Below are 54,400 nucleotides of genomic sequence, written 5' to 3'. Positions count from 1 at the left end.
CGGTCGACTTTCCCACGGCCGCCGCGATTCCGACGGCGTACATGACTGCCTACCACATGCTCCGCCGGGCCGAGGTCGGACCGGCCGATCTGGTCTTTGTGCCGGGCGCAACCGGCGGCGTCGGCGTCGCCTGCGTCCAGCTTGCCGACGTACTGGGTGCAAATACTGTCGGCACCTCCTCCTCGGCGGAGAAACTCGCGACTGTCGAAGAGTTGGGACTGGACCACGCAATTGAGGCGACCGACCCAGACACAATTCAGGCCGCAGTCGAACAGGTTGGTGAGCCAGACGCGGTGATGAACCACCTCGGCGGCGAATACACCGACCTCGGCCTGTCGGTCATGCGCCGCGGCGGCCGCATGGCTGTCTGTGGCCGGACCGCGGGCGGACGCTCAGAAATCGGCGTCACTGGACTCTTCCTGGGCCACAAACAGATCATCGGGAGTACAATGGGCACACAAGATGACCTCCGGCGACTTGTCGACCTGACGGCCGCTGACGAGCTTGCGCCGAACATTGACGACACCTATCCGCTCGAAGAGACGGCCGACGCGTTCAGAGCGATGAAAGAGCGCGACAGCGTCGGCAAACTCGTCGTGACTGTCTAGTCTTCGCCCATCGACCCGAACAGCGCCTCGGCGTCGGCGGGCACGTCGAAGTCGTGGAAGTGTTCGCCTTTCTCCTTGCTGAGGATGTTGAGTGCAGCGGCCGCGCCGTCGCCAGCGGAGATGACGGCTTGCCACTCCTCGGCACGCACCATCGCACCGGTTGCGTAGGCGTTCTCGACTGACGTTTCCATCGAGACATCGACGTCGACAACGTCGTCGTCGAACTCGGCACCCAAGCTCTCTGCGAGGTCGCGGCTTGCTCCCGTCGCGAGCACGACGTAGTCGCCCTCGTGGTCGCCGTCCTCGGTGCTGACGGTGAAGCCGTCGTCGGTCGACTCGACGCCCGTGACCTCAGTCTCCTGATGGCGTTCGACGCCGAAATCGTCGACCTGGTCACGGAGGGTTTCGAGATAGACCGACCCGTCGACAGAGCCGATACCGGGGTAGTTGAACAGGTGTGCCTTGTGCATCCACGTCCCGTCAGTGTCGAAGACAGCCGTGTCGAGGCCGTTTTTCGCCGTGAACAGTGCTGCGCTGAGGCCGGCGGGGCCGCCGCCGACGATGAGTACGTCGCTCATAGGTTCCATTCACTCGGATAGGTTATAAAAATAGGACTAACACTCCTGTAACCCCCTCCGGTCACTCGAACCGACCGGTAATCGACTCGCACTCCAGACAGCGGGTAACCTTCCGGACGCCGTCTTCGGCCAACTCCACCGTCGTCGGCGTGCGCTCGCCGCAGGTCTCGCACTCCCGGAGAATCTCGACGTCACCGCCGTCCTGTGGCGCACCGAGCGCCAGCAGGATTGCTCGTTCCTCGCCCGTGTTCACGCCCTGCTGGTACTCGCCGGGACCGAACCGGATAGCTTCGCCAGCCTCGACGACGATATCGCCGTCTTCGGTCTCGAAGGTGACTTCACCCTGCTGGACGACGAAGACTTCCTCCTGTTTTTCGTGTTTGTGGTAGCCGTAGGCCGGGCTGTTGCCCGGGTCGAGTTCGTAGTAGTTCACCGAGAGGTGTTCGGCGCCGAGCGCGCGAGTCAGCGGCCGTTGCACCGTCGACGCGTCGACTCGTCGGTCGACATCCTCGATTCGGACCTTCTCCATACCTCGACATCGCAGGACTGGCCCGTGAATCTACTGGTCGGCCAGTTCGTCGGCCACGTCGTGAATCGACTCGACGGTGAGCGCGGGGTCGCCACCAAACGTCTCCCACGGCCGGGACTTCCGGTTGAGCCAGACACCTTGCATCCCGGCGTGTTGGGCGCCGAGCACGTCGAAGTAGCCAGCGGTGACGTGAGCCATCTGGTCGATTGGCGTGCCGGTCCGGGCCGCGCCGAGGCGGTAAATCTCCGCCGCCGGCTTGAACGTCTCTACCTCGTCGGCGCTAATGGTGTCTTCGAGCAGGTCACCGATGTCGGCGTGTTTCACCATCGAATCGAGCATCTCCGGATTACCGTTCGAGATGACATAGCAGTCGTATCCCTCGTCGACGAGGTGTTGGACCCCATCGCGAACGTCGTCGAACACGTCGAGTTCGTGGTAGACCGCGAGAATTTCGTCGCGCTCTTCTGTAGAGATATCGACGCCGTAGGCATCGAGTGCGTACTGTAGGGCGTCGCGGTTCATTTCGTAGAAGGGCTGGTAGGCGTCGATCTGGTTGGCGATGAAGGTGTAGGCCAGCGAGCGTGTCCGCCAGAGTCGCGAGACTGGCTTGGGGTCCGCAACTCGGTCGGCCAGTGCCTGTTCGGCAGCATCGACGTCGACGAGTGTGCTGTACGAGTCAAACGTCACAGTCTGGACGCGGTCAGCGTCGAATTGTTCTGCCATACTCTGCCTACATCGTGGGACTGCTTAAGACTCCGCCCGCTCGTCGAGAAACGCTGCGGCTTTGTCTCGACCCTCGGTCACCAGTTCCTCGATGAATTCGGGGTCGCGGTCGAGTTTCGTCGATGCGTCGTAGCCCTGCTCCATCTGGAGACGGTGAATCTCGGTCGTCTTGAACTGCTCGGCCGGGAGTGTCCCCGACTCGACCCACTCGTTGACCCGCTCGATGAACCGAAGCTCCTGGTTCAGCGAGATGTTGCCCGAGAGTTCGTTGCGGCGGTTGGTGATTTCGTCGAGGCTCGTCGGCTCCCCCTCGAGTTCCTGCGGATTAATCTGGATGACCCACAGTTCGTCGGGTTTGCGCTCTGGCGGTTGGTGCATCAGGTCGTAAATCGGTGGATTCTGCGAGAACAGCCCGTCCCAGTGGTAGTGGCCGTTGATTTCGACGGCCTCGAACAGCGTCGGCACCGCCGCAGAGGCTAGCACCGCGTCGACCGTGACATCCTCGTTCGTGAACGTCTCGAAGACGCCGGCGTTGACGTTGACCGTCCCGACGACGAGTTCTGGGGCTGTGCGCTTACAGTAGCCGGGAATCTCCTCAAAGTCGATATGCCGTTCGAGAATCGACCGGACGCGGTCTTTGCCCATCTCAGACCACGGATTCTGGTAGGGACTCATACGTGGCAACGGCAGTCCGGCCCCCTCGAACCGTGACAGCGTCGTCAGCCAGCTGTTCGTGGCGCGGTCTGCTGGCCCGTCGACCGCGATATCTGCCCAGATGTCCGTCACGATGCCGGCGGCCTTCGCTTCGTCGCCGGTGACGAGTCCGTACCACGCCGCCAGGGCGTTGAACGCACCGCCGGAGGTGCCGCTGATGCCGACCAGTTCGTCTTCTTCGTCCCAGTTCTCGAACAGTTCGGCCAACACGCCGGCCGTGAACGCGGTGTGACTGCCCCCACCCTGACAGGCGATGGCGATGTTCGTGGACTGTGTGTCCGCATCTTGCTCCGGGCTCATTGATAGGTTGTCGTGTAGCCGCCATCCCAGAGCATATCGCCGCCGTTGAGATGTTTGCCGTGCCGGGAGAAACCAAATGTGAAGAGATTTGCCACCTCTGCGGGCGTCATCATCTCTTTCGTCCGGGCCTGTCCGAGCATCACGTTCTCGATGACCTCCTGTTTGGAGATGCCGCGCTGTTCGGCGGTATCCTCGATCTGGTTGACCATCAGCGGCGTCAGCACGTAGCCGACCGAGACCGAGAAGCCACGGAGCGTCCCCGCACCCTCGGCAGCAATCGAGCGAGTCAGTCCGTTGAGTGCGTGTTTGGCGGTAATATAGGCGGCCTTGCGCTCCGTGGCGAAGTGGCCGTGCACCGACGACATGCTGCCGATTGCGCCGACACCGTCGTCGGTCGCCTCGATGTGTGGGATGGCCTTCTGTGCGGTCAAAAACGGTGCGCGGACCATGATGTCTTGGAGCATATCGTATTTCTCCATCGGGAACTCGGCGATAGAATCGATGTGTTGCATCCCGGCGATGTTGGCGACGTAGCGCAGTTGACCGTACTCGGCGGCGGCCTCGACGACTGCCCCCACGTCCTCGTCGTTCGTCAGGTCTGTCTCGACCGCCTCGAATGTCCCTTCGGCACCGACTTCGTCGACGAGTGCTGTGGTCTCGGCCATCCCCTCGGTGTCGATGTCGGCCCCGACGACAGTGAGGCCGTTGGCAGCGAGTGCGACCGCAGTTGCCTGTCCGATTCCGGAGGCTGCGCCCGTAACGAGCGCTGTCGTGTCCTCGGTGAATCGTGGGTCGTCGAGGACCAGCAGGTCTTCGCGGGTCAGTTCAGGTGGCGCGAGGTCGACATCGTCGTCGGTCATAGTTGTATATCGTCACAGTCACAAATAAAAAGCGTAGTTAACGCAGGCTGGTCCGAGTGGGTCGACGACAGTATGCCCGGTCCGCGCTACCAGCTACGCGGTTGTGTAGGTCCGGCGCGCACCCCGGGAAACATTATTGTGCAATCCGACACAGTATAGGATATGGCACATCGGTCGCGCTCCGAGGATGCGACTGCCGCGCTGTCAGAGTTGCCACCCAGTGCGAAACTCGTCGCCAAGACGCTCGAACACGAGGGGGAGTTAACCCAGCCACAACTGGCCGACCAGACGCTGCTGGCGGGCCGAACCGTCCGGTCTGCGCTGTCTGAACTCGAGGATGCTGACATCGTTAGCTCCCGGAGTTCCGTCATCGACGCGCGAAAGACGCTCTATTCGCTCGCCGAGGAGTAGGGGCTACCGTTCGCTCACCAACACTTACCACCCAACCGTGTGAGTTGCAACTATGAGCGACCCATTTGTCGTCGTCGGCGGTGACGCCGCGGGATTGAGCGCCGCGAGCAAGTGCAAACGCGAGGACCCCGACCGGGAAGTCATCGTCTACGAGAAAAGCGACTGGATTTCCTACGCCCACTGTGGGATGCCCTACTACATCAAGGGTGAGGTAGACTCTATCGCGTCGATGCTCTCACTCACGCCCACGGAGGTTGCCGAGCGCGGTATCGACCTCCACCGCCACCACGAGGTGACCGCTGTCAACCCGGAGCGTCAGACCGTCACCGTCGACTCCGGCGATGGAACCACCGAACAGCCCTACGGCGACCTGCTGATTGCCACCGGTGCGCGGGCGGTGACTGCGCCAATCGAGGGTGCGGACCTCGACGACGTGTTCACGATTCACCACATGCACTCGGCGGCGGCGTTGCGCGCACTCCTCACACCGCCCGAGGAGGCCGACGAGTCGGTGCTCGACGCCGACTACGTGGACCTCGAAGAGATAACGCCATACTTCGACCGCGAGCCACCCGAAACCGTCGCTATCGTCGGCGGCGGCTACGTCGGCGTCGAGATGGCCGAGGCATTCCGCGAGTGGGACCTCGAAACCCATCTCTACCAGCGGCCCGAGCGCCCCGCGCCGCCCTTCGGCGAGGCCGTCGGCGACGAACTCGTCGACTCTCTCGACGACGCTGGCGTCACCCTGCACTTGAACACCGAAGTCGAAGCCATTGACGGCGAGGGCAGCGTCGAGCGAATTGTCGCCGACGACGGCACCACTGAGGTGGATCTGGCAGTGGTCGGTATCGGCATCCGCCCGAACACCGAGATTGTCGAAGACACTGGCGTCGAGTTCGGCGACTCGGGTGCGATAACTATCGACGAGTACGGCCAGACTGCGGTCGATGGTGTCTACGCCGCCGGAGACTGCGCGGAGAAGACCCACGCCGTCACCAGCGATTCAGAGTGGGTGCCGCTGGGCCTGACGGCCAACCGTGCGGGCCGGGCAATCGGCCAGACTGTCGCTGACGACCCCGCGCCGGTCGGCGAGATTGCTGGCACAGCCGTGTTGAAAGCCTTCGAGTTGGAGTGTGGTCGCGTGGGAGTTATCGACCATGACCGGGCCGAAGCAGCCGGGTTCGACCCCGTCTCGGAGACGATTACCGCCGGGTCGCGCTCTGGCTACTACCCCGGCAACGCCGAGACGACGGTCACGCTGACTGCCGACCGCGAGAGCGGACGCCTGCTCGGGGGGACGATTGTCGGGGAAGACCGCGCAGCCATCCGAATCGACACGCTCGCAACGGCGCTGCACAAAGAGACGACGGTGGACGAACTCGAACGGTTCGACCTCGCGTACGCACCGCCGTTCAGCCCGGTGTGGGACCCGATTCTCGTCGCGGCGAAGGTGCTCAACGGCTCACTGGCGGACTGAGCCGACACAGCAGGCCAGACTCCATGGCGTCCATTCGCGCTCGAGTTGCGCTGTTCGTCCTGCGATTCACGGGAAGCTTTATTCGAGCCCATAGAGAACTCTCGAACATGACTCATCGGCAGCCCTGGGGAGGAGACTGACGGTGGCTGGGATCTTGTTCTGGGCGCTCGTCGCGCTGGCGACAGTTACCAGCCTCGCAACGGCGTGGGCGCTGGGCGCTAACAGCAACTCGCCACCGTTCGCACCGGCGATTGGTGCCAACGCTATTTCGACGATGCGGGCGGCCTTTCTGGTTGGCATCCTCGCCGCACTTGGCGCATTGGCTCAGGGCGGCGCAATCTCCGAAACCGTCGGCGCGGGCCTGATTAACGGCGTCCAGATCACCTCGCTGGCGGCAACGGCGGGCCTGCTGACCGCAACGTCGTTCATGGTGGTCGGCGTCTATACCGGCTATCCCGTCCCCGCGGCGTTTGCCACGACCGGCGCAATGGTCGGCGTGGGGCTCTCGCTGGGCGGCGACCCCGCCATCAATACCTACCGCCGGATTGCGACGTTCTGGGTGCTCGTTCCTCCCGTGTCGGGTGGGCTTGCCTACCTGACTGCAACGCTGCTTCGCCGTGACGATATTCCCGAAACACTCAGTATCCCGCTGCTTGCGGCCGTCGTCGGCAGCATCGTCGCAAATGTCCAACTATCGATTATCCCGTCATCGTCCGGCGTTGAGCAAAATTCCGTCGCCTCGTTTGTCGCGAGGCTGATTGAGACGCCGACACTTGCGGGCATTGACCCCTTGCTAGTACTCGTCACGATTGCCGTCGCAGCGCTGAGTTTCCAGGTGATGCGCCGCCGAACACAGAACTCGGCAGAAGGCGGCATCCGGACGTTCCTCGTCGTTCTCGGGAGTGTCGTTGCCTTCTCCAGCGGTGGCAGTCAGGTCGGACTGGCGACCGGACCGCTCGAAAACCTCTACGGGACAGAACTTGGCCTGCCGGGAATCGTACTGCTGGCTCTCGGTGCAACCGGAATCCTCGCTGGCGCGTGGATGGGTGCGCCCAAACTGCTCCAGGCAACATCGCGTGAGTACGCGCAGTTGGGTGTCCGGCGCTCGATTGCCGCGCTCGTCCCGGGGTTCATCATTGCGCAGTTGGCCATCGCGCTCGGGATTCCCATCTCGTTCAACAACATCATCATCTCCGGCGTTATCGGCGGCGGGTTAGCTGGTGGCTCTGCGGGTGTTTCCCGGCGGAAAATTGGCGTAACGCTGACGTTCTGGGTGATTACGCTTGTCAGTTCTATCGCGGTCGGATTCGGACTGTACAAACTCTTTGCTGCAGTCCTCGGCGGGTAACCCTCAGCGGACGACGGTGACGGTGACCGGCGCTTCGCCGACGACAGTCGTCGCGACTGTGCCAAGCAACCGGCGGGCAATGTTGGCCCGCTCGCCACCGTGACTGCCCATCACTATCCGGTCGATATCGTGGGCATCGACGTAGGCGAGGATAGCCTCGGCCGGGTCGCCAGTCTCGACGGCTGTCTCGACCGTTCTGCCGACCTCGTCAGCGCGTTCTCGTGTCTGCTCGACGAGATGGTCCGCCCGTTCCCGCGCGCTTTCACGCCGCTTCTCACCGGGTTCGAGCACCCCGCCTTCGCTCATTGCCGTGTCGAGCTGGGTCACCACGTTCAGCACGGTCACACGGCAATCAAAGAGTTCGAGCGCCTCGTCGAGTGCCGCGTCGGCCAGCGGTGAGCCGTCAAGGGGAACGAGCACGTGCGATGGAGCCATAGTTCGGGTTGCACCCGCTGGTACATATCGTCAGGGGTCGCCCGCAGACGTAGCCTTATGTACGATCACCGGGCCAGAGAGGGTATGCCCGAGACAGCACACGTCATCGCCGGCCGCTGTAAGCGGTCTTCGAGAGAACTCATCAAGAAGACCAGCGTGGCTCTGCCACGGATACGCGAACGGGTTCTGCCCGTAAGCAGGAGCACTGCGGCGACCTTATCGTCCTCTTCAAGCCCGACAGCACTAGCTAACTACTAGTAGAGCCTCATGATAGCATTGCCGAATCGATATGTTGGTGTCCTATACCAACAAAAAGAGTTATCATCTGTTGGTCTACTATGCCAACATAAGTCGTAGCGATGGGATCGACAGTCATCTCCAAAGACTCAGGCACCTACGAGGATGGGTCACGGTACGAGATGGTCGTAACTGAAGTCCCACAAAGCGACGATTATCCGGAGGGAATCAAATACCGTTTCCAGTACATGGCCGAAGATGGTCGAACTCTCTTACGGTTCGACAACTTTCCGGATCATCCGGGTGTGGATCGCCACCACTACCACACATCCGGTGGTGTCTACGACGATATCGAGTATACTGGCTCGAAAGATCATATCCGGAAATTTTACGAGCGGATGGACACGCTCCGCAGTGGTGATCAACCATGACCGACAAACCAATTAAAAACACCCAGAGTAGCCCCGATGACAGCAACAGCGCCGACCCTGAGGAGGAAATCGTGATAGATGAGACAGAGGCAGGCTTTCTCGAAGATCGTGACACCGATGAGTATCCGTCGGTTCTACGGATTACTTCCGAACCTGAAGAGAGCCACCGCCGAGATGCCCTTGACCGACTTGACCGCTGGGAGGAAGGGGAAGACGTACCGCACGTCATCAACTTCCAGAATCCAAGTGATCTCCGGGCGCTACTGACTGACCGCCGTGTCGAACTACTCCAGAGCGTTATGGCTGATAAACCGGACAGTATCCGGCGATTGGCCGAGCGTCTCGACCGTGATGTCAAATCTGTTCACGACGACCTAGGAGTGCTTACCGAGTATGATATCGTTCACTACGAACAGGATGGGCGTGCAAAACGCCCGTTCGTTCCGTACGACACTATCGAGGTCAGTCTCGAGATCTCGACGCCACAGCCGACTGATGACGCTGTCTCTGCCTGACTTCCGAACCCGACGTACATTTATATCCAATCACGGGACCAGCACGTCCCATGCCCGAGACAGCACACGTCATTGCCGGTCGCTGTACCGCCGTCTTCGAGGGACAGAGCGAAGAGGAACACTGCGGCGACCTTATCGTCCTCGTCAAGCCCGACAACACTAGCTAACTACTAGCAGATCTCCGGACCTGTGTCCAGCAGGATACGTTGATTACCGGGCCGATAAGACTATATGCTATCACATGATAGAATATACTAAGGAACAGCGACATGGCTGACGGCGACGTTGTGCTTGATCGGAACTTCCAGGTCGATGGCGAGGAAGCTACCCGAGTCCGGCTGTTTGCGGTCGAAAGTTCCACTGAACCGGGCGGATACCACTACCGGTTTCAGTATTACGCGCCGGAAGAAGACGAGCAGATCCTTCGGTACGACAACGCTCACGATTCCCCCGTCGGTCCGCATCACCGTCACGAAGGTGACGAGGTTACTGGAATCGAGTTCGAAGGACTCGAAGCGCATGTCGCTCGTTTTCAAAAGGAGGTGCGCCAGATCAATGCCCAACGATAACCATACTGACCCCGCCCCCGAAGAGCTGAATTATCCCGAGACACTTCGCATCACGATTGAATCCTCAGAAGAGGCCTTCGATGAAGCACTTGCCGCTGCCCGAACGGCCGAGACCGGTGAACAGACCGAAGCTGTCCTCTCTTTCGATAGTGCGACAGGGATTCGAGAGTTGTTGACCGACCGACGGCTTGAACTCCTTCGCTCGCTGATGGGTGAGCCAGCGGAAAGCATTTCCAACTTGGCCGAACGACTGGAGCGAAGTTACTCGGTCGTCCACGATGATGTCGGGTTACTTGCAGAATACGGCATCGTGAAATTTCGTCAGGCCGGTCAAGCAAAGCAACCGTTCGTTCCCTACGACAGTATCGAATTCGACATCACCGTCTGTGCACCAGTTGCCAGCGACGATACTGAAGCACCCGCGTAGCACGTATCTTTATAGCCAATCACGCAACCAGCAGTCGTATGCCCGAGACAGCACACGTCATCGCCGGTCGCTGTACCGCCGTCTTCGAGGGACAGAGCGAAGAGGAACACTGCGGCGACCTTATCGTCCTCGTCAAGCCCGACAACACCGTTCTCGTCCACGACGCCGACGGTTACCAGCCAGTCGCCTGGCTGACGCGCCCTGACTCAGTCACTGTCGCCGGAGGGACTGTCGCTGCCAGCGACGGGGACCAATCCCTCACGGTGACAGTCCACGACGCCAGCGCCCGCGACGCCCACACGCTGGGCCACGCCGGCCTCCCCGTCGGGGAGTGCCCGGACTGCGACACCGACCTGCTCCGGGGCGACGGCACGCTCTCCTGTCCGGACTGTGAGACAGCGGTGCCCGTTCCTCGCGACGCGACAGTGCTCGACGATACCTGCCCGGAGTGTGGTCTGCCCCGGGTTCGCGTCCGACGGGGCTGTTCGCTGGTCTGCTGTCCCGACTGCGAATCCCTGACCGAACGAGTTCGCGAAGCCTTCGACCGCCAGTGGGACTGTCCCGACTGCGAAGGTCAGTTGCGCGTGCTCTACCGCGGCGGGCTGTTGCTCGGCTGTGACCGCTATCCCGACTGCGAGACGGCGTACTCGTTCCCGACCGGGATTCACGACGGCACCTGTGACTGTGGCTTGCCAGTCTTCGAGACAGCGTCGGGGCGGCGCTGTCTCGACAGTGGCTGTTCGGCGGCTTCGTGAACGCCATCTCTTTGCCACTCGCTTGCTAACTGCGGGTATGCGAATCGAATTCGACCGCGATACGTGTATCGGGATGTTCCAGTGTACCGCGGAGTGGGACGCCTTCGAGCGCGACGAGGACGATGGGAAAGCAGACCTGGCCGACAGTGAGGAAACAGACGACGATATCTTCGTTCGGGAAGTTCCTGACGGCGAGGAATTAGACGCGAAGTTTGCCGCGCGCAGTTGTCCGGTCGACGCAATCGTTGTCTACGACGACGACGGTGAGCAACTGATCCCGTAGTTACTCGAACTCACCTTCGTCGACGTCGCGCTCGGGCCGAGAGGCCATCGTGATACGGTTGCGCGGGAAGAAGTGCGCAAGGTCGGTCGTCGTCACAATTCCCACTGGTTTCCCGTCTTCTGTGACGGGCAGTTTCTTCACCGCGTTGTGGCCCATCCGCTCGCCAGCGACGTAGACGGCTTCGTGTGGCCGCACGGTCACGACTGGGTCGGTCATGATTTCCTCGACAGTGGTCGCATTGAGGTCGAGTCCCTGTCCCACGGCCGCGACGATATCTGTCTCGGTGACGATTCCCTCGATGATATCGTCACCGATGACCAGCGAGCCGATACTGTTCTCTCGCAGTGTCTGTGCTGCCTCGGTGATTGTCGTGTCGCTGGTGACTGTCGCCACCGGCGAACTCATGATATCCTCGACTGCTGTCTCTTTTTCAGACATACGCCCATCTTCGGGTGGCTGTCTCTTAATGGCGGTGGCTTACACGGTCACCACAACCACCGGTAGCGTCGTCTCAGCGAGCAAGTGCTGGACGGTTGACCCCGGCGGGTCGCCCGCGGTTTCTGGGTCACCGCGAGTTAACCCGAGCAGTAGCTCGTCAGCGCCTAACTCCTCGGCGAACCTCAGGAGAGCCTCTGTCACTGTTTCGCCGTCGGACAATGAATCGGGAGTGCGAATCTCTACTGTCGGTTCAATGAGTCGTGTTCGGGCAACGTTGCCGGCGTCACCGGCGTCGCGCTCCGAAACTGGCCCCTCTGGAACTGTCGCAAACACGACTGTATCTGCCTCTCCGAGGCGCGGGTCGAGATAATCGCAAGCTGCTGCCGTCGTATGTACTGAGTCCGTGCCGACGAGGACTTTCGTCATACTCGCTCTCTGGGTGCTATCCGGATATAAGTTAGAACTCACGGGGTAATTCGAGACAAACAACTTTGGGACGGCAGAACTCTGGGTGCCGACGAGTTACTCAGCGTCACCAGTCACGATATCGATATCTGTCTCGCGCTCGTCGTTGAGAAACGCGGGAGTGCCGGCGCGGGACTCGATTCCAGCCGTCGCCTCGAGCGCGTCGGCGTAGGCTTCGTCGATTGCCTCGGTAGCGTCCTTGTCGAGCAACTCCGCGGCAATCGCGTCTTTTGCCTGCGTCTGTGAGTGGAACGGGACGTACATACTCTAGCATTCGGGTGACTCCTTGGTATGTGTTGTGCCTATTCAAAAAGCGACTCGCCAGTCATCTCTGCAGGCCTGTCGACGCCAAGCAGTTCGAGCATCGTCGGCGCGATATCGGCGAGTGTGCCACCACTTCGGATCTGTCGGCCGTCGCCGGTTCCGCCCGGTCCGCGGTAGAAAATTGGCACTGGGTTGGTCGTGTGGGCGGTGTGTGGCTGTTCGAGCGTGCCCATGTCGTCGGCGTTGCCGTGGTCCGCGGTAACGATGGCGTGTGCGCCCGCCTCGGCGAAGGCGGCGAGCAACCGAGCGAGATTCGTGTCGACGGCTTCGACGGCCGCGACGGCGGCGTCAAAGTCGCCCGTATGGCCGACCATATCGGCGTTGGCGTAGTTGAGCACAACTACGTCAGGGTCCGATTCTTCGATGTGGGCAGTCGCGCTGTCAGTCACTCCTGCGGCGCTCATCTCTGGTTGCTGGTCGTAGGTGGCCACATCAGGGCTGGGCACGATTTCGCGGTGTTCGCCCGCAAATTCGACCTCGCGGCCGCCGTTGAGGAAGTAGGTCACGTGGGGGTACTTCTCGGTCTCTGCAATCCGCAGTTGCGTCAGACCGTTCGACGCGAGCACCGCACCCAGCGTGTTCTCGGGCCGATTCGGTGGGAACGCAACCGGCAACTCGAACGTTTCGTCGTACTGCGTCATCGTCACGAACTCGACAACTGGCGGCGTGGTGTCGAACTCCCACGCAGGCTGGATGTCGGCGAGCATCCGCGTGAGTTGGCGTGCGCGGTCCGAGCGGAAGTTGACGAAGATGACAGCGTCGCCGTCCTTGATGGGATGGCCGCCCTCGACCAGCGTCGGTTCGACGAACTCGTCGGTCGTCTCGCGGTCGTAGGCTGTCTCGACGGCGGCGACGGCCGACTCGGCGGTGTACTCCGCTTCTCTCGAGACGATTGCGTCGTAGGCGCGCTTCGTTCGCTCCCAGTTCTCGTCACGGTCCATCGCGTAGTACCGACCCGAGACGGTGCTGACGTGGCCAGTTCCCTGCTCGTCGGCGTGGGTCTGCAGTTCCGAGAGATAGCCTGCGCCGGATTTCGGGGCTGTGTCCCGGCCGTCGGTGAAGGCGTGTGTCGTCGCCTCGACGCCGCGGTCGGCGGCGAGTTCGACCAGCGCGTGCAGGTGTGACTGATAGGAGTGGACGCCGCCGTCGCTGACGAGTCCGAGCAGGTGCAAGCGGCCACCAGTCTCCTCGACGTGGTCCAGCGCGCCCGCAATCGCGTCGTTTTCGTCGAGCGGTGGGTCGGCAGGGTCATCGAACGGGCGGTCGGTGCTACCGACGGCCTCCTGACGTGGCGGTGAAGCCGCTCCGCGCTCCTCGCCGCGCCACCGCCCAATTGCGTCAGTGATGCGGGCAGATTCCTGCACGAGCACGCGGCCAGCGCCGATGTTGAGGTGGCCGACTTCGCTGTTGCCCATCTGTCCGTCAGGCAGGCCAACCCGGCGGCCGTGGACCTCGAGTTGGCCAGCCGCGGCCGTCTCCCACAGGTCGTCGACTGTCGGTGTCTCCGCGGCAGCGATGGCGTCACGGGCCGTCTCGTCGGGATTGAGTCCCCAGCCATCGAGGACGACGAGTCCGAGTTTCATACCTGACGGTTGCGTCGCTGACCTACGACGCTTTCGGAACGCGCGCATCGTGGCGACGAGTAATCAGTCTTCGCCGCCGACGTTTTCGCTACTTCTGAACGAGGGTGGGTCCGGTTCGATATTCGCGTATTCGACTGTCCGCTGGCCGAGCACGGCGACTCGTTCTGCCATCTTTTCGTCGACAAATTCGCCGTCCTCGAACTGGCTTGACGCGTTCGGGACGACTGCCTGATGGGGGAGTACCCAGGCGTTGAGTGCGCGACAGACTGACCGCAGATGCTCGACTGTCCCAGTTGGAAACCCGCCACCGGCAATACCAAGCAGGCCAACAGTCGTACTCTCGAACTCGTCGAATCCCGAGTAATCGAGAGCGTTTTTTAACACTCCAGAGTACGACCCGTGATACATCGGCGAGCCGAGGATGATTGAATCGGCGTCCCTGAGTGCTTTCTGCAGTCGGTCGGCGTCACCGGCGTCGCGGTCGTCGGGGTCGAACACCGGTAACTCGTACTCCCGCAGGTCAATCAGAGTCGTCGTTGCGCCAACAGCTGCTGCTTCATCCAGCGCGTGGCCCAGCGCAACCCGGGTATAGCTGGCGTCTCTGAGGCTGCCGCAGAGTCCTGCGACGTGTGTGTGCTCGCTCATAGACTCCGTTCGAGAGGGTCCCAAAAATAGTCACGGGGAGCTATCCCCAGAACGAGGCATTTCCAAGGCAGTACAAGAAGGCAACCCGCCCCAGGCCAAGGCCTGCCATAATCACCAGACAGTTCGCAAGCGTGGTGTTGAAGACGACGAGATAGCCGATACCGACAGTCGAGAGGACCAACGAGAGACCAATCAAGAGATGACAGTAGCGCTCGGTTTGTGGTTCTATGTTTAACCGGCCGCGTACAAGTACGACACAGCGACGACCGAGGCCGAGTGCCACCGGAATTATGTGCCCGCAGTGAGTGGATTCGGATATGACCTCCCAACTGCTCTCCGAAGACTTCGCGGAGAACATCGTCACGACTGCGCGCACGGCCACCGGCGACAGTCTCCGCTCTGTCACGTACTTCACTCGGTCCGATTTCGACCAACTGTATCTCCGGGATGATCTTGAACAGGACGCCGACCTCAACACCTTCGTCGGTCACGAGTGGCGCGGCTACCGCGAGACACAGAACGCCTACCAGCAGTCTGAACTGGGCAAATGCAAGTTCACCGTTCGCTCCTTCGAGAACGGCTACCTCCTCCGAGTTGCCGAGGACCGCCGTGGCGTCCTCATCACGACTGACGGCCTCTCGATGCAAAGCTACGAGGAGATTGCCGAAGCCCTCAAGCGAATGCTGCAGGACGGCGACGAATAATTGCCCGTGGTATGTAACCGCCTGACTTTTGGTTTGTGGGGACAAGACAACTGTAATGGCTAACCTCGAACTGACTGCGAAGGAACCTCCTTGTGGGGACGACGGCGTCTGGCTGAGCTGTATCGAGTGTTCTGAGACGTTTGCGCCCTTCGAGGAGGTCCGGTTCACATGCGATGACTGCGAGGGACTGCTCGAAGTCCGGTACGCCGACCTCCCGACGTGGGACGATTTCGAGGGCGAACGCAACGTCTGGCGCTACGCAGCGGCGCTGCCGGTCGATAACGGCGTCAGCCTCCCCGAAGGCGGCACCCAGCTCCACGACGTGCCCCGCCTCGAAGAGGAAGTCGGCGTCGACCGACTGCGCGTCAAACACGAAGGGATGAATCCGACGGGTAGCTTCAAAGACCGCGGGATGACCGTCGGCACCCGCGTCGCCCAGAAAGTCGGCGTCGAACGACTCGCCTGTGCCTCGACCGGCAACACCAGCGCCGCACTGGCGGCCTACGGCGCACGCGGGGGGATGGAGACGCTCGTCTTGCTTCCGGCGGGCAAAGTCGCCGCTGGCAAGATTGCACAGGCGAGTCTCCACGGCGCACGCATTCTCGAAGTCGACGGCAACTTCGACACCTGTCTCGACATCGTGCAGGACATGGCAATGGCCGGCGAGGTGTATCTCCTCAACTCGCTGAACCCCTTCCGACTGGAAGGCCAGAAGACAATCGGCCTGGAAATCATGGAGCAGTTCCGCAACGAGGAGGGTGATTACCCCGACCGCATCGTCCTGCCGGTCGGCAACGCGGGCAACACCGCCGCGCTGTACAAGTGTTTCCGCGAACTCGTCAAAAGCGGCGCAATCGAGGAGTCGGACGTTCCGAAACTCACCGGTGTCCAGGCCGCTGGCGCTGCGCCGATGGCCGAAGCCATCGAACACGGCTGGGACGAGCACAAACGCTGGGGCGAAGTCGAGACCCGCGCGACGGCTATCCGCATCGGCAACCCGGTCAACGCCCCGAAAGCGCTGCCGGGAATCCGCCAGACTGGCGGCACGGCCACGGCTGTCTCTGACGAGAAGATTACCGAGGCCCAGCGTGACCTCGCAGAAGAGGGCGTCGGCGTCGAACCTGCCTCAGCCGCCTCGATTGCCGGCCTGCGCAAACTCCGCTCGGAAGGCGTTATCCGCGACGACGAACAGGTCGTCTGCCTGACGACCGGCCACCTGCTCAAAGACCCCGAGGCCGCCGCCGAGGCCGGCTCTGAACCCGAATCTGTCCCGGGAACAACCGAGGGCGTCCGCGAGTATCTTGACGCTCACTGATCGGCGTCGTCACCCTTTTCGTCTGGGTCCCACTCTCCGTCGCCGGTGTTGCCGCCGTGTGCCGGATGGTCCGGGACGTGTGTGAGCATCGCTCGCTGGAACGCTCGCTTGAGTTTCTTGCGGAGTGACCCCATACTGTCGGAGAGGACTCCGAGAGTTAAGTAACTGCGCCCGACACACCGGATATGAAAGAGAATCTTCGCCGCGGGCTTTCGGCTGTGTTCTGGAACACCGACCAGCGGCGGTTCCGTGCCCCGTTTCGCTTCGCTATCTCGTCGATTATCGTGCTGGTGTTCGTGCTCTTGCTCGGCCTCGTTGCCTTCCTCATCGGGAGTGCCGTCGGCGACCTCGGCCCAATTCCGACTGCCGTCGCCGAGATTGCCTCTCTGTTCGCACTCGTCGGTGCTGTCCTCGCTGTCTCCTGGATTGTCGACCGCCGGCAGTTCCGTGATATCGGGCTCGACCTCGATACTGCGTGGCGGCGAGCCTTCGGCGTCGGGCTTGCGATTGGTGCCGCAATGGTCGTCGCCGTTGTCGCAGTCGTCCTCCTCACCACCGGCCGCCTCGACGGAACTCTTCTCACCCGAAATGGGACGCTGTTTGCCGGGCTGTCGGTGCCGGTTGGTCTGCTCGTCGCTGCTGCGTACTTTCTCGCTATCGGGACGCTCGAAGAACTGATCTTCCGGGGCTACGTGCTGGTCAACGTCGCAGAAGGCTCACAAATTGTGCTTGAGGGTCGCACTGCGACGCTGCTCGCGGCAGCCGTCAGCGCCGGGTTGTTCGGCCTCGTCCACGCCAGCAACCCGAACGCAAGCGTGGCGAGTACGCTCATCATCACGCTGTTTGGCCTCTTTCTTGCAGGCGCATACGTCCTGACGGACTCGCTGGCGCTGCCTATCGGCATCCACACGGGCTGGAATTTCGTCCTCGGGCCGGTCTTTGGACTCCCGGTCAGCGGGCTGACGACCAGCGTTGCCCTCATTGGCGTCGACGCTGGCGGGTCGGCAGTTACCGGCGGGCAGTTCGGCCCAGAGGGCGGTATTGTCGCGCTCGTCGGACTGCTCGTCGGTGCTGGTCTGCTTGCTGGCTGGCTCAACTGGAACGGCGAGTTTTCGGTCAGCGAACAGGTCGCGAAACCTGACCTGTGGCGTCGTTCGTAGCGCGCAGCCGACCCCCTCGTTTCAGATCGAAGCCCTCCGCTGTCGCGTGATTTACTCTCGCGAATACCACTTTCACTCCGCCTCGTCAGACATAGCTCGAACCGCTGAGGGGTTTACTCCTCGATGAGTCCGTCGCCGGAGACACGCATCACGCCTTCACCGTCGGCGAGGTTCGGCGCGTCGACCAGGCGGACGATCCGTTTGTTGTTCTTGGACTTGCGCAGGTAGATACGGAACGTCGACGTGTGGCCGAGAATGTTTCCACCGATTGGCTGGGTAGGGTCGCCGAAGAAGGAATCGGGGTTGGAGGCAACCTGATTCGTGACCACGACTGCGGTGTTGTTGAGGTCACCTACGCGCATCAGGTCGTGCAGGTGTTTGTTCAGTTTCTGCTGTCGCTCGGCGAGTTCACCACGACCGACGTACTCTGCTCGGAAGTGTGCAGTCAGCGAGTCGACACAGAGCAGTCGAACTGGGAACTCGTCGTCTTGGCTCTCGCTCGCAATCTCTTGGGCCTTCTCGGCCAGCAGAATCTGGTGGTTCGAGTTGAAGGCTTTCGCGACGTGAATCTTGTCGAGAATCGATTCAATCAGTTCGGTCAATAGCTCTTCGTTGCCGGCGTCGGCTTCGCCCTCTTCGGCGATTTCGTGGAGTACCATCGTGTCCTCGATGATTTCGTCAGAGAGGCCCCGAACCATGTCGTCGATTCGCTCTGGTCGGAAAGTGTCCTCACTGTCGACGAAGATTGCGCTGCCTTCCAGCCCGCCGTGTTTGGCCGGGAGCTGGACGTTGACCGATAGCTGGTGGGTCACCTGGGACTTTCCGGAGCCGAACTCACCGTAAACTTCGGTGATGGACTGCGTTTCGACGCCGCCACCGAGCAGTTCGTCTACCTCGTCGACACCCCACGTGAGCTTGCCGATCTGCTCCCGGCGTTCGAGCACCGTTGCGCCGCTCTCGAAGCCGCCGATGTCTGCTGCCTCTCGGGCAGCCTGAATAATATCTGCCGCGCTCGACTCGCCGATATCAGCTGTGTTCGAGAGTTCGCCCGGGCTCGCGACTGCGATTCCCTGATAGCCGTCAAATCCGTTGTCCTGGAGCTTCTCTGCTGTTGCCGGACCGACACCCGGCAGCTCTTCGAGGTCTTCCTGTGTTGCCATACTCCTCGCTTGTGCCCCCTTGTACATAAAGCCCCGTTAACAGCATGGTGAAAGTGAAACTGGCCAACGACGACAGTCCTGCCGGTGGTCGGGTGCGAACGTTTAGAACGGATAGCGAGACGACTCCCCTCGCTACGCGAGGAAGACGTGCCGGGGCTTGTCGTCGAGCACTCCCCGACCCCAGTCGACAGTGTCGGTGAATGCGTCGGAGCGGAAAAAGTCCATCGCGTCGTCTTTCGCGTCCCACCGGCTGGCGATGAACATATCGTTCTCGTTCTCGACGTTGGCCAGCAGCGCAGTGTCGCGGTGGCCGTCCATCTCGGCCAGTAGCTCACCCACCTCGGCGAAGCGCTCGACGAACGTTTCGCGGTAGTCGGGTTTGACTGTGTAGAACATTCCCATTGTCTCGAAGCCGTCGCCTTCGTCGGCCCAGCCGACTATTCCGGGCAGGTCGCTCAGGTATTCGCTGGCGGTGTTTGCGGCGTCAGCGGTCTCCCAGCGGCTGACGACGGCCGCCTGCTCGCTGTCCGGGTCGTCGTACACGTCGGTCCCCTCGTGGGTGTCGTAGCGGTCGAAGCCGTCGCTCATACTCGCAACTTCTTCGGTCAGTTCGTCGAGGTCAGTCTCGGAGTACAGCACCAGCGCGTAGATGTCCTCGCCGTGTGGCTGGCCGGCGTAGACATCGAGATCTGCCAGTTCGTCACGGATGCCCTCGGCGTCGTCGCCGGTGTGGTCTGTCTCACTCTCTGCTTCAGTTTCCGCCGAGGTTCCGTCGCCGAGCGGCCCGCGATAGCCGTCGTCGACACCGGGCAAGTCAGTCAAAAAGCCCTCGGCGGTGTCGGCCGCGCGCTCGTTGTCCCAGATGCTGACGATTGCCGAGCGGCCCTGCTGTGCGCGGACAACAGAGGTGACGTGGGTGTCGTAGTGCTCGAAGTTCTCGCGCAGTCCGTCGAGTTCATCGGCGAGTTCTTGGGCGTCGGCGTCGGAGTGCAGGAGCAGTCCGAAACTCCCGTCGTCGTAGTCTTCGCCCATCCGAAGCCCGACTTTTCCGAGTCGACCGACGAGGTCGTCGGTCTCCTCGGTGACGCTCTCGCCGCCATCCATCGGCGGGCCGCCGCTGTCGTCGTCTGCTTCTTCCGCCTCGGCCGCGTCATCCTCGGCGTGCTCGTCGTGATCTGGCTCGCTCTCGTGGGCCTGTTCGGCACCGTGGCCACCATTTGCGCTCACTGCGCCGGGATGGACTGGTCCGGCCGCGTCGGCGTCCATCGACACGTCGCCCTCGGTCGGGACAACCTCGCCGGCGAGCAGCGCGGGCAGGTCACTCGGTTCGATGTGGCGGCCGATGTAGAAGCTCCCGAACTCGGCGAACTGCGAGGTCGACGGGTCGAAGCGCATCTCGTAGAGCAGGTCTTTCATGTCGGTGAGGTCGTCGCCCCACAGCGTGACGCCCCACTCCCAGTCGTCCAGGGCGATTGCGCCGGTAATCATCTGAACGATCTTGCCGCCGTACTCGCGGCCGATGTCGCCGTGGGCCTCCATGTGGTCGGCTCGCTCCTCGAATCCGAGGTCGTACCAGTTCTGCTCTGGCTGGCGGCGTTTGTCCATCGGGTAGAAACAGACGTGCGTCGCCTCGGGAATCGTCGGCTTGAGTCGAGTCTGGATGTAGTTGTACAGCCCCGAATCCTCGTCGAGTTCGCCCTCGAAGTAGTCTCGCGCTCGCTCGGAGTAACCCGAAGCTTCCGTCACGGAGACAAAGGAGGTCTCTCGTTCGGTAAAGCGGGCGAACTCCGTCTGCTCGAATCGTCGTTCGAGTGCGCCGATGTGGGCGCTGGTCGGGCGGAGATGGAGGATGAGAATGTCGGCCTTGTGGCCGAGAATCGAGTACAGCGCCGAGTCGCCCGCGTCGGCGTCTTCGACAGCGAGATGACTGTCGAGGTGGTCTGTCACTTCTGCAAGCGCGCGCTTGCGCTCGCGGTCGGTCGCGTCACGCCACGCGTCCCAGTCGATGGTCCGGTAATCGTGCAGTGCATACCACCCTTCGTCGGTCGGCGGCGGGTCGCGTGTATCTGGCATACTCGCTCCTAAGAGTGGACACCCAACAATGGTTTCGTTTGTTCTCGCTCAGACGACGACGACCGGAACCGAACTCTCGTGGACGACTGTCTCGGTTGCGCTGCCAAGCAGTACCGTCTTGAAATCAGACTGGCCGCGCTCGCCCATACAGACCATGTCGATCTCGTGTTCGTCGATGTACGCGAGAATTTCCGCTGGTGGTACACCCTCCTCGATTTGGGTCTCGACTGTAACTCCTGCCGATTCCGCACGCTCTCGAACTGAGTCGAGTTCACGCTTACCCTCCGAGTGAAGCGCCTCCCGTCGCTCCTCAGGGTTGATGATCGCGTTGTCGTAGGCTGTCCGTGTCTCGATGACGTACAGCCCGTGCAGTGTCGCGCCGTACTGTTCGGCCAGTCCAATCGCGTGGGTGACTGCGGTGCTCGCGTGGTCGCTGCCATCCACCGCGACAAGAATTTGTTCGTACATACTATCGCTACACGCCGATGGGTCTAGTACTCTTTCCCATCCGCGACTGTCCCCGGAGTGTACACTTGTCGCCCCGAGAATTACTTGTTGTCTTTTTAGAAAGAATAATTGGACATATGTTTTCCACTCGATGGTGTGGTGATTATATGTTCCCAAATACCTCTGAGAATATAAGGAGAGGCTTCATCAGAGTCCCGTCCACAGCCAGTCGTAGAGACGCAGTTATCGACGTGCCCGCCGCGACTGCGAGATATGCCATGACTGATTCGACACTCACCCGCGCCAACCTCATCGCACAGATGGTTTCGGACGACTCCGTGACCACCGACCTCCTCGCCGACGACGAGCGGGACTTCTCGGACGGCCGACTCTCCGACGAAGCCCCGATTTCCTACCTCGACGAGAGCGAGAGTCCAGCCTATATCCTGACGAACAACAAGAAAGGAATCGGACTCGGGACAAAGAACAACACCGTCTCTCCCGACTCGAACCGCGGCACAGTCACCATGATTACTGGTCGCCGAACAATCTGTCTGGTCGGCCAGGAAGACGGCGACGAGACCTACAGCATTCCCCACGATGCCGTCGCGTGGGCCTCCTACCACACCGGCTTCTTCTCGAACCGTCTCGAACTCCGAACCCCGGCGAAAGGGTATCACTGCTGGGCCGACCGCGCGACAAGCGAGCAGTTACTCGAAGATATCACCGGGTACATCGACGAGCGAACGTCCTCGGACCCGACGCCGATTGCCGGCGACAACGAGGCGAGCGTCTACTCGTGGCGCGGCGATACAGTCAACACGACCGACGACTCGCAGGAATCACGCGGCAACGGCGACTAACCCTCACCAGGCGGCGAAAGCGAGCGGTTGAACTCGTCGTACTCCTCGTACGGTTCCGGGAACTCCCGGTTGAGACGGCGACTCTCCCGGTTGTCCTCCAGTGGCCCGAGGTCGGCCGCAACCGACTCCCAGCCGGGTTTGATTTTGACACTTTTTGCAGGTGACCCAGCCGCGATATGGTGGGCTGGTACGTCCCCGAGTGGTTTCGCGTCTGCGCCAATCATCGCGTTCTCACCGATTCGACAGCCAGCACTGATCATCGACCCGTAGCCCAGACGCACGTCGTCTTCGAGAATCGTTTCGTAGGTGGTCACGTCGGTCTGGTCGACGGTGTCGTGTGCGTGCGTGTGAATGTGGGCATTGTCTGCGACCGAGACGCGGTCACCGATTGTCAGTTTGCCGCGGTCGTCGAGCAAGACATCGTTGTGGATGACGGTGTTGTCGCCCATCTCGATGTTGTGGCCACACTGGATTTTGATCCCGCTGAACAGCCGCAAATTCTCGCCAGCGTCGGCAAAGAGGTGGTCGGCGAGCATCTGGCGAAACGGCAGCGCGAACGCGACGTTGTTCGAGAGTGGTGACTGGTCGAAGCCAGCCCAGAGATAGCGTAAACACTTGCTCTCTCGCAGTTTTGCCAGTTCCTGCTCGGCCCAGTGTTCGGTCTCGACCAGCGCGTTCCGCGGGTCGTAGCTCTGGACGCGCATCCGCGTCATCGACGGCAACGACTCTCCGCGCTGGTAGCGACCGTACTCCTCTGAGTCACCGAATAGATCCGCGAGCACCTCTCCGACGACGGCGGCGGTCTCCTCTGTCGCGAGTCGAGCGTCAATCTCTTCGACGGTCTTGTCGATCTGTTCGCGCACCGCCGGCGGTACATCGACCTCTCGTTTGGTCATGACTGCTTCCCTCCGGGCAGGGACACTCCCTGCTTGCGTGCGCGCGCTCCCAATTTCGATTGCATACGCTATCCTGGGATTAGTACCACTAAATATTTATGCCCTAATCAATACATTTGTGTGTTTCTAAAGTATATAGAATTACAAACCACTCCTAAATACTGTATTTCACGGACAGAATCCGATTCGAAGACGACTCTCTCGTCCACCCACGAAAATGCGTGCGCAACCGACAGCGTTTCACGACCACAGTCCATGGCATGGATAACGAATGAGCCGCGATACGATTGAAGTCCGTGGGGCCACAGAAAACAACCTCAAGGACGTAGACGTCGAGATTCCGCGTGAGGAACTGACCGTTGTCACGGGGCTGTCGGGGTCGGGCAAATCCTCGCTCGCGTTCGATACAATCTACGCCGAGGGACAGCGCCGCTACATCGAATCGCTGTCCGCCTACGCCCGGAACTTCCTCGGGCAGATGGACAAACCGCAGGTCGAGAACGTCGAGGGACTCTCGCCAGCAATCTCCATCGACCAGAAAAACGCCGCCAACAACCCCCGCTCGACGGTCGGCACGGTCACAGAGCTACACGACTACCTCCGACTGCTGTACGCCCGCGTCGGCACGCCACACTGCCCGGAGTGTGGCCGAGAGGTCGACGACCAGAGCGCCCAGCAGATGGTTCGCCGCCTGCTCACCGCACCCGAGGGTACCCGCGCCAAACTCGCCGCGCCGGTGGTCCGCGACCAGAAAGGCGAATTCGAGGAACTGTTCGAGGAACTCGTCAGCGACGGGTACACCCGCGTCGAGGTTGACGGCGAACGCTACGACCTGACTGTCGACGACCCTGACCTCGACAAGAACTACGACCACACCGTCGACGTCGTGGTCGACCGCGTGAAACTCAGCGAAGACGACCGCTCGCGCATCACTGACTCCGTCGAAACCGCTCTGGAGGAGGCAGACGGCGTGCTGAAAGTCATCTTCCCGGACCCGCCCGAAGAACTGGATGTCGGCGGCGCGAGCGCACGCTCGACCGGTGACCTCGCTGACGAGGACGCCAACGACCGTCGTGTTGTCGAGTTCTCGGAAGAACTGGCCTGTATGGACTGCCACATCGATATCAGCGAAATCGAGACACGCTCGTTTTCGTTCAACAGTCCACACGGTGCCTGCCCGGAGTGTGAGGGTATCGGCTCCACCAAAGAAGTCAGTGAAGACCTGGTGATTCAGGACCCCTCGAAAGAATTGAAACATGTTTTCGAGCCGTGGAGCTACAACCGCACCTACTACTCGCGGCAACTGGACAACGTCGCCGAGCACTTCGGCGTCGCTCTCGATACGCCGTTCGAGGAGCTTGACGAGGAGATTCAGCGGCAGTTCCTCTACGGGACCGATGACCGCGTACACTTCGAGTGGCGGACGAAAAACGGCACCCGTGAGAAGACCGAGCGCTTCGAGGGTGTCATCCCGAATCTCGAACGGCGCCACGTCGAAACCGACAGCGACCGCGCACGCGAACACATCGAGGAGTTCATGGCTGTCACCACCTGCCCAGCGTGTGAGGGCACTCGACTCAAGTCCGAATCTCGTTCTGTCCTTGTGGACGGAACCTCGATTACCGCGGTCAACCAGATGTCCATCGGTGCCGCCCTCGAACACTTCGAGGAGATAGAAGCGGACCTCACCGAACGGGAGCAGAAGATTGCCGAGGAGATTCTCAAAGAGATTCGCGCACGGCTTGGCTTCATGACCGAAGTTGGGCTGGAGTATCTGACGCTCGACCGCGAAGCCTCGACGCTCTCCGGTGGGGAGAGCCAGCGGATTCGTCTCGCCACCCAGATTGGCAGCGGACTCGTCGGTGTACTCTACGTCCTCGACGAACCCTCGATTGGGCTCCATCAGCGAGATAACGACCGCCTGCTGAACACGCTCGAAGAACTGCGTGACCTCGGCAACACGCTGCTTGTCGTCGAACACGACACGGAGACGATGCGCCGGGCCGACAACATCATCGACATGGGGCCGGGGCCGGGCAAACGCGGCGGCGAAATCGTCGTCAATGGCAGCTACGACGATGTCCTCGACTGCGAGGGCAGTGCCACCGGCAAGTATCTCTCCGGCGAGAAGGTTATTCCAGTTCCCGAGGAACGCCGCGTGCCTGACCAACGGGAAGGCACGGACGGAGCGAGCGAGGACGACAGACCCGCGAGCCGTGAGTCTGACGGCACCATCACAATCCGCGGGGCTCGCCAGCACAACCTCAAAGACCTCGATGTCGAGTTGCCAGTCGGCTGTTTCACCGCGATTACCGGCGTCTCCGGGTCGGGCAAGTCCACCCTGATGCACGACGTGCTCTACAAAGGGCTGGCCAGAGAGATGAACGACAACACGAGTGTCGACCCGGGCGAACACGACGCTATCGAGGGACTGGACAACATCGAGACGGTACGACTCATCGACCAGTCACCAATTGGCCGCACCCCGCGGTCGAACCCGGCGACGTACACCAACGTCTTCGACCACGTCCGTGAACTGTTCGCCCAGACTGACGTTTCCAACCGCCGTGGCTACGCAAAGGGACGGTTCTCGTTCAACGTCAAAGGCGGTCGGTGTGAGGCCTGTGGCGGCCAGGGAACGGTCAAAATCGACATGAACTTCCTCTCCGACGTGACCGTCCCCTGTGAGGAATGTGACGGCGCGCGGTACAACGACGAGACGCTCGAAGTCGAGTTCAAAGGCAAGACCATCGCCGACGTGCTCGACATGAGCGTCGAGGAAGCCTACGACTTCTTCGAGAATCACAGCCAACTGCGCCGACGGCTGAAACTGCTGAAAGACGTTGGACTCGACTATATGCGACTGGGTCAGCCCTCGACGACGCTGTCAGGCGGAGAGGCACAGCGAGTCAAACTCGCCGAGGAACTCGGGAAGAAAGATACCGGTGAGACGCTGTACCTGCTCGACGAACCGACGACCGGCCTCCACCCTGAGGACGAGCGCAAACTCATCGACGTGCTCCACCGCCTGACCGACGAGGGCAACACTGTCGTCGTCATCGAACACGAACTCGACCTCGTGAAAAACGCCGATAATATCGTGGACCTCGGACCAGAGGGTGGTGAGGCGGGCGGCCAGATTGTCGCGAGCGGTACACCTGAAGCCGTCGCCCGGGCTGAAGGCTCCTATACGGGACAGTACCTGCGGGACTTACTTCCTGAAGTGGAATTGTCCGGACCACGGTCTGACCGTGACCTGCCGGCCCCGAGCGTCGCCGGCGACGGCGACCAGACCGCCGGTGCTGACGACGACTGAGTCACTACACGAGTCCTGCGGAGTTGTTGTAACCGAGCCGCACTCATTTGGGAGTTCTTGTCATCGGTTGTGAATAATTTATACTTATCTCGATTCGAAAATACTTCACGTATGTTGGTTCGTGCTGGTACACGACTCGTCCGGGGAGTGGTTGGGGCTGTGGTCGCTCCGTCTTGGCTCGTCCAGACAGAACGGCCTGGCTTCGAGAGCTCGCGGGTTAGTAACGCTGGCCGACTCGCCCGTCTGTCTGCGGTCTGGATAATTAACCTTGTTGCATACGCAGTTCCGCTGACGTTAGCGGGGATTGGGTTTACTGCCACAACCGACGCGCCGACCGCTATCGCCGTCGTGGTGACTCCGCTGGGTATTTCTGCCGACGGACTCTGGCGTTTGCTGGTCGGGACAGCGCAGAACTCCGCGTTTCTGACCGTGGCAACAGCAGTCGTGTTCGTGACGTTTCACGGGAGTGTCTTGGCGGTCGAACGCTCCCGCGGGTACCTGCAGAGTCTCTATACCGTCGTCTACGCGACGAGTGTCTACCTCGTGGGCATCTTCACACTCGTCTTGTTTGCGAGTACCTCCGCCCAGGTCCCAACTGCCGAAGGGTTTCTCCGAGAGTCCCAGTTGGTGTTCATCGAGACAACACTCACGCTGTTTGGACTCGGTCTGACTGCCGGCACTATCGACCCGGAAGGCCTCTCGCTCGCTGGACTCTCTCCGCGTGGTGAACTCCTCCTCGCGGGCCTTCTCGTCTTTTCGGTGTACTTTCTCTATTCGATGTATCTGGGCGCCCGTCTCAACCACGGACTCGACCGGTTGCAGAGTGCGCTCGTCGTCGGTGGTGTCCTGTTTGCCCCCGTTCTATACGTTCTTGGGTCGGCGCTGTTTACAATCGCTCTCGACGGGTCGGTTACTCTTGCCGTTCTGGCACCGGGGTGGGTCCAATGAGTAACTCGCAGTCGGAGGTTCTCGTCGAGACGACGCCGACGGTCAAGCCAGTCCTCGTTCGCCTCGCTCTCACTATTGCCCTCGGGATTGTCATTATCGGTGCCGTCTTCGCTGCGCCCTCACTGTTTGGAAGCACGGAGCAAGCCAATATTGCGCTCGTTGTCGCACAGTTGCTCGTGTTGATTGCCATCGCAAAACTTCTCGTCGAGATGTTGATTCTCCTCCGAACGCGTTACATTGTGACGACCGACGCCGTTCGGCGGGAGTTCTCACTGTTAGGACGGACGAAAATCAAGGAAGTGCCCCACGGGTTGGTTCGCAGCACAGAGTACCGCCAGAGTCGAACCGAGTATATCCTCGGCGTCGGTTCGATTGTCCTCAATCAAGGTCTCGGTGATCTTCGTTTTACCGCTGTTCCACAGCATCGCGCTGTGTACCGGCAGATTCGCGACCGGACGGAGTCACAGCAGGACGCCGGTGGCCACTCCTCGATCTAGTTCACAACTGAACAGCGCCACCGGCGCTCTGTGCCAGCGTGTCGGGCACGGCGACGTTCACAACCGTCGTCGCGCCACTGGCTGTCGTGAGGGCTAGTGTCGCAGTCGTGCCCTCACCGAGTGGTTCGAGTGCCGCATTTTCGACCCTCGGCGTCTCGTCGACAGGGTCCTCGCCTGCCAACTCTGACACAAATTCGTCAGACACGAGTGGGGCTACAACACTGTATCTGTCACCCGCGTCGGAGAGGACGGCGTTGCTATCGTCTGCTGCGACGATTGGAGACAGGTAGAAGCCGGGTACCCCCCGACTGGCGTGGACGAGTGTCTCGGACCCGCCAGAACTCGTGTACTGAATTGTCAATTCAGAGAGATCGATACTTCCGCTTTCTGCGGCTCGCTGTACGGTCAACCTGATAGCGATGACTTCTCTCCCGTCTTCGTCAACTGTCCCGACGTTCCCGACGACCTGAACACGACTATCTATTTCATCCCCGCCTCCACCGGAGTCGTCGTTCTGTGTCGCTCCGCCGTCACCAGTCTGTGTGCTATTTCCTCCGTTGTTCTGTGTCGTTCCACCGTCACCAGACCGTGTGCTATTCCCTCCTGCACTCTGTTGGTCTTCTGAGAGACGTAGACACCCCGCCGAGATGGCGAACCCGGCCGCTAACAGCGCCCGTCGGGAGGTCTTCGACGCCGTTCTCTGCGCTTCCTTGCTCCTCTCGTCGGCCTGCGACTCGGTACCGTCTCCTCCCATAGCTTCCGGCTACAGGTGTGGAAAAAAAATAGCTTGCGCGTGCATTACGAATATTGATAGCGGATGAGAGAAACTCACTCGAGTTTTCTACCGTGACGAGACAGTTCTCACCCTGAAACGGTACGATAGATTTATTCTTCGAGCACAACAGTATCTTCTGCATACATGTCCCGAAAAAAGCCCGTCCTGCTCGCCCTCTTACTCGTCCTGACAGTCCCGTTCGCGGCTGTGCAGGCCTCACGGATGGCGACACTGACGACGGCGATACGACCCCTGATGTCGACGGCGAACAGCTTCGAACTGACTCACTCGACGCGATGGAAAGCGTGGAGACGGTGCGTATCACACAGGAGATGACGATGAACCTTGGTGGAGAACCGTTCACTGTCCAGAGCGAGGGTGCGATGGATATCGAAGCCGAAAAAGCCCGATTCACGACGACCAGCTCTCTCGCCGGGTCAAACTTCGAGCAAGAGCAGTATCTCGTCGGTGAGACGATGTATTTGCGTTCGGAGATGTTCGACGGCTGGGTCAAACAGAACATCTCCGGATTCGGCGCCTGGCAGAACAACCAGTTCGCCCAGCAGGAGCGACTACTCGGCAACGCCAGTCTCGAGGTGACTGGCCAGCAAACCGTCGACGGCAACGAAGTCTACGTGACCGAACTCGACATCGGCGGTGAGACGCTCGAGAGCCTGTTCAACGAGCAGGCTGGCAACCTCTCGTCGCAACTCGCCTCGGACGTCTCCTTCGAGAAGGCGAGCGTCACCCAGCACATCGACGTCGAGACCAACCGCGTCCGGTACACCAAACTCCAGTACAGCCTCACGGCACAAGGGCAGGAACTCTCGTTCACGCTGGAGCAGCGCTTCAGCAAGTTTAACGAACCAGTCGGTATCGAACTGCCTGAGGAGGCACAATCAGCCGACCCAATCGAAGAGAGCTACGGCCAGTAAGACCCGACAACGCTCACTTATCACCGGCAAAGTAACTCGTAAAGAACCCGGAGAAAAACGACGCGACTGCAACCGACAGCAATACGTCTGACAGGTCGTAGCTATCCTCGTCTCCGGCAGTGTATTTGGTGATTGCAACGCCGATAACCAGTGAGATGATGCCGTTCGAGAGGTCGTGTTTCAGACTCATAGTTCACAGTACGGCATCGTGGTGCAAATAGCTACTGTGGCTGTGGGTGCCCGCTGAACGACCGAGTCCACGCACACGCTGTTTTCAGCGTCTGATATGCGCGCAGAAAGTTATTTGAAGGTCCCTGCGTGCAGTTTATGTATGGTATCGCTGCCCGTCGACGTCTTACTCGGATTTTATCTCGGGGCGCTCGTTGGCGTCGTGCCGGTGCTGTCGGTCTGGGCAGTCAGCTTTGCCTTTCGCTACCGCGAGGGACTGTCGCTGCCGCGGGTCGGCGCTGTCGGTCTTGGCCTCGCAGTTGCGGCCGCGAACGGATTCGTGCTTGCTTTCGTTGGCGAACCTGTCTTTGCGTCTGCCGGCCCGCTGCGCTTCGGGCTGGCCATCGTGTTCGTCGTCGCTGGCTCGTTGTACGCCCACAGTAAAGGCGACATCGCCGCCGGAGAGTTCCCGCAGCGACTGTCGCTGACGGACTTTGGTGGGCAGGGCGTCTCGACTGACCGGGCGGAACTTATCGATGACGGCGCAGAAGTCCGCGTCCGGGTGGTCGGTGCCGTCACTGACGTCGAGGGCTACCCCGAACTGCCGGAGGAACTGCGTGCACAGATTGCCAACGCAGAGTTCGAGCTTCCGGCGGACCTGCGGCTGTCCGAACTCGAACGACGTGTTGCCGACCGACTGGAGACGACCTACGACCTCGCGACGGCTGAAGTGGAACTCGACGACCGCGGCCGGGCGCAGGTCGCTGCCGCTCCACCCTTCTCGGGGCTGTCGAAACGTGTCGGCGGCGGCCGCCACGCAGTCTCCGTCTCTGGCCTCGTCCCGACGGGAATCGCACGCGGCGACGAGGTGACCGTTATCACGCCCGGCGCACAGGTTCGCGGGAGGGTTATCAGCGCTCGCTCGGAGGGTCCAACACCGACCGAGGCCCCCGATATCGAACCGCGGTCGGACGACGACCCTGCTGATGAGGACCGTCCACCCCGGCGGGTCCGAACACCGACCACCAACGGCGGCGAGGGACAGGTGACCGTTGCCGTCACGCGAACCGACGTTCAGCCGCTTTTGCGGGCCGGGGAGACGAAAATTGTCGTCGAGTCACGTGAACTCGACCGCGAGTACGAGGTGGTCTCGATGCTCCGGCGTGCCGGCCACCAGATCCAGCGGATTGCCGTTCGGTCGGGTGATTACCTCGATGGCCGCCCGCTGGGGCGGAGCGTCCTCCGTGACGAACACGATGTTGCGGTGCTGGCGGTCCGGAAAGACGAGGGCTGGCTGATTGCACCCGACGGCGACATCCTGCTGGATTCTGGAGACGAACTGTTTGCGGCGGGAACCCGAGAGAACCTGACGGCCTTCGAGTCCGGTGGTGTCTCGTGAGTCGTCTCCACAGGGGTGGTCCGCTGTGACGGTCGTGTTGTCGACAGTTGCGACCGTCGAGAGTGGGGCGTCGATTATCACCCAACTGCTCGGTATCGCGGCGATGGCGGTGGTTCCAGCAGCGCTTGCTTCGCTGGCGTACCGGGCCGCTGCCGAGGACCGGATTCCACCGTGGCTCGCTATCGCTGCCGGCGTCGCGGTCGTTGCGCTCTATCTCGGGATGACGCCGGCTCTGGCGGTGTTGTTCGACGAGACTGTCCCGTCGAAACTATCGACGACACTGTTCAATGTCGGTGCGCTGGTGCTCGCAGTCGGCGGCGCGGCGGTCGGCCGCGAGGTTGGCGACCGGTTCGGTGCCGAGGTACTCGTCTGGCACCCCACGCAGAACCCCGGCCAGGGAGTCAGCCAACTCGCACAGGCTGTCGGCCAGGTCACGACCGTGTCGCTGCCGGCGACCATCGAGGACGCGCCAGGATACGACCCTGTTCCCCGGCGCACAAAGACGGAGTTGGCTGGCTCGGAGTTTGTCTTCCCTCGTGGACTGACCGTCGAGGAACTCGAAGACCGCCTCACAGAGCAGTTACGCTCGGATTACGGAATTGGCGTTGCCGACATTCGATTCGACGAGTACGGCGACCTCGAATCGCTGGCAGTTGGCACACGAGCGGCTGGTATTGGGGCAACGCTGCCGCCGGCGACCAACGCTGTGGCAGTCCGAGCCGACCCCGGCTTCTCGGCCAGCACTGGCGATGTTGTGCAGGTCTGGGAGCCTGACTCGATGCAGCGGGTCTGTACCGGCGAACTGCGCGGCGTCGCCGACGATGTCGTGACGATTGCCATCGACGCAGCAGATACGCCGAAAGTCGACCCGACGCGGCGGTACCGACTTGTCACCCTGCCGGTCGATGACCGCCCAGACCGGGAGTTCGCTTCGCTGTTGCGCGCTGCCGAGGAGACGTTCTCTACCGCGACAATCGAGGCTGGCAGTCCGCTCCACGGCCAGCCTGTCGGGGCCCTCGATCTGACGCTCATCGCCATCCGGCCCGAGCCTGGCGACCCGGTTCCGTTCCCGGATAGCGAGTACCGCCTCGCGCCGGGTGACCTGCTCTTCGTCATCGCCACGCCGGGCAACCTGCGCCGTCTCGAATCTGGGGCGACTGCGCTCGACCCGGCAATTGCGAGTGCGCCGGCGTTGTCGGCCGACGAGTCCGACCCGGCCGAAGGGATCCAAACTGCCGACCCGACGGCGACTGCTCGCGAGGAACCAACTGGCGCGGATGGCCTTCCGGCCGGCGAGAGTGACGACGAACCCGCCGCTGAGCCGACGGCTGACGACGAACCTGCCGCTGAGCCGACGACCGCTGAGGACTCCGCCACGAACGCGGGCTCGGAGTCATTCCAGGAAATCAAGACGAACGTGGAGGAGAGCGACCCAGCCGAGCAAGCAGACACGGCGGAGGCAGCCACGGACGGAGACAGCGCGTCGTTCGACGAACTCAAATCCGAGTTCGAGTCCGGCGACACCGGCTGGGAGGACGACGCTGGTGAGTCAGCAGCTGAACCAACTTCGTCTGAGACAGACGACTCAGCAGACGCGGATTTTCCGGAGTCTGACGAAATCGAAATTGCGTTCGCTGACGAGGAAGACACCGAGTCTGAAGCGCCAGACGGTGACTCAGACGACACGGGCGACGACCTCGTCAGCCTCGACGAGGCGGAGATCAGTTTCGACGACGACGCTGACGACGACGCTAACGAGGAGAGAGACGACGCTGAGGACGAACTCGACGGAATCGATATCGATGACGACCTGCAAGGCGACGCTGAGGACGCTGTTTCAGACGATATCGGTGATCTGGAATTCGAGGACAACACAGAGGATGTCTCCGACCTGGACCTCTCCGACGACGAGGGGCCATTCGCTGTCGATGAGGGCGACGACGACCAGGTGGACGCAGACGATGACGACGAAGCGGACGAAGAGGAGGACGACGAGGCAGACGACGATTCAAGCAGTGGCGGCGGCAGTTCGTTCGCGCAGTTGAAAGAAGAGTTCGAGTCCGGCGACGCCGACTGGGAGGACGACGTGTCGGACAGTCCGGGCGGAGACATGCGACTCGACGAGTAATCCTCTTTGCTCTCGACGGACGTATAGGTGGTATGCGCTGGAAACTATTCGCGACACTCTCCGAGACGGTCGGTGACAACGTCGTCGAGGTGCCGGTAGACGCCGAGGAGCCAACGCTGCGTGACGCTTTCGACGCGCTGCTCGCCGCGTATCCCGGCCTGGAATCCCAGGTGCTCGACGACGACGACACGTTACAGGACCATCTCAGAATTCTCTCTGACGGCGAAGACCCGTTTCACTCGGCGACAGGCTGGGACACTGACGTCTCGGACGTAGGCGAACTCGCGATGTTTCCGCCGGTGACCGGCGGATAGAACTAGTAGACTGCGTCGACGATTTCTTGCGGGAGATTCTCGAACTGTTCGAGGTACTCCCGGCGTTCGGTCCGGAGGCGTTCGAGTTCGGCCTCGAAGTCGTCGTAGTGCGTCGGCGGATAGAACGGCTCGACATCGATTCCAGGCACTGAGTCGGGCACCTCGAAGCCGAAGGTATCGTCGGTTCGCCAGGTGATGTCGCCGCGGGCAGCACCGACGAGAATCTTCACCGACTCCCGAACACCGATATCGGCCTTGCCCGGGCCGACGTGGCCGGTGTTGATGATGAAACACTCGACGTTGTTGTCGGCGATGAGTTCACGGAACCGGTCACCCTCTTCGCCGGGTGGGCCGACGATGAAGGGGTTCGTCCCGACAACGCGGATGGATTCACCCGCCGCGTCTGGGTCGCCGGCGCTGGTCTGGATAGACTCGCCGAGCATGAACGCCACGGCAGCCTGTCGGTCGTCGAGGCGTGCCACCGGCGGCATGGCCGGATTCCGCGTGATGAAGAAAATCTGGTCGACGCCCTCGGCCATGTCGATATCTTCCGAGGCCGAAGAGAGGTCCTCACGGCGGATGACAGCCCGTCCGTTCGCGGTCAATTCTGTGTTATCGAAGTTGACAGTGCCGTCTTCGTCGACCCAGACGTTCTCGAAGACGGCTTCTTCGTCAGTTGCCGCCTCGTAGAGTGCGGGCTGTTCGTCTTCGTCGAGTCCGTCTGTCTTGATGTACAGGCCGTTGCCCTCACTGCCGGTCACCTGTCCGTCCGGCAGCAGCGCACAGACATCGTCCTGTAGCATCTCCGTCCCCTCGGGTTCGTCCAGCCAACAGCCGTGGCCGGTCAGCGTCGACTTTCCTGTGGCGCTGAGTCCGAGAAATGCCTGCCCGACCGTCTTCAGCTCGCCGTCCGATTCGATGGTGACGCGTTTGCTCCCTGCGTGGATACCGAGTCCCCCCTGCTCTTTGACTCGGCGCATGAACAGTCGCAGGAACGATTTCTTGGCCTCACCGGTGTAGTCGCTACCCAGCACGAAGGTCAACCCTTCGTCCGGCAGGACGCAGATTCGGCGTTCGTTGTCCACCTGTTCGTCCCATTCGGGAAGCTGCAAGGTCTGGAAATCAGGCTCGCCCGACGCTGGTTCGAGGAGTTTCGCCCATGCCAGCGCAATGCGGCTGTACTCTTTGGGCACGAACAGCCGGCAGGTGTACGATGTCTCCTCGTGGCGGCCGACCTGCCGGTCGAGACAGACCAGTTCGCGCTCGGCGGCGCCAGCAAGTCCGTCGGAAATCGCTTCCCAGTCGGCGTCATCGAACTCGTCGTCGATGAGGTTTTTCGTCTGGTCCGCGCTCCGGGATTTTTGCTCACTCACGTACCGAGGACTTCCGTACTCGGTGGTCCGCTCGTCGTGACTCGCGTACTCCCGCAACTGCTCGAATGTCGGATTGTACACGACGTTATCGGCGACCTCGGGATCCGGGAACTCCTCCTGGAGACGGGATCGTTCCACCCTTTGACTCATGTGGTGTATACGTCGTCTGTCCAGACTATAAAGTATTGGAAATTCTGGCAACCTGCGAAGCTGTAACAAGTGAGATACACTCACCCACGACGACGAATCCGCAGCTGTACAGACGCAGAAATCGACTGAGTCCACTCTACAATCCTCAAAACGTCTGTTTCGTGTCGGGGCAAAAATTGTTCAAAGAACTGTACTTCTGTCACCTGTACTCGGCTACGGTGGGTTTCTCCTTGCTATCTGATACGTGCGTGATACGAGCCGGCGCTGTCACTTCTGTTCCCCGCGCGGCACAACTTCTATGTGAGTCTCCGGCGTTGATTAGCGATGTATGCCAGTCACTGACGACGACGAGCTTCGTTCCATCCTCGATTACAAGCGTGTAGCCGTTGTCGGGTGTTCGAGCACGCCCGGCAAGGACGCACACGACATTCCGAGCTATCTGGATAGCCAGGGGTACGACATCGTCCCGGTCAACCCCTACGCCGACGAAGTCCTGGGCAAACAGGCCTACGACTCACTCGAAGCGGTTCCGGGGGAGATAGACATTGTCGAGGTGTTCCGACCGAGCGAGGAGGTCAGCGGTATCGTCGACAGTGCACTCACTCGCGAGGATGTCGAGGTTATCTGGCTCCAACTCGGCATCCACGACGACGAGGCCGTCGAGCGCGCCGAGGCGGGCGGCAAGCGCGTTGTCCAGGACCGCTGTATGAAACCCGAACACCAGCGTCTCGTTTCTTAGAACTCTTCGACGTACGGCCGGAGGTCCAGTTCGAGCGTCCACGACGTTTTGTCCTGCTCGACGAGATGCCAGTACGACTCGGCGATTTCGTCCGGGTCCAACAACGAATCCTCGTCTCTGTCGGGCTGTTGGCCCCGTAGCGTCGGCGTCGATATCTGGCCGTCGATGACGACGTGTGCGACGTGGACGCCGTCGGGACCGAGTTCGCGGGCCATCGATTCGGCCATCCCGCGGACCGCGAACTTCGCCGCACTGAACCCGAGCGCACCGTCACGACCACGCACCGCAGAGGTTGCGCCCGTGAAGATAATCGTCCCGCCATCGTCCATGTCGGCGACGGCCTGCTGTGAGCAGAGCAACGCTCCCCGTGCCGAGACTCGCCAGGCCTGCTCGAACTGGTCGGGCGAGATATCACGAACACCTTTCCAGGCCGCGCCGCTGGCGTGATTGACGAGGATATCGACTGGCCCGAACGCCTCACGAACCGTCTCGAACGCCTCTTCGACACGCTCCTTGTCGGTGATATCTGTCGGAACGCCGATTGCCTGTTCGCCGAGTTCTGCCGAGAGTTCGTCGAGATAGCCCGTCGAACGGGCGAACAGTCCCACCTGACAGCCCTCGTCGATGAACTTCCGTGCCAGTGACTCCCCCAGTCCGGGGCCGACGCCAGCGATGACTGCTGTCTGTGACATGTCCCTTGCTGGGCGCGCCGCGGGTATAACTCTCGGGGCAGATTTGCACACTTACAACGCTCCTGCGAGCACCCACGCCAGCCCGACGACCAGTGCACACAGCGCAAATGTCACGCCAGCGTACCCAACCGCCTGTTTCTGCTTGCCTTGCTCCCAGAGTCGAACTGTCTCGACCGAAAACGAGGAGTAGGTCGTGAACGAGCCACAGATACCGGTCCCGACCAGCAGCGCCACCTCGGTTGACGCCGCAACCGCAGTCACGAGGCCCAGCGCGAAACTTCCGAGCACGTTGACAGTGAGCGTGTCGACCGGGGCCGACTCCGCGGCTATTGCCTCCCCAACGAGATACCGAAGGATAGCGCCGATTGCACCGCCGAATCCGACGAGCTGTGCTGCTGGTATCTCCATCACTGCTCACCTCCAGCGCGAACGAGCGCTCGCCCGCCGAGCACGCCGAGAAAGCCGAGCGCGTAACTCCCGAACACGTACCCAACACCGAGTGCGGGTGTGGCTGTGAGCGCGTCCACGACGAACGTCGAGTAGGTGGTGAACGACGAGAGCACCCCTGTCGCGAGCACGCGCCTGCTCGTGGCTGTGAGCCGACCTGTGAACTCTGCTTCGTAGACGATGAGGCCAAGTGCGAAACTCCCGAGGACGTTGACTATCGCTGTCGCCACGAGCGTCGTCGGAACGAGCACGTCGACCAGATACCGGAGATTTGCGCCGACGAAGCCGCCGATGCCGACACCCAACACCGCTTCGAGTCGGGCAAGCCGTGTGCCCGCCATCAGTCAAGCAGCGGTTCGGGCGAGCGGTAGACAATTTCCATCGGCAGTCCGTGCTCGTCGGTCGGCGGGTCCGCCGGAAGTGTGCGCAGCGGCGCATTCGCCGGCCGGGCGGTGTAGGCCAGCACAACGGCGTCGATCACGTCGTTGACGGCAACATCCGCGCCGTCGGTCGACTCCGCAACTGCCTGTACGACCGGTGCTGCGTCTGGGTCGTGGCTAGCGAGGACGCGCATCCGTTCGGCGTAGCCCCCGGCCCGCCGTTTCGAGTGCGCGAGCGGTTCGCCAGCGAGTGCACGAAAACAGACCTCTGGATTCGACTCGCGGAAGGCAGTCCGGGCCTCCGGGACATTCCGCAGGAGGTCGTCGACGGCGGCAATCTCGTCGCTGATTGCAAACGCTCGCTTCGAGAGTTCGGTGCCGCTCTTGCGCTCGTTGACACGCTTGGCGGCCGGATACCGCCGCTTGCGTGTCGCTTCTCTGACCGGCGGCGTGAGCACAGCACCGCTGCGCGGCCCGAGCACTGACCGGGCGAGGTCGTCACACGGTCGTTCTTCGCGGCCGCTTGCGACCAGTCCAATCGGGATGTTGATGAGAATCCGCGGGTCCTGTTCCTCGTAGCGCTGCCAGAGTTCGCCGACTTCACCGAACAGTTCGGTGCGGTCGTACCCCGACTCGTCGAACGCGACTGCGAGCCAGCCATCGCTGCTGTAGTCTACGCCGACGAAGGTCGCTGCCATACCTCAATTTTCGCAGCCCAGGATAAAAACGGTGGGTAATATTGATTTGCCAGGCGAGCAACGGTTCAGGTATGAGTGACGAGAAGACTCTCTTCGAACAGATTATCGCCGGCGAAATACCGAGTTTCACCGTCTACGAGGACGAGCACACCTACGCCTTCCTCGATGTCAACCCGCTGGCACCGGGGCACACACTCCTCATCCCGAAACACCCCTACGAGCGACTCAACGACATGTCCGCCGAGGAGGCTGGCGAGGTGTTTGGCGTGCTCGCTGACCTCGTTCCTGCCGTCGAGGCTGCCGTCGGCGCAGACGCGAGCACCGTTGCGGTCAACAACGGCGAAGAGGCCGGTCAGGAAGTTCCGCACGTTCACTGGCATATCATCCCGCGATTTGAAGACGACAACGTCGGCCCGATTCATCGGTTGTTCGACGGCGCTGACCTCGACGACGACGAGATGAGCGATATTGCGGCAGAAATTGCGTCTGGTCTCTCTGACTGACTGTCGCTGTCAGAGATACGTAGGTTTATATACACGAACGAGCCAGCAACAGGTATGTCGACCCGAATCGCGACGCTCGTCGGCGCGACGGGCGGCGCAGGAACGACCAGACTCACAGTCGAATCCGCGGCGTTGCTGGCCGCCACCGGCCGGTCGGTCGCGGTGTTCGACGCCGCGGTCCAGACCCAGGGACTCGCCGCCTACACCGACGGCCGTATCGACAGCGACCTGACCGCGCTACTCACAGGCGAGGCCGACCTTGCTGAGACGCTGTACGAGATGGGCCTCGACCTCCCAGGCACTGTTTCGCTCTGTCCGGCTCACGCACCGTTCGAGCGACTTGCACGGGCGAAAACCGCGGGCGCGGCCAACCGGTTCGAGCAACAACTGGCCGCGGCAGCCATCTCTCACGACGCCGTGCTGGTGGATACGCCGCCGATTGGTGGCAACCAGGCGATCGCTGCTGTCGAGGCCGCTGACCGCGTTGGAATCGTTGCCCCCGACAGCTACCGCGGCAACGACGGACTCGCGCTGGCTCAGGAACGACTGGCTGATATTGGTCACTCTGCAACGGTTGTGATTGCGAACCACGCCGATGAAGGGCCAGTTGCGGCTGATGTGGCCGTTCCGGAGAGTTCGGTGACGACACCCCGTGAGGCGCCCGCGTGTGTCCCGACTGACGAGCAGTTCACGCCGGCAGTTGGTGCTGCTGTCGAGCAGTTGCTTGGCTTCGATATCGATATCGAACCACAGAAATCAGGTCGGCTCTCGGGACTGCTCGGTTAGTTCTCTTCTTTGAGGTCTTCGAGTTCGGATTCGATCTCCGCCTCGGAGACATCCGTACTCTCGGCGTCCGTCTCGGCCGTCTCGCTGGCCTCACCCTCGGTGTCTGTCCCTGCCTCAGCGTCTGCCTCACCCATCTCGGATTTGAGCGTCTCCAGTTCCCGGTCGACAGCGCCGTCGGTTGCGAGCTGGTCAAGCTCGCGGTCCAGCTCGCTTTTGTCCGAGATGTTGTTCTCGAGTGCGCCGCTCTCTCGGAGTTCGTCTAGTGCCGCCGCACGCGCTTCCATATCTTCGGTCTGTTCTTTCGCACGCTCGATGGTGCGAGAGACGTCGTCCATCTCTTCGCCCGCGCCGGTCATTGCTTCGTTGACCTTCGCGCTGGCCTCGGCGGCCTCGTAGCGCGCTTTCATCGTCTCCTTCTTTGTTCGGAACTCCTCGATCTGTCGTTTGAGTTCGTCTTTCTGCGAGATGAGATTGTCCTGTTTGGTTTCGAGGTCGGCAATCTGGCGCTCCAGGTCGTCGATCTGGCGCATCTTCTGTTTTTTCTTCTCGAGGGCTTTTCGCGCTAGGTCGTCGCGGTCCTGTTCGACGGCTTCGCGGGCCTGTTCGTTGTGTCGTTCGACGTTTTCTTCGAGGCGACGTTTCTGAATCTCTAACCGTTTTTTCTGTGTCGTCAGGTCAGCAATACCCTGCTTGACGCTCTGTAGTTGGTCCTGTAGCTGCTCGTAGGAGTAATCGAGTTGCTGACCGGGGTCTTCAGCCCGGTTGAGCAACGAGTTGACCTTTGACCTGATTATTTGTGACGTTCGCGAGAGGATTCCCATACGAGCACAAGGGTCCGCCCAACCTTAAAATTCTTACATCTGTTTACGACTCAGCATGGACGACCCCAACCGTCTCCCGGGCAACCGCGACGTTCGGACAACACTCGACGGTCCGGAGACGGACCGAGTTGTCGTCGCTTGTCCGCCACATCCACAGTTCGGTGGTGACCGCCACGACAGCCGTCTGCGCGCCGTCAGCGACGCGCTGGCTGAGCGTGACATCGCCTGTCTACGTATCGACTACGGCGCCTGGGACGACGGCCGTGGCGAACAAACCGACGCTCTCGCCGCGGTCGAGTGGGCGAGCGAGCGCTGTGAGACGGTTGGGCTGTTTGGCTACAGCTTCGGCGGTGCTGTCGCGCTGGCGGCCGCGACAGCGACCGACGAACTCGCTGCTGTCTCGGCGCTCGCACCTGCTGCGAGCAGTGTCGAGGGCTTCGATTTGACGACTCTCGACAGCATCAGCTGCCCGGCACAGGTCGTCTATGGCGAACGGGACGACACCGCAGAGTGGCAGTCGGTCGTCCAGCAAGCCGAAACCCTCGGATGGCGTGTCGAGTCGATGGCCGCCGACCACTTCTTCGTCGGCCAGCAGAACCGCGTCGTTGAGTTGGTCGCTGACTTTCTCGCAGCCAATCTCGAACAGTAGTTGCCGTCTCTGTTCCGTGGGTAATGCGGGAGCGGTTAGCCGTACTCCCACCGCGAGCGCGTCACTGTACGCTCGCGGCTCTTTTCGCCACCGAAAGACTGGTTACGCTCGTCTTTCGAGCCCTGTTTCGCGTCGCTCAACAGGACCACGTTTTTGCCGGACGTACGCCGAGCAACGCGAGGCGTTTCGACTGAACGCGAACGTCGCGAGGTCGACGTTCGCGTTCAGCTTTTTTTGGTCCAGATTTTTTCGACGAGCGGTTCGCGGAGCGAACCCGAGTCGAAAAAAGGTGGTCCGAAAGGAATTTGACCGTCCCCGGCACACGGTCAGTATGCCGGAACCAGACACAGGATATGACCCGACGCTGGGTCGGAAATTCATTTTCGTAACAGGCGGGGTGATGTCCGGGCTTGGCAAGGGAATCACCGCCGCGAGTACAGGCCGACTGCTCGCAAACGCCGGGTTCGACGTGACCGCGGTCAAAATCGACCCGTATCTCAACGTCGACGCCGGAACGATGAACCCCTTCGAGCACGGGGAAGTGTACGTCCTCAAAGACGGTGGCGAGGTTGACTTGGACCTGGGCAACTACGAGCGATTCCTCGATATCGATATGACCTTCGACCACAACGTCACCACCGGGAAGGTCTACCAGGACGTCATCGAGAAAGAACGCGCCGGTGACTATCTGGGCAAGACCGTCCAGATTATCCCCCACATTACTGACGGCATCAAGCGGCGAGTCCGCGAAGCGGCCGCTGGCAGCGACGTCTGTATCATCGAAGTCGGCGGCACCGTCGGCGACATCGAGGGGATGCCTTATCTCGAAGCCCTGCGCCAGTTCGCTCACGAGGAAGACGAGGAAGATATTCTCTTTACCCACGTCACCCTCGTTCCGTACTCGAAAAACGGCGAGCAGAAGACCAAGCCAACTCAGCACAGCGTCAAGGAACTCCGAAGTATTGGCCTGCAGCCAGACATTCTGGTCGGCCGTTGTGAGGACAAACTCCACCCAGATGTCAAGGAGAAAATCGCACTGTTCTGTGACGTGCCGACCGACGCCGTCTTCTCGAATCCCGACGTCGAGGACATTTACCACGTCCCGCTGATGGTCGAAGACGAGGGCCTCGACGAGTACGTGATGGAGCATCTCGAACTCGACGAGCAAGCCTTGCCGGAAGGCGAGCGCGACACCAAGTGGCGTGACCTCGTCACCCGCGACAAGGAAGGCACCGTAAAAATTGCCCTCGTCGGCAAATACGGGCTGGAGGACGCGTACATCTCCGTTCACGAGGCGCTGAAACACGCTGGTCTAAAAAAGCAGGTCAACGTCGAGCGCAAGTGGCTTCACGCCGAGGACCTCGCCGACGGCCACGACGGCAAACTCGACGACGTGGACGGAATTGTCGTTCCCGGTGGCTTCGGCTCCCGTGGCACAGAGGGCAAAATCGAGGCGATTCGGTACGCACGTGAGAACGACGTTCCGTTCCTCGGTCTCTGTCTTGGCTTCCAGATGGCCGTCGTCGAGTACGCTCGGAACGTCCTCGGACTGGAGGGTGCTCACTCCGCCGAACTCGAAAAAGAGACGCCACATCCTGTTATCGACCTCCTCCCAGAGCAGAAAGACCTCGACGATATGGGCGGAACAATGCGACTCGGCTCCTACGATACCGAGATCAAACCCGGAACGCTCGCCCACGACCTCTACGAGGAGACCACGTGTACGGAACGACACCGCCACCGGTACGAGGTCAATCTCGACTATATCGACGACCTCGAAGACGCAGGACTTGTCTTCTCGGGGACCGCAGGACCACGTATGGAAATTCTCGAACTTCCCGACCACCCGTACTTCTTCGGGACGCAGTTCCACCCCGAGTTCCGCTCGCGCCCGACTCGTGCCAGTCCGCCCTTCGTTGGGTTTCTCGACGCAGTCACCTCACTGCAGGAGGGTGAGACCTGATGGTCGACGTTGATTCCTTCATCGAAGAGAAACTTGACGAAATCGCCACCGAAGTCGGCGACAAAAACGCAATCATTGCACTCTCCGGCGGCGTCGACTCCTCGACCGCTGCCGCACTCGCTTACGAGGCTATTGGCGACCAACTCACGCCAGTCTACGTCGACACTGGCCTGATGCGCAAAGGCGAAACAGAGGAGATCAGGGACACGTTCTCCTACATGGATTCGCTGCGCATTGTCGACGCTCAGGACCGATTCCTCGACGCACTCGGCGGCGTCACCGACCCCGAGGAGAAGCGCCACGTCATCGGCGAGCAATTCATCCGCGAGTTCGAGACGGTTGCCAACGACGTTGACGCGGACTATCTCGTGCAGGGAACGATCTACCCCGACAGAATCGAGAGCGAGGGAACCATCAAATCCCACCACAACGTCGGCGGCCTCCCCGAACATATCGACTTCGAGGGGATTGTCGAACCGATGCGCGACCTCTACAAGGACGAGGTCCGCGAGGTTGCTCGTGAACTCGATTTGGAGGAAATCATCTCCGAGCGGATGCCGTTCCCCGGCCCCGGACTTGCCGTCCGAATCATCGGCGAGATTACCGAGGAGAAACTGGAAGTCGCTCGGGAATCGAACCACGTCGTCGAAGAAGAACTCGAAGAGTACGACCCATGGCAGGCGCTGGCGGCAGTCATCGGCAAAGCGACTGGTGTCAAAGGTGACAACCGAGTGCACGGCTGGGTCGTCTCGGTTCGCTCTGTGGAATCTCGCGACGGGATGACTGCTCGTGCGCAGGAAATCGACTGGGAGACACTCCAGCGCATTCAGTCACGAATCACCGGCGAGAACGAAACCGTGGCCCGCGTCGTCTACGACGTGACGCACAAACCACCCGCGACAATCGAGTACGAATAAGATGAGTGTAATCGTCGCAGGCGAGGACCCAAACGATATCGCTACCGCCATCGAGGCGGAGGGCTTCCCAGTCGCTCGTGTCGATATCGCGAACCGCCCAGCGCTCGAAGAGGCGGGCATCGTCGACGCAACGGCGTACGTGCTCACCGAAATGGAACAGGCCACCTCGATTTCGGTCGCCAAGGACCTCAATCCCGAATTGCGGGTCGTTGTCTACGCTGCGGGCTCGCTCCCAGACTTTGCGCTGGCACAGGCCGACCTCATCCTCGACCCCGACCTGTTCGACCCCGAAGACGTCGCTGCAGAGCTGTAATCACTCCCGGACGACGCTCACGGCGACACCTTCTCCTGCAGGCAGCAACGCGGTGTCGAGACGGTCGTGGTCGCGGACATAGTCGAGATATTCTGCGATACCACGACTTGCCTCTGTTGCCGTCTCGACAGACTCGCCAGCCAGCAGTGCAATTACGTCGTCGCGGTCGATCACGCCAGCAGTGATAGCGTTGTCTGCAAGAACCAGACTTCCCGGCCGAAGCTTCGACTCGACAGCCTGCAGGGCCTCTCTGTACCGCTGTTTTTCGTTGTCGACCAGCACGATATCGAAGGGGCCGTCGTAGCGCTCGACAATCTTGATTGCGTCGCCGTGCTCGAAGCTCGCACGGTCGGCAATTCCTGCCCGCTCGAAATACTCCCGCGCCTGTTCGAGTTCATCCTCGTCAATCTCTGTGAGGACAACGTGGCTGTCCTCGGCCATCCCGCGGGCGAACCAGTACGCAGAGTAGCCAAAACCAGAGCCAAACTCGAAGATTCGGTCGGCGTCGGCTGTCCGGGCAAGTACCGACAGCCACGCGCCAACTTCAGGTCCAACCGTTGGAAACCCCTGCTCGTCGGCGTGGTGATCCATCGTCTCGATGACTTCGTCCGGTTCTGGCCCCAGCAATCCTGCCAGCTGTTCGACTTCGCTGGGGACGACATCGGCCGTCATTCTGGTGACCACTCACAGGTTGTGCCGGTCGCCAGCCCTGCCTCCTCGATGTGTGCCGACAGACAGCCGTGGTTGCAGTAGTACGTTGGCGACCCGCAATCGTCAGTGCAATCGCGCACACAGATTGGGTCGTGGTCGAAAATCGCACAGCCACAGTACGCACACTCCTGGTCGTTTTCGGGCGTCTCGATTGTCGTGGACATACTTGCCGTTCGACCGCGAGCGTCGAGAGCGTTTCGCTGGCTACCCAATCTGAGAACGCAGCCGCTCGATTCGGTTTTCAGTCGCGAACGACGGCATAACAGTTCCCACTCGAAACGAACGACTCCTCGATAACCAACCCGCTCGCGCGGAGGTCAGCCTCGAACTCGTCGGGAGCGTAGATGTGATAAAATCGCCCGAGGGTCTCGCCGCCCGGCAGTGTCCAGTCGACTGTGGTGTCGAAGCCGTCCGATTCCGTCCCGTCGTAGTTCTCGAAGCGGTCGTGAGCCGTACTCCACGCACTGACGAGCGCTCGGCCCCCATCGCGGAGTATCCGCTTCAGTTCTCGGAGGCTCTGGACGCGGCCCTCGCGCTCGGGCAGGTGATGCAGTGTTGCGACGTACAGCGCAAGGTCAACCTGATTCGAGGCCATCGGCAGTCTCGCGCTGTCGCCCTGCACGAGTTCGCCCTCCCAGCCGTCCTCAACCATCCGTTCTCGGGCTGTTTCCAGTAACCCACGGCTGATATCGAGGCCAACGGCGTGGTTGGCACACTCCGCCAGCAGCGCCGTGTGCCGACCGTTCCCACAGCCAATGTCGAGCGCCCACTCTCCCGCAGAACCGTTCAAAAACTCCTCGACTTCCGGCCACGGGTAGGCCCGTGTCTTGTCGAAATGCTCGGCAATCTCGTCGTAGACCGCCCGGAGCCGTTCGGGGTCCGGGTCTGGGGAGTCCATCAGTCGTAGCGCTCGGGGTAGGCCTCAGCGAGCAGTTCGGGCTGGTCGGTCAGGCGCTCGCGAACCGGGTCGATGACCTCGGAGATGGTCCGTGCCGCCGACCCTTTCAGGTCTGCCGGATGGAGGTCCTCGGAAACGAAATCGTCCTCCAGTTCCGCGTAGCTCTCGTAGACGAGGTTACCGCCGTACTCGTCAGGTCGTTCGACGACGAAGTCCTCGCCGCGCTCGTCGAGAATCGGGAAGACCAGATACTCCATGTATTCGAGCACGCCGTTGTCCTCGACTTCGCCCATCGGGCAGTACGCGTCGTTGATTTTCTCTTCGACTGCCTCGGGCGAGTCGGTCAGGCTGACCTTCGAGGATTCTTGGGAGGCACTCATCTTCCCACCAGAGAGTCCCGACAGCAGCGGCGCGAACAGACAGACCGGCGCGTCGTGGCCGTGGTCTGGCAGGAGTTCGCGGCCGAGCATGTAGATGCCGCGCTGGTCGATGCCGCCGTAGGCAATATCAGCGTCCAGGGCTTTCACGTCAAGACTCTGCATCAGCGAGTAGATCAGCCCGCCAAGATTCGGGCTCTCGCTCTCTCGGACCACTTCACTGCCGGCCCGTTGCGCCCGTGAGACGGTCGTTTCGGCAGCCATCCGGTACATGTCCATCGTGTACTCCTCGTCCAACTGGAACTCCCGGCCGCGGACGAATGTAATCTGTTCGGGGTCGGCGCCGGTCGCTTCGATCATCCCACGGATTGCTTCCTCGTAGTACTCGCTCCGGGCGTCGAGCAGGTCCCACGGGCTCTTTTCGCTGTCGAGGTGGGCGTGCAGGTCTGCGATCAGTACTGTGACCTCGATATCGGCTCGCAGGAAGTCGGCCAGTTTCCGCATCGTCGTGAAATGACCGATATGCATCTCGCCGGTTGGCGCGTACCCGATGTACGCCGTCGGGGAGTCCTCGAGCAGTGTCTCCAGTTCCTCGTCGGTGACGACCTCCTGTGTGTAGCGGGTCACGAGGTCGTACCGGCGTTGTGCGTCCATACCTCTCCATCCGCCCGCGCTGGAATAAAAGGTGTGTTTGCCGCCGTTGGGCCCACAGACAGGACAACTATTTTATTCCCCACCGCATACTGTGGAGTAGTCAATGGGGGAGACCTTCTATACAATCCTGGAAGTGAGCCCTGACGCCGACGATGGGACGGTTCGCCGTGCCTATCGTCGGGCGGTCAAGGAGTGTCATCCGGATGTGAGCGACGACCCGGCGGCCGGCGAGCGCTTCAAGCGGTTGACGACCGCACGTGATGTGTTACTCGACGCTGACGAACGCAAAACCTACGACCGACTGGGCCACGCGAACTACGTGGACCAGCACGTCGACACCTCGGTCTGGGCGGCTGTGGAAGACGCGCGCACCACGAACACGTCCACACAGACCACTGGGCCAGCGTGGTCGACGTCGACGACACACACCGACGCTGGCACAACCAGCACGACCAACTCGTCCGGCCAACAGCGTGACGCTCAGCAGAGTACGGAGTCCCAGACAACGACCTCCCGCCGCCAGCGACGCTGGAATGGGCGCCAACACTCCCGCGCAGACGGCGGCTACGACAGACCCTGGCAGCGCGCACCTGACGCCTACCAGCGCACCCAGACGACTCGACGGACCGCCTCGCAGACGTCAGTACTGGAGGCGGTCCGCTCGATTGGGCCGTGGCTTTTCATTCACTTTGTGCTGCTCACGAGCGCGCTCGCAACCAGTGGCTCCCTGCTTAGCCGCGTCGACGCCAACCCCATGGGAACGGTTGCGACAGGGCTGTTCTCGGTGTTGATCGTCGCTGTTGTCCTCCTACTCTCCTTTCTCCACATCCTCACTGAGGTCTCCTGACCGCCGGTTGAGGAGATAGCCAGCGCCGCCAAGCGCGGCGAGTCCGGCCGGGAGCCCGAATCCGGGACCGGAGCCGTCGCTGCTCTCGCTGTCTCCATCGTCGCTCGATGTGCTCTCGGTTGGCTCGGACGTGCCACTGTCTCCGTCGTCGCTCGACTGGCTATCATCTGAGTTGTCTTGACTTGGGTCTGTCTCGTCGTCGTCGCTCCCGTCGCCCCCGTCTGTCCCTGTCCCCGAACTCGCGCCAAGGGCAACGAGGCCAGTTTCTCGGCTGGCGACGTACAACCGGTCGCCGGCGACAACCGGGTCGCTCACCGCGGCGCGCTTGCTCCCTTGCTCGAAGAGACTGTACTGCCACTGTTCAGTACCGTTGGACGTATCAAGGGCATAGACGGTACCGCTGTCCGTCGTGACGTACACGGTATCGCTGGTCACCGCGAGCGCAGTGTTCACAGGGCCATCGACATCGGCGGTCCACGCGGCAGCTTCTCGGCCGATAGTGCGCTGCTCGCGCAGTCGCTGCTCCAGTTCTTGGATTTCCTCTCTGAGCTGCTCGGCTTCTGGGTTATCTTCGATTGATTGAACCCCCCCCGAATCGTCAAGTAACGCAGCCAGTTCAGTTCGCTTGTCGCGCAACTCGGTGCGAATCTGTGTAATCTCGGCCTCTGGCTGGTCCACAGGGACTGCGTAGACTGTTCCGGCGTTTGCCGCCCGACTTTCGGGAATATCTGTAATTTCGGTCCCACTCGCAAAGTACACCGTTCCATCGGTTACTGCTGGGGACGCAGTTACCATGCTCTCATCGTCGAAGTGCCAGTTAATCACTCCAGTCTCTGTATTAATGCTGGTAACCCCTGCACTTGGAACGAACACCTGTCCGTTCGCAACTGTGGGTGTCTTCTGTTCGCTCCAGGCACCTCGGGCATCCTGTGTCAGATACTGGCTGCCCATCTCCTGCTGGAACACACTTCCACTCTTCCGGTCCTGTTGGTCCCACTTCGAGCTAAGGCCGACAATCCCGGCAGTCGTCCCGCTCCATACCGATTGTGTCCCGACGGCGGGTGTTGTGGTTGCACCCTGTGACAGTGACCACTGTCTCTGTTGTTCAGTACTGCTCACTGCGCTGAGTGTCGTCCGTCCGGTGACATACAGCTGTTCTCCTCGCGCCACTAGCGGCGCTGACCGCGTCAGAGAACTGTTTTTAGTCTCGTGGCGCCACAGCTCGTTTCCAGTCGCAGTCGAAATAGCAACCACCGCTCCTGTTGCAGTTCCAACGTACACCTCATTGCCGATGAAATCTGTTGCGACAGTTGCTGGCGGCCCGTAGAGAGGGCTCTCGGCTTCGTATTCCCAGCTGACAGCTCCGGTCTCGATATTAACTGCGACCACCAGACTCCCTGTCGTAAAAATCGCGTTGTTGCCGGTCACGATTGGCGACGAAAGTGGCTGGTCGGCTGCGATTGGATGTGACCACAACGCCGTTGGCTGACTGTCCCCAGATGGGCCGGACGCATCGGGGTTCGCCCCCGTGTTCCCGCTGTCGCGCCCGTACTGTGGCCACTCCGCTGGTGAGGGTTCGCTATCCTGTGCCTGCGCGTGGCCAGTTCCGGCGACGGCCACTAGCCCGGCAGCGATTCCCGACCTGAGCACGGTGCGGCGAGAGATGTTCTGTCGCATGGCTTAGTCCATATTGATCTCGTCGATGTCAATTCCAACAGGGCTCGCGTCTGGCCCGGTTCCGGGCGCGACGATATCACCCTCGGGTGCTTCTTCGACAGTCACCTGCGCTGTGTCGGTCACGCCCTCGACGCGGGCGACAATTTCCTGTGGGTCGGAGTTACCCTGTCCGACAAGCGTCGACCACGTGATCGTGTACGTTCCATCACTTGTGATACTTTCGACGTCAGCCGGTCGAAGCACGCTCCCGTACGGCGTTTCCAGCGAGAGTGTACTCTTTGCGTTGAGACCGTCTACCTCGACAGTCACGTCGAGTTTTTCGCCGGCTTCGACGGGGCCACTCGTGCTCAGGATATCGACAGTCAGCACGTCACCGCTTGCTGGTTCGATCGTGACCGGCGTTGTCTCGTTATCGTCTTCGGTCTGCACCTCGACGTCGAACGTCGTCGGGGAGTTGACGACACCGCTGGCCGTGCCAAATTTGAACGTGACCGTCTGCGATGACGATGGTCCAACGGTAATTTTCTCAGTCTTGGTTAGCCCGTTGAACTCTGCCTCGACGAACTGCGTGTCAGCGTCAGTGCCGGTGTTCTCGATTGTGGTTTCAACTTCGACATCGTCGCCAGCGGTGACCGGGTCGGTGAGCGTCGTCGCGCTGGTCACCTCAAACGTCGAGTTCGGACCCGTGACGGGCTTGACTTCGACCTCCTGGCCGACTTCATCGTCACGGCTCACCACGTAGATGTCGTCGGTGTTGCCGTCGCCGATTTCGGTGTTCCAGGTCAGGTTGAACGTCTCCGTCCCGCCCGGACTCAGTTCGCTGGTTTCGGTCAGGTCGACCGTTCGGTTGTTGAAATCAAGCAGTTCGACGAACCGTTTGCCGGCGTCGCTGCCGACGTTTTCGGCCTGAATTTGGACCTCCAGCGCGTCTCCTGCGGTAATCGGGTCGTTTACTGCCATTACGTCCACGGTAAACTCGTCATTCGTTCCCGGTGCGTCGTCGATGTCGAACGTTTCCGTGGCGCCGTTATCCTCGCTTTGGACAGTGATGGTCTTGCCGGTGCCCGCGTCGCTGGAGCGAGTCTGCCAGCGGAAGACCGCTGTCGTCCTGTCGTTGGGGCCATCCTCGCCTGAGAGGCTGACCGTTTTGACGTCAACTGGATTCCCGTCGTCGTCACGCATAAGCACGGTCTGCGTGTCCCCACCATCTCCGAGATTTTCGATAGCAACTTCCACTTCGATTTCGTCGGTCGCCTGTGGGTCCGCCGGCGTCACATTCTGGATATAGACCGTGAAGTCTGACGGTGGTCCGGTGGTGACCGTCACGTCCGGCGTCGCTTCGCTGTCCGGCGTTCGGACGAGTAGTTCGCCACTCTTTGGTGGCGTGTCGCTGCCCTGCAGGTCAGCGGTCCAATTGAGCACCGGAGCGCCGGAGTCGCTCGCGTCGATTGTCTCGCCGGCGGATAGTGAGACGGTCGTACTGTCGACGATGTTGCCGTAGATATCCGTCAGCGTGATAATCTGCTCGCCCGCCTCGCCAGTGTTCTCGACGCCGACTGGAACGCTCAGCGTGTTGCCCTCCTCGACAGTGTAGCTGTCATCTGTCGACACCTGCACGCTCGGGAGGTCGGGTTCGCTCAGTTCATCACCGATGTCCGCAAAGATGTCCTCTAACGAGTCTTCGTTACCGTCAAACAGTTCGCCTTCGCCGGTACCTGCGTCTGCGAGAGCGTCAAGTTCACCACCTTCGCTGGTATCTGCATTTCCAAACCCGACAACGTACACGGTGACGTCGTCGTCAATCTCGTCTGCTCGCTCGTCTGGTGGCGGGTTGAGGCTGGTAGCTGTGTGCTGACCATCGGTGAGGAGAACGATATTTTTCTTGTTCCCCTCATCATTGCTGTTCAGTTGTTGTTGGGACTCGAATACTGCACCGGTAATATCAGTCCCACCGCCAGGGTTGATTCGGAGCGACTCCTCGACAGTGCTGAGGCTGTCGGTAATCGGCTGATATACGTTCTTGTTCGTATTGAATTCCAACAGTCCAGCTCTGTCGCCAATTCCATCTTCGAGGCTGGACAGTGCCGCAAGTACGGCATCATACCGGCTTCCATCCCCGTCGAAACACAGTGACTCACAGCTGTCAGTAGTCAACTCGACGACGTACGCCTCTCCATCGTAGTCCGACGGATCAACCGTTTGTCCGGAGACGTAGAAGTCGCCATCCGGTCGTCTATATTCGTCGTCCTCATACGCCCCATCACGCACAACTCCATTGAGTTCGCCGTCCTCTTCGGGGAGCACATACCACATATCCGCGTTTTCGGGCACTGTTCGCTCGTTCGTCAGAATCTTTCCAGCCCAGACATCGTCGTAGTCATCGTAGCCGCTCGAAAATGTCTCTCCAGGATTGAGGATCTCACCGTCGTCGAATCGGCTGTCCACGTTTTCAACCACGTACCAGAACTCCGTACCGTACTGGATTACTTCGGAGCCGAAGTCGTACGCACCTGGCACTTCACCGGTTCCTGTGAGTGCTGCTCTTGTCGGGGGAAGGAGCCAAGAATCACCGCCGTAATTCGGCTTGACCGTCCCCATCGATCCAGATTCGTCGATTGCGAACATCACGTCGACCGGATCCCGTGTCGTCGTCCGTTCGTCGATAAATATCTCATCACTCGCGGTGTTTCCATCAATCTCGATGGTAATATTTTCGGCGTTGGTGGGGTTCGCCTCGGTCGTCGTGTTGTCGCCAATTACTGTCTCCCAGGTGAGGTCAACCGTTGTGCTCCCGCCGCTTGGGACGCTGACCTCCGTCGTCGCGATTGGGCGGTCCTCCGGAACGTACTCGACGACCACGTTTTCGGTCCCGAGCACGCCGCCACTGTTCTCGATGTCGACGGAAATCTCCAAGTTCTCACCTTCGACGGTCGGATCTGCAGGAGGTGATCCGTCCGACGCCGTCGAACTGTTTGTGGTGAACGACGCGATACTGTAACTCGGTCCAGCCTCATCTTCGGGACGGACTTCAACGCTGGCACTGTCTGTATCGCTAACGCTGTTTGCCGTAATCGTCCCAGGATCCTCCTGCCCGTCGCCGGCCTCGGTATCCCAGGTCAGTGTCTTCTGGACTGATTCGCCGCTCGTGAGCGTCACTGATTTTGCGTCAACCGGTTTGCCGTCGAAGTTCGCGAGCCAGACGCTCTCGGTCCGGGTGCCACCGCCGTTGTACTCGATATCGACCGGGACGTCGAGCGCGTCGCCTGCGATCACGTTGTTGAGGCCGCTCTCGTCGATCGAGACGTTGAAGCTGTTCGCCCCAGGCGGCGGTGTCACTTGGACGCCTGTCGTCGTGTTCGAATCGTCGTCAGTCTCGATTGTGAGGTCGTAGACGCCGGCGTCGCCGAGTTCCGTCTCCCAGGTCAACGGCGGTCCAGTCGTACCGAGTGTGGTCGTCTGACCGCTGTTCAGCGACAGGTCGTTGACTGTCGCGCGAATGACGTTGCTCTGGTCGCGGAGTCGAATCGTTCGCGTGCCGTCGTCGCCGCCAATATTTTCGATTTTGACCTCCGCATCGAGGTCGTTTCCTTCCTCGACGCTCGTATCAATGTCGACGTCTTGGATCTGGAAGTTCGCGAAGGTGGTACTCGCTGGCTGGACGTTGACCTGTTGGGACGTTTCATCAGTCAGCGTCGTGATGTTGATAGTCGTCGGTCCGGGCGTTCCGTCTCCCACCTCGGTGTCCCACTCGATTTCTTTCTTCTCTGTATCGCCAGGGCTGATGGTGTACTCTTCGGTGGCCTGCGGTCCCGCGGCGTTCGAGACAATCACGTCCTGCGTGTCGACGCTGCTGCCGTTGTTGTAGACCCGAACATCGAGTTCGAGCGTATCGCCCTCTACGACAGGACCGTTGAGTACGCTAACGGACTGAATCTCGAAGTCTTCGGCGTTGGGTGTCTTCACCACTTCCCACTGCCCCCCACCGAACCGCGAGTCGTCGGGTGTTCCGGCGCCCACGGTGAATTTTTCACCGACAAACGTTGGCGTGTATGTGAACGAGAACTCACGAGTGGCGCCACGCGCAAGCGAGTCGCTTCCCTTTAATCGGGTTCCGTTGCCGACCCAGGCGTTTCGTGTTGTCGGGTCAATCAACACGCCGACCGGTTCACCGTCGTCTGCCGCTGCAGTGCCGCTGTTTGTAACCTCCACGTCGACCTGCAGTTGCTCCGCCCCGAAATCGAGCTGTCGGTCGCCCGGGCCGGTGACGTCTAGGTCGGTGATTTCGAGCAGCGGACGGAACTCACCGACGCTGTCGTCCGGATTGTCGACGCTGACAGGGTCGACCAAACAACCTTCGTCGCTTTTGTCGACGTGGTCTCGGAGCGCGCTGTCTTTGACGACACAGGTCCATGCCTCGTCGGAAATCTCGAATGCATCTCCGCTCACGCTGGTCACCGCGTCGGGCGCAGTCGGGGCGAGATTGCTCGCGGTCGGGTCTTCGATGTTCACCCACTGTCCCACGGATGGGTCCCACTCCCACCAGTTTGGTCCGCCGCCGGCGTCGTACCGCAACCCGACGGTGTAGTCGTTGCTGTTGGGTGGGTCTATAACCTCGAAGCCATCGCCGTCTTGGTCAATCTCCCCGATTGCGTCGTCGTATAACTCGGGCGCAAGGTCGGCGATGCCAGTGTAAATCACGTCAGTGCCGTAGGGGTCTGACCGCGACGGGAGGTCGATTCCGTCGCCGAACTCACCGAAGCCAATTCGCACTTGATCGTCGTCAAGTTCGGCCAAGTCGTCGCTATTCCAGACCGTTATCGACCGGCCATCGACGCTCTGTCTGATAAGTTTCCCCCAGGCGTCTGCGAACCGACTCGTCACGGTCATATTTATGTCCGCTGGTGCCACTACCTCGCCGTCGCGCTGCATCGCCTGGTTGACGAGCGTTTGGATTTGTGTAGCTGCTGTGTCGTCTCCCCGGGTCGCCTCTATCTCGCTGCTGTCAATTGCACTGACCGAAGAGATATTTACGAAATCAAGCACGAGGTGGCC

At 61.1% G+C, this 54,400-nt stretch carries 59 protein-coding genes (2 of these 59 cut by a window edge); 29 read left to right on the top strand and 30 right to left on the bottom strand.

What is annotated here, in order from left to right:
* Window positions 1-608, top strand: partial view of an alcohol dehydrogenase catalytic domain-containing protein gene (locus ACMGFM_RS08945; RefSeq protein WP_436902157.1) — the 3' portion only. It extends 406 nt beyond the left edge of the window; the window shows 608 of its 1,014 coding nt (coding positions 407-1,014); the start codon falls outside the window, past its left edge; its stop codon occupies window positions 606-608.
* Here ACMGFM_RS08945 and ACMGFM_RS08940 read toward each other — a convergent pair.
* From ACMGFM_RS08940 to ACMGFM_RS08920, 5 genes are all read right to left on the bottom strand, one after another.
* Entirely contained in the window at window positions 605-1,186 is a 582-nt protein-coding gene (locus tag ACMGFM_RS08940) for an NAD(P)/FAD-dependent oxidoreductase (protein ID WP_436902156.1), read from the bottom strand. The genes ACMGFM_RS08945 and ACMGFM_RS08940 overlap by 4 nt on opposite strands.
* Window positions 1,187-1,247: 61 nt before the next feature.
* Window positions 1,248-1,715, bottom strand: a complete 468-nt coding sequence (locus ACMGFM_RS08935; RefSeq protein WP_436902155.1) for a cupin domain-containing protein — start codon at window positions 1,713-1,715, stop codon at window positions 1,248-1,250.
* 30 nt (window positions 1,716-1,745) lie between these two features.
* Window positions 1,746-2,438, bottom strand: coding sequence for a haloacid dehalogenase type II (locus tag ACMGFM_RS08930; protein WP_436902154.1), 693 nt, complete (start codon window positions 2,436-2,438; stop codon window positions 1,746-1,748).
* A gap of 24 nt (window positions 2,439-2,462) precedes the next feature.
* Window positions 2,463-3,452: a patatin-like phospholipase family protein gene (locus tag ACMGFM_RS08925; protein ID WP_436902153.1), complete on the bottom strand. Its 990-nt coding sequence runs from the start codon at window positions 3,450-3,452 to the stop codon at window positions 2,463-2,465.
* Window positions 3,449-4,312, bottom strand: coding sequence for an SDR family oxidoreductase (locus tag ACMGFM_RS08920; protein WP_436902152.1), 864 nt, complete (start codon window positions 4,310-4,312; stop codon window positions 3,449-3,451). Before ACMGFM_RS08920 ends, ACMGFM_RS08925 begins: the two co-directional genes overlap by 4 nt.
* 162 nt (window positions 4,313-4,474) lie before the next feature.
* On the opposite strand from ACMGFM_RS08920, the gene ACMGFM_RS08915 reads away from it, so the two are divergent.
* From ACMGFM_RS08915 to ACMGFM_RS08905, 3 genes are all read left to right on the top strand, one after another.
* Window positions 4,475-4,723: a winged helix-turn-helix transcriptional regulator gene (locus tag ACMGFM_RS08915; RefSeq protein WP_436902151.1), complete on the top strand. Its 249-nt coding sequence runs from the start codon at window positions 4,475-4,477 to the stop codon at window positions 4,721-4,723.
* A gap of 52 nt (window positions 4,724-4,775) precedes the next feature.
* Entirely contained in the window at window positions 4,776-6,200 is a 1,425-nt protein-coding gene (locus tag ACMGFM_RS08910) for an FAD-dependent oxidoreductase (RefSeq protein WP_436902149.1), read from the top strand.
* A 142-nt stretch (window positions 6,201-6,342) separates the two neighbouring features.
* Complete coding sequence (locus ACMGFM_RS08905) at window positions 6,343-7,548, top strand: inorganic phosphate transporter (protein ID WP_436902147.1); 1,206 nt, start codon at window positions 6,343-6,345, stop codon at window positions 7,546-7,548.
* A 3-nt stretch (window positions 7,549-7,551) separates the two neighbouring features.
* On the opposite strand, the gene ACMGFM_RS08900 is transcribed toward ACMGFM_RS08905, so the two are convergent.
* The gene (locus ACMGFM_RS08900) at window positions 7,552-7,983 is read right to left on the bottom strand and encodes a universal stress protein (RefSeq protein ID WP_436902146.1); all 432 of its coding nucleotides are present in this window, start codon (window positions 7,981-7,983) and stop codon (window positions 7,552-7,554) included.
* A 359-nt stretch (window positions 7,984-8,342) separates the two neighbouring features.
* Between ACMGFM_RS08900 and ACMGFM_RS08895 the strand changes: the two genes are divergently transcribed.
* The 6 genes from ACMGFM_RS08895 (at window position 8,343) to ACMGFM_RS08870 (ending at window position 11,200) form a co-directional block, all read left to right on the top strand.
* Window positions 8,343-8,651 (top strand): toxin-antitoxin system TumE family protein, encoded by a 309-nt coding sequence (locus tag ACMGFM_RS08895; protein WP_436902145.1) that lies wholly within the window; start codon window positions 8,343-8,345, stop codon window positions 8,649-8,651.
* Window positions 8,648-9,166, top strand: a complete 519-nt coding sequence (locus tag ACMGFM_RS08890) for an HVO_A0114 family putative DNA-binding protein (RefSeq protein WP_436902144.1) — start codon at window positions 8,648-8,650, stop codon at window positions 9,164-9,166. Before ACMGFM_RS08895 ends, ACMGFM_RS08890 begins: the two co-directional genes overlap by 4 nt.
* A 269-nt stretch (window positions 9,167-9,435) precedes the next feature.
* Complete coding sequence (locus ACMGFM_RS08885; RefSeq protein ID WP_436902143.1) at window positions 9,436-9,735, top strand: toxin-antitoxin system TumE family protein; 300 nt, start codon at window positions 9,436-9,438, stop codon at window positions 9,733-9,735.
* On the top strand, window positions 9,722-10,162 hold the full coding sequence (locus tag ACMGFM_RS08880; protein ID WP_436902142.1) for an HVO_A0114 family putative DNA-binding protein: 441 nt from the start codon (window positions 9,722-9,724) through the stop codon (window positions 10,160-10,162). The genes ACMGFM_RS08885 and ACMGFM_RS08880 overlap by 14 nt, the downstream gene beginning before the upstream one ends.
* Before the next feature lie 38 nt (window positions 10,163-10,200).
* Window positions 10,201-10,917 carry a PDDEXK family nuclease gene (locus ACMGFM_RS08875; RefSeq protein ID WP_436902141.1) on the top strand — a complete coding sequence of 239 codons (717 nt, stop codon included), beginning with the start codon at window positions 10,201-10,203 and terminating at the stop codon, window positions 10,915-10,917.
* Window positions 10,918-10,954: 37 nt separating this feature from the next.
* Window positions 10,955-11,200, top strand: a complete 246-nt coding sequence (locus ACMGFM_RS08870; protein WP_436902140.1) for a ferredoxin — start codon at window positions 10,955-10,957, stop codon at window positions 11,198-11,200.
* On the opposite strand, the gene ACMGFM_RS08865 is transcribed toward ACMGFM_RS08870, so the two are convergent.
* The 5 genes from ACMGFM_RS08865 to ACMGFM_RS08845 all read right to left on the bottom strand — a co-directional run bounded on the left by ACMGFM_RS08865 (window position 11,201) and on the right by ACMGFM_RS08845 (window position 14,655).
* A complete protein-coding gene (locus ACMGFM_RS08865) occupies window positions 11,201-11,638 on the bottom strand; it encodes a CBS domain-containing protein (protein ID WP_436902139.1) in 438 nt (145 codons plus the stop codon).
* Between the two features lie 39 nt (window positions 11,639-11,677).
* Window positions 11,678-12,064 carry a universal stress protein gene (locus ACMGFM_RS08860; protein WP_436902137.1) on the bottom strand — a complete coding sequence of 129 codons (387 nt, stop codon included), beginning with the start codon at window positions 12,062-12,064 and terminating at the stop codon, window positions 11,678-11,680.
* 96 nt (window positions 12,065-12,160) lie between these two features.
* A complete protein-coding gene (locus ACMGFM_RS08855; protein WP_436902136.1) occupies window positions 12,161-12,367 on the bottom strand; it encodes a hypothetical protein in 207 nt (68 codons plus the stop codon).
* Window positions 12,368-12,405: 38 nt separating this feature from the next.
* A complete protein-coding gene (gene gpmI / locus ACMGFM_RS08850) occupies window positions 12,406-14,010 on the bottom strand; it encodes a 2,3-bisphosphoglycerate-independent phosphoglycerate mutase (RefSeq protein WP_436902135.1) in 1,605 nt (534 codons plus the stop codon).
* Window positions 14,011-14,073: 63 nt separating this feature from the next.
* Entirely contained in the window at window positions 14,074-14,655 is a 582-nt protein-coding gene (locus tag ACMGFM_RS08845; RefSeq protein WP_436902134.1) for an NADPH-dependent FMN reductase, read from the bottom strand.
* A gap of 317 nt (window positions 14,656-14,972) precedes the next feature.
* Here ACMGFM_RS08845 and ACMGFM_RS08840 point away from each other — a divergent pair, with 317 nt between their 5' ends.
* Together ACMGFM_RS08840 and thrC are read left to right on the top strand one after the other, a co-directional pair.
* Window positions 14,973-15,359, top strand: a complete 387-nt coding sequence (locus ACMGFM_RS08840; RefSeq protein ID WP_436902133.1) for a DUF7522 family protein — start codon at window positions 14,973-14,975, stop codon at window positions 15,357-15,359.
* Between the two features lie 55 nt (window positions 15,360-15,414).
* Complete coding sequence (gene thrC / locus ACMGFM_RS08835) at window positions 15,415-16,674, top strand: threonine synthase (protein ID WP_436902132.1); 1,260 nt, start codon at window positions 15,415-15,417, stop codon at window positions 16,672-16,674.
* Here the strand turns inward: thrC and ACMGFM_RS08830 are convergent.
* Window positions 16,668-16,808, bottom strand: a complete 141-nt coding sequence (locus ACMGFM_RS08830; RefSeq protein ID WP_436902131.1) for a hypothetical protein — start codon at window positions 16,806-16,808, stop codon at window positions 16,668-16,670. The two genes, thrC and ACMGFM_RS08830, sit on opposite strands and share 7 nt — an antisense overlap.
* A gap of 51 nt (window positions 16,809-16,859) precedes the next feature.
* Between ACMGFM_RS08830 and ACMGFM_RS08825 the strand changes: the two genes are divergently transcribed.
* Window positions 16,860-17,834 carry a CPBP family intramembrane glutamic endopeptidase gene (locus ACMGFM_RS08825; RefSeq protein ID WP_436902130.1) on the top strand — a complete coding sequence of 325 codons (975 nt, stop codon included), beginning with the start codon at window positions 16,860-16,862 and terminating at the stop codon, window positions 17,832-17,834.
* Between the two features lie 113 nt (window positions 17,835-17,947).
* Here ACMGFM_RS08825 and radA read toward each other — a convergent pair whose 3' ends face one another.
* The 3 genes from radA to ACMGFM_RS08810 form a co-directional block, all read right to left on the bottom strand.
* Window positions 17,948-18,994 carry a DNA repair and recombination protein RadA gene (gene radA, locus ACMGFM_RS08820; protein ID WP_436902129.1) on the bottom strand — a complete coding sequence of 349 codons (1,047 nt, stop codon included), beginning with the start codon at window positions 18,992-18,994 and terminating at the stop codon, window positions 17,948-17,950.
* Between the two features lie 132 nt (window positions 18,995-19,126).
* Window positions 19,127-21,067 carry a heme-binding protein gene (locus ACMGFM_RS08815; RefSeq protein WP_436902128.1) on the bottom strand — a complete coding sequence of 647 codons (1,941 nt, stop codon included), beginning with the start codon at window positions 21,065-21,067 and terminating at the stop codon, window positions 19,127-19,129.
* Between the two features lie 48 nt (window positions 21,068-21,115).
* The gene (locus ACMGFM_RS08810; RefSeq protein WP_436902127.1) at window positions 21,116-21,535 is read right to left on the bottom strand and encodes a universal stress protein; all 420 of its coding nucleotides are present in this window, start codon (window positions 21,533-21,535) and stop codon (window positions 21,116-21,118) included.
* A 257-nt stretch (window positions 21,536-21,792) separates the two neighbouring features.
* On the opposite strand from ACMGFM_RS08810, the gene ACMGFM_RS08805 reads away from it, so the two are divergent.
* Window positions 21,793-22,377: a hypothetical protein gene (locus tag ACMGFM_RS08805; protein WP_436902126.1), complete on the top strand. Its 585-nt coding sequence runs from the start codon at window positions 21,793-21,795 to the stop codon at window positions 22,375-22,377.
* Here the strand turns inward: ACMGFM_RS08805 and ACMGFM_RS08800 are convergent.
* Complete coding sequence (locus tag ACMGFM_RS08800; RefSeq protein WP_436902125.1) at window positions 22,374-23,273, bottom strand: acyltransferase; 900 nt, start codon at window positions 23,271-23,273, stop codon at window positions 22,374-22,376. The two genes, ACMGFM_RS08805 and ACMGFM_RS08800, sit on opposite strands and share 4 nt — an antisense overlap.
* Window positions 23,274-23,544: 271 nt before the next feature.
* On the opposite strand from ACMGFM_RS08800, the gene uvrA reads away from it, so the two are divergent.
* The 3 genes from uvrA (at window position 23,545) to ACMGFM_RS08785 (ending at window position 28,034) form a co-directional block, all read left to right on the top strand.
* Window positions 23,545-26,589 carry an excinuclease ABC subunit UvrA gene (uvrA, locus tag ACMGFM_RS08795; RefSeq protein WP_436902124.1) on the top strand — a complete coding sequence of 1,015 codons (3,045 nt, stop codon included), beginning with the start codon at window positions 23,545-23,547 and terminating at the stop codon, window positions 26,587-26,589.
* Between the two features lie 111 nt (window positions 26,590-26,700).
* On the top strand, window positions 26,701-27,537 hold the full coding sequence (locus tag ACMGFM_RS08790) for a hypothetical protein (RefSeq protein WP_436902123.1): 837 nt from the start codon (window positions 26,701-26,703) through the stop codon (window positions 27,535-27,537).
* A complete protein-coding gene (locus ACMGFM_RS08785) occupies window positions 27,534-28,034 on the top strand; it encodes a YdbT family protein (RefSeq protein WP_436902121.1) in 501 nt (166 codons plus the stop codon). The genes ACMGFM_RS08790 and ACMGFM_RS08785 overlap by 4 nt, the downstream gene beginning before the upstream one ends.
* A 1-nt stretch (window position 28,035) precedes the next feature.
* On the opposite strand, the gene ACMGFM_RS08780 is transcribed toward ACMGFM_RS08785, so the two are convergent.
* Complete coding sequence (locus tag ACMGFM_RS08780) at window positions 28,036-28,788, bottom strand: hypothetical protein (protein WP_436902119.1); 753 nt, start codon at window positions 28,786-28,788, stop codon at window positions 28,036-28,038.
* 317 nt (window positions 28,789-29,105) lie between these two features.
* Here ACMGFM_RS08780 and ACMGFM_RS08775 point away from each other — a divergent pair, with 317 nt between their 5' ends.
* Window positions 29,106-29,744: a DUF6612 family protein gene (locus ACMGFM_RS08775; RefSeq protein WP_436902117.1), complete on the top strand. Its 639-nt coding sequence runs from the start codon at window positions 29,106-29,108 to the stop codon at window positions 29,742-29,744.
* 13 nt (window positions 29,745-29,757) lie between these two features.
* On the opposite strand, the gene ACMGFM_RS08770 is transcribed toward ACMGFM_RS08775, so the two are convergent.
* The gene (locus ACMGFM_RS08770; protein WP_436902116.1) at window positions 29,758-29,934 is read right to left on the bottom strand and encodes a hypothetical protein; all 177 of its coding nucleotides are present in this window, start codon (window positions 29,932-29,934) and stop codon (window positions 29,758-29,760) included.
* Window positions 29,935-30,075: 141 nt separating this feature from the next.
* Between ACMGFM_RS08770 and ACMGFM_RS08765 the strand changes: the two genes are divergently transcribed.
* Genes ACMGFM_RS08765 through ACMGFM_RS08755 form a run of 3 tightly spaced genes read left to right on the top strand, consistent with a single transcriptional unit; the run spans window position 30,076 to window position 33,753 of the window.
* Window positions 30,076-31,311, top strand: a complete 1,236-nt coding sequence (locus tag ACMGFM_RS08765) for a potassium channel family protein (protein WP_436902114.1) — start codon at window positions 30,076-30,078, stop codon at window positions 31,309-31,311.
* Window positions 31,312-31,336: 25 nt separating this feature from the next.
* Window positions 31,337-33,439 (top strand): TrkA C-terminal domain-containing protein, encoded by a 2,103-nt coding sequence (locus ACMGFM_RS08760; protein WP_436902113.1) that lies wholly within the window; start codon window positions 31,337-31,339, stop codon window positions 33,437-33,439.
* Window positions 33,440-33,471: 32 nt separating this feature from the next.
* Window positions 33,472-33,753, top strand: a complete 282-nt coding sequence (locus ACMGFM_RS08755) for a ubiquitin-like small modifier protein 1 (protein ID WP_436902112.1) — start codon at window positions 33,472-33,474, stop codon at window positions 33,751-33,753.
* Window positions 33,754-33,755: 2 nt separating this feature from the next.
* Here ACMGFM_RS08755 and ACMGFM_RS08750 read toward each other — a convergent pair whose 3' ends face one another.
* Window positions 33,756-35,276 carry a phosphoenolpyruvate carboxykinase (ATP) gene (locus ACMGFM_RS08750; RefSeq protein WP_436902111.1) on the bottom strand — a complete coding sequence of 507 codons (1,521 nt, stop codon included), beginning with the start codon at window positions 35,274-35,276 and terminating at the stop codon, window positions 33,756-33,758.
* Window positions 35,277-35,604: 328 nt separating this feature from the next.
* On the opposite strand from ACMGFM_RS08750, the gene ACMGFM_RS08745 reads away from it, so the two are divergent.
* Entirely contained in the window at window positions 35,605-36,015 is a 411-nt protein-coding gene (locus ACMGFM_RS08745; RefSeq protein WP_436902110.1) for a CoA-binding protein, read from the top strand.
* Here the strand turns inward: ACMGFM_RS08745 and ACMGFM_RS08740 are convergent.
* From ACMGFM_RS08740 to ACMGFM_RS08725, 4 genes are read right to left on the bottom strand one after another with little or no spacing between them, the layout of a single operon-like run.
* Window positions 36,012-36,707, bottom strand: a complete 696-nt coding sequence (locus tag ACMGFM_RS08740) for an SDR family NAD(P)-dependent oxidoreductase (RefSeq protein WP_436902109.1) — start codon at window positions 36,705-36,707, stop codon at window positions 36,012-36,014. The two genes, ACMGFM_RS08745 and ACMGFM_RS08740, sit on opposite strands and share 4 nt — an antisense overlap.
* A gap of 51 nt (window positions 36,708-36,758) precedes the next feature.
* Window positions 36,759-37,115 carry a fluoride efflux transporter CrcB gene (gene crcB, locus ACMGFM_RS08735; protein ID WP_436902108.1) on the bottom strand — a complete coding sequence of 119 codons (357 nt, stop codon included), beginning with the start codon at window positions 37,113-37,115 and terminating at the stop codon, window positions 36,759-36,761.
* Complete coding sequence (locus ACMGFM_RS08730; RefSeq protein ID WP_436902107.1) at window positions 37,115-37,495, bottom strand: fluoride efflux transporter FluC; 381 nt, start codon at window positions 37,493-37,495, stop codon at window positions 37,115-37,117. The genes crcB and ACMGFM_RS08730 overlap by 1 nt, the downstream gene beginning before the upstream one ends.
* Window positions 37,495-38,232 carry a DUF429 domain-containing protein gene (locus ACMGFM_RS08725; RefSeq protein ID WP_436902105.1) on the bottom strand — a complete coding sequence of 246 codons (738 nt, stop codon included), beginning with the start codon at window positions 38,230-38,232 and terminating at the stop codon, window positions 37,495-37,497. The genes ACMGFM_RS08730 and ACMGFM_RS08725 overlap by 1 nt, the downstream gene beginning before the upstream one ends.
* Before the next feature lie 71 nt (window positions 38,233-38,303).
* Here ACMGFM_RS08725 and ACMGFM_RS08720 point away from each other — a divergent pair, with 71 nt between their 5' ends.
* A complete protein-coding gene (locus ACMGFM_RS08720; RefSeq protein ID WP_436902103.1) occupies window positions 38,304-38,735 on the top strand; it encodes an HIT family protein in 432 nt (143 codons plus the stop codon).
* A 54-nt stretch (window positions 38,736-38,789) separates the two neighbouring features.
* The gene (locus tag ACMGFM_RS08715; protein WP_436902101.1) at window positions 38,790-39,521 is read left to right on the top strand and encodes a ParA family protein; all 732 of its coding nucleotides are present in this window, start codon (window positions 38,790-38,792) and stop codon (window positions 39,519-39,521) included.
* Here the strand turns inward: ACMGFM_RS08715 and ACMGFM_RS08710 are convergent.
* Window positions 39,518-40,342, bottom strand: a complete 825-nt coding sequence (locus ACMGFM_RS08710) for a PspA/IM30 family protein (protein WP_436902099.1) — start codon at window positions 40,340-40,342, stop codon at window positions 39,518-39,520. The two genes, ACMGFM_RS08715 and ACMGFM_RS08710, sit on opposite strands and share 4 nt — an antisense overlap.
* Window positions 40,343-40,397: 55 nt before the next feature.
* On the opposite strand from ACMGFM_RS08710, the gene ACMGFM_RS08705 reads away from it, so the two are divergent.
* The 4 genes from ACMGFM_RS08705 (at window position 40,398) to ACMGFM_RS08690 (ending at window position 44,184) form a co-directional block, all read left to right on the top strand.
* Window positions 40,398-40,991: a dienelactone hydrolase family protein gene (locus tag ACMGFM_RS08705; RefSeq protein WP_436902098.1), complete on the top strand. Its 594-nt coding sequence runs from the start codon at window positions 40,398-40,400 to the stop codon at window positions 40,989-40,991.
* Between the two features lie 331 nt (window positions 40,992-41,322).
* Window positions 41,323-42,954 carry a glutamine hydrolyzing CTP synthase gene (pyrG, locus tag ACMGFM_RS08700; RefSeq protein WP_436902097.1) on the top strand — a complete coding sequence of 544 codons (1,632 nt, stop codon included), beginning with the start codon at window positions 41,323-41,325 and terminating at the stop codon, window positions 42,952-42,954.
* Window positions 42,954-43,871: a glutamine-hydrolyzing GMP synthase gene (gene guaA, locus ACMGFM_RS08695; RefSeq protein WP_436902096.1), complete on the top strand. Its 918-nt coding sequence runs from the start codon at window positions 42,954-42,956 to the stop codon at window positions 43,869-43,871. Before pyrG ends, guaA begins: the two co-directional genes overlap by 1 nt.
* Window position 43,872: 1 nt before the next feature.
* Window positions 43,873-44,184 carry a DUF7126 family protein gene (locus ACMGFM_RS08690; protein WP_436902095.1) on the top strand — a complete coding sequence of 104 codons (312 nt, stop codon included), beginning with the start codon at window positions 43,873-43,875 and terminating at the stop codon, window positions 44,182-44,184.
* Here ACMGFM_RS08690 and ACMGFM_RS08685 read toward each other — a convergent pair whose 3' ends face one another.
* The 4 genes from ACMGFM_RS08685 to ACMGFM_RS08670 all read right to left on the bottom strand — a co-directional run bounded on the left by ACMGFM_RS08685 (window position 44,185) and on the right by ACMGFM_RS08670 (window position 46,824).
* Window positions 44,185-44,856, bottom strand: coding sequence for an O-methyltransferase (locus ACMGFM_RS08685; protein ID WP_436902094.1), 672 nt, complete (start codon window positions 44,854-44,856; stop codon window positions 44,185-44,187).
* The gene (locus ACMGFM_RS08680) at window positions 44,853-45,059 is read right to left on the bottom strand and encodes a hypothetical protein (protein ID WP_436902093.1); all 207 of its coding nucleotides are present in this window, start codon (window positions 45,057-45,059) and stop codon (window positions 44,853-44,855) included. Before ACMGFM_RS08680 ends, ACMGFM_RS08685 begins: the two co-directional genes overlap by 4 nt.
* A gap of 77 nt (window positions 45,060-45,136) precedes the next feature.
* Window positions 45,137-45,793 (bottom strand): class I SAM-dependent methyltransferase, encoded by a 657-nt coding sequence (locus tag ACMGFM_RS08675; protein ID WP_436902092.1) that lies wholly within the window; start codon window positions 45,791-45,793, stop codon window positions 45,137-45,139.
* Entirely contained in the window at window positions 45,793-46,824 is a 1,032-nt protein-coding gene (locus ACMGFM_RS08670) for a tyrosine--tRNA ligase (protein ID WP_436902091.1), read from the bottom strand. Before ACMGFM_RS08670 ends, ACMGFM_RS08675 begins: the two co-directional genes overlap by 1 nt.
* Window positions 46,825-46,927: 103 nt before the next feature.
* On the opposite strand from ACMGFM_RS08670, the gene ACMGFM_RS08665 reads away from it, so the two are divergent.
* Window positions 46,928-47,671, top strand: coding sequence for a J domain-containing protein (locus ACMGFM_RS08665; RefSeq protein ID WP_436902089.1), 744 nt, complete (start codon window positions 46,928-46,930; stop codon window positions 47,669-47,671).
* Here the strand turns inward: ACMGFM_RS08665 and ACMGFM_RS08660 are convergent.
* Window positions 47,633-49,348 (bottom strand): outer membrane protein assembly factor BamB family protein, encoded by a 1,716-nt coding sequence (locus ACMGFM_RS08660; protein WP_436902088.1) that lies wholly within the window; start codon window positions 49,346-49,348, stop codon window positions 47,633-47,635. The genes ACMGFM_RS08665 and ACMGFM_RS08660 overlap by 39 nt on opposite strands.
* Before the next feature lie 3 nt (window positions 49,349-49,351).
* Window positions 49,352-54,400, bottom strand: partial view of a DUF7289 family protein gene (locus tag ACMGFM_RS08655; protein ID WP_436902086.1) — the 3' portion only. 516 nt of this gene lie beyond the right edge of the window; the window shows 5,049 of its 5,565 coding nt (coding positions 517-5,565); its start codon lies beyond the right edge, outside the window; it ends in the stop codon at window positions 49,352-49,354.

Origin of the sequence: Halovenus halobia (assembly GCF_051414135.1) — an archaeon.
GTDB lineage: Archaea > Halobacteriota > Halobacteria > Halobacteriales > Haloarculaceae > Halovenus > Halovenus halobia.
This window is presented reverse-complemented; position numbering and strand designations above follow the sequence as displayed.

Bases quoted from the DNA above. Each gene is read 5' to 3' on its own strand.
- ACMGFM_RS08790 (WP_436902123.1), top strand. From the start codon at position 26,701: ATGTTGGTTCGTGCTGGTACACGACTCGTCCGGGGAGTGGTTGGGGCT.
- pyrG (WP_436902097.1), top strand. From the start codon at position 41,323: ATGCCGGAACCAGACACAGGATATGACCCGACGCTGGGTCGGAAATTC.
- ACMGFM_RS08825 (WP_436902130.1), top strand. From the start codon at position 16,860: ATGAAAGAGAATCTTCGCCGCGGGCTTTCGGCTGTGTTCTGGAACACC.
- ACMGFM_RS08780 (WP_436902119.1), bottom strand. From the start codon at position 28,788: ATGGGAGGAGACGGTACCGAGTCGCAGGCCGACGAGAGGAGCAAGGAA.
- ACMGFM_RS08665 (WP_436902089.1), top strand. From the start codon at position 46,928: ATGGGGGAGACCTTCTATACAATCCTGGAAGTGAGCCCTGACGCCGAC.
- ACMGFM_RS08715 (WP_436902101.1), top strand. From the start codon at position 38,790: ATGTCGACCCGAATCGCGACGCTCGTCGGCGCGACGGGCGGCGCAGGA.
- ACMGFM_RS08750 (WP_436902111.1), bottom strand. From the start codon at position 35,276: ATGAGTCAAAGGGTGGAACGATCCCGTCTCCAGGAGGAGTTCCCGGAT.
- ACMGFM_RS08705 (WP_436902098.1), top strand. From the start codon at position 40,398: ATGGACGACCCCAACCGTCTCCCGGGCAACCGCGACGTTCGGACAACA.
- ACMGFM_RS08875 (WP_436902141.1), top strand. From the start codon at position 10,201: ATGCCCGAGACAGCACACGTCATCGCCGGTCGCTGTACCGCCGTCTTC.
- uvrA (WP_436902124.1), top strand. From the start codon at position 23,545: ATGAGCCGCGATACGATTGAAGTCCGTGGGGCCACAGAAAACAACCTC.
- ACMGFM_RS08740 (WP_436902109.1), bottom strand. From the start codon at position 36,707: ATGTCACAGACAGCAGTCATCGCTGGCGTCGGCCCCGGACTGGGGGAG.
- ACMGFM_RS08660 (WP_436902088.1), bottom strand. From the start codon at position 49,348: ATGCGACAGAACATCTCTCGCCGCACCGTGCTCAGGTCGGGAATCGCT.
- ACMGFM_RS08915 (WP_436902151.1), top strand. From the start codon at position 4,475: ATGGCACATCGGTCGCGCTCCGAGGATGCGACTGCCGCGCTGTCAGAG.
- ACMGFM_RS08775 (WP_436902117.1), top strand. From the start codon at position 29,106: ATGGAAAGCGTGGAGACGGTGCGTATCACACAGGAGATGACGATGAAC.
- ACMGFM_RS08805 (WP_436902126.1), top strand. From the start codon at position 21,793: ATGACTGATTCGACACTCACCCGCGCCAACCTCATCGCACAGATGGTT.
- ACMGFM_RS08725 (WP_436902105.1), bottom strand. From the start codon at position 38,232: ATGGCAGCGACCTTCGTCGGCGTAGACTACAGCAGCGATGGCTGGCTC.
- ACMGFM_RS08895 (WP_436902145.1), top strand. From the start codon at position 8,343: ATGGGATCGACAGTCATCTCCAAAGACTCAGGCACCTACGAGGATGGG.
- ACMGFM_RS08860 (WP_436902137.1), bottom strand. From the start codon at position 12,064: ATGACGAAAGTCCTCGTCGGCACGGACTCAGTACATACGACGGCAGCA.
- ACMGFM_RS08935 (WP_436902155.1), bottom strand. From the start codon at position 1,715: ATGGAGAAGGTCCGAATCGAGGATGTCGACCGACGAGTCGACGCGTCG.
- ACMGFM_RS08770 (WP_436902116.1), bottom strand. From the start codon at position 29,934: ATGAGTCTGAAACACGACCTCTCGAACGGCATCATCTCACTGGTTATC.
- ACMGFM_RS08680 (WP_436902093.1), bottom strand. From the start codon at position 45,059: ATGTCCACGACAATCGAGACGCCCGAAAACGACCAGGAGTGTGCGTAC.
- ACMGFM_RS08815 (WP_436902128.1), bottom strand. From the start codon at position 21,067: ATGCCAGATACACGCGACCCGCCGCCGACCGACGAAGGGTGGTATGCA.
- thrC (WP_436902132.1), top strand. From the start codon at position 15,415: ATGGCTAACCTCGAACTGACTGCGAAGGAACCTCCTTGTGGGGACGAC.
- ACMGFM_RS08880 (WP_436902142.1), top strand. From the start codon at position 9,722: ATGCCCAACGATAACCATACTGACCCCGCCCCCGAAGAGCTGAATTAT.
- ACMGFM_RS08810 (WP_436902127.1), bottom strand. From the start codon at position 21,535: ATGTACGAACAAATTCTTGTCGCGGTGGATGGCAGCGACCACGCGAGC.
- ACMGFM_RS08900 (WP_436902146.1), bottom strand. From the start codon at position 7,983: ATGGCTCCATCGCACGTGCTCGTTCCCCTTGACGGCTCACCGCTGGCC.
- ACMGFM_RS08930 (WP_436902154.1), bottom strand. From the start codon at position 2,438: ATGGCAGAACAATTCGACGCTGACCGCGTCCAGACTGTGACGTTTGAC.
- ACMGFM_RS08840 (WP_436902133.1), top strand. From the start codon at position 14,973: ATGACCTCCCAACTGCTCTCCGAAGACTTCGCGGAGAACATCGTCACG.
- ACMGFM_RS08690 (WP_436902095.1), top strand. From the start codon at position 43,873: ATGAGTGTAATCGTCGCAGGCGAGGACCCAAACGATATCGCTACCGCC.
- ACMGFM_RS08675 (WP_436902092.1), bottom strand. From the start codon at position 45,793: ATGGACTCCCCAGACCCGGACCCCGAACGGCTCCGGGCGGTCTACGAC.
- ACMGFM_RS08720 (WP_436902103.1), top strand. From the start codon at position 38,304: ATGAGTGACGAGAAGACTCTCTTCGAACAGATTATCGCCGGCGAAATA.
- ACMGFM_RS08745 (WP_436902110.1), top strand. From the start codon at position 35,605: ATGCCAGTCACTGACGACGACGAGCTTCGTTCCATCCTCGATTACAAG.
- ACMGFM_RS08830 (WP_436902131.1), bottom strand. From the start codon at position 16,808: ATGGGGTCACTCCGCAAGAAACTCAAGCGAGCGTTCCAGCGAGCGATG.
- ACMGFM_RS08755 (WP_436902112.1), top strand. From the start codon at position 33,472: ATGCGCTGGAAACTATTCGCGACACTCTCCGAGACGGTCGGTGACAAC.
- ACMGFM_RS08785 (WP_436902121.1), top strand. From the start codon at position 27,534: ATGAGTAACTCGCAGTCGGAGGTTCTCGTCGAGACGACGCCGACGGTC.
- ACMGFM_RS08845 (WP_436902134.1), bottom strand. From the start codon at position 14,655: ATGAGCGAGCACACACACGTCGCAGGACTCTGCGGCAGCCTCAGAGAC.
- ACMGFM_RS08855 (WP_436902136.1), bottom strand. From the start codon at position 12,367: ATGTACGTCCCGTTCCACTCACAGACGCAGGCAAAAGACGCGATTGCC.
- gpmI (WP_436902135.1), bottom strand. From the start codon at position 14,010: ATGAAACTCGGACTCGTCGTCCTCGATGGCTGGGGACTCAATCCCGAC.
- ACMGFM_RS08730 (WP_436902107.1), bottom strand. From the start codon at position 37,495: ATGGCGGGCACACGGCTTGCCCGACTCGAAGCGGTGTTGGGTGTCGGC.
- ACMGFM_RS08925 (WP_436902153.1), bottom strand. From the start codon at position 3,452: ATGAGCCCGGAGCAAGATGCGGACACACAGTCCACGAACATCGCCATC.
- ACMGFM_RS08865 (WP_436902139.1), bottom strand. From the start codon at position 11,638: ATGTCTGAAAAAGAGACAGCAGTCGAGGATATCATGAGTTCGCCGGTG.
- guaA (WP_436902096.1), top strand. From the start codon at position 42,954: ATGGTCGACGTTGATTCCTTCATCGAAGAGAAACTTGACGAAATCGCC.
- ACMGFM_RS08670 (WP_436902091.1), bottom strand. From the start codon at position 46,824: ATGGACGCACAACGCCGGTACGACCTCGTGACCCGCTACACACAGGAG.
- ACMGFM_RS08685 (WP_436902094.1), bottom strand. From the start codon at position 44,856: ATGACGGCCGATGTCGTCCCCAGCGAAGTCGAACAGCTGGCAGGATTG.
- radA (WP_436902129.1), bottom strand. From the start codon at position 18,994: ATGGCAACACAGGAAGACCTCGAAGAGCTGCCGGGTGTCGGTCCGGCA.
- ACMGFM_RS08910 (WP_436902149.1), top strand. From the start codon at position 4,776: ATGAGCGACCCATTTGTCGTCGTCGGCGGTGACGCCGCGGGATTGAGC.
- ACMGFM_RS08870 (WP_436902140.1), top strand. From the start codon at position 10,955: ATGCGAATCGAATTCGACCGCGATACGTGTATCGGGATGTTCCAGTGT.
- ACMGFM_RS08940 (WP_436902156.1), bottom strand. From the start codon at position 1,186: ATGAGCGACGTACTCATCGTCGGCGGCGGCCCCGCCGGCCTCAGCGCA.
- ACMGFM_RS08920 (WP_436902152.1), bottom strand. From the start codon at position 4,312: ATGACCGACGACGATGTCGACCTCGCGCCACCTGAACTGACCCGCGAA.
- ACMGFM_RS08890 (WP_436902144.1), top strand. From the start codon at position 8,648: ATGACCGACAAACCAATTAAAAACACCCAGAGTAGCCCCGATGACAGC.
- ACMGFM_RS08885 (WP_436902143.1), top strand. From the start codon at position 9,436: ATGGCTGACGGCGACGTTGTGCTTGATCGGAACTTCCAGGTCGATGGC.
- ACMGFM_RS08710 (WP_436902099.1), bottom strand. From the start codon at position 40,342: ATGGGAATCCTCTCGCGAACGTCACAAATAATCAGGTCAAAGGTCAAC.
- ACMGFM_RS08800 (WP_436902125.1), bottom strand. From the start codon at position 23,273: ATGACCAAACGAGAGGTCGATGTACCGCCGGCGGTGCGCGAACAGATC.
- ACMGFM_RS08765 (WP_436902114.1), top strand. From the start codon at position 30,076: ATGGTATCGCTGCCCGTCGACGTCTTACTCGGATTTTATCTCGGGGCG.
- crcB (WP_436902108.1), bottom strand. From the start codon at position 37,115: ATGGAGATACCAGCAGCACAGCTCGTCGGATTCGGCGGTGCAATCGGC.